Below are 57,671 nucleotides of genomic sequence, written 5' to 3'. Positions count from 1 at the left end.
TAAATGAGTGGTTTATATCTAAGTATGGGGACTTGGTAGCCGCATGGGCCGTGGTCAGACCGCCAGTTAGGCCGATCAGACCGATAGTCAGGGCCAGAGACCCCTTAAGTAAGTTGTTCATGTTTAACTCCTCCTGTCATCACGAAGGATGACTTTCCCTAAAAGTAATGAAACAGACCCGCTCCGATTCGGGCCGTAGATGGTGATCTACAGAGATCTATTATAGCCCTATTCGCTGGGAATGTTCAGGGGGTATTCAAGTTAGCTGGCCACAAAAAAATCCCCCACCACAAGGGTGAGGGACCAGTTGTTTATTTGAGTTTAGTTGGCTTAACGATTAAGACGTCGCAGATGGCAGAACGGCTAACGTAGTTGGTTACAGAACCAACCATTAAACGTTCAACGGCGGTCAATCCAGTTGACCCAATGACAATCAATTCGGAACCGTGGTCCGCTGGGAATTCTCGGGCGATAACCGGCTTAGGATTACCGAAACGAACGTGGATACTGACGTCAGTCACACCGGCGTTGATGGCTTGTTGTTTCAAGCTATCAAGTCGTTCCTGAACGTCCTCAGAAAGCTTGTAAATGACGTCACCACTCACAGCACCACCATAAGTGTCGCTGAATTGGTTAACTTCAAGGACATTTAAGATATCAAGATGGGTTTGGTTGCGTTTAGCGACTTCAATTGCCTTTTCTAAGACTGGTTGGGTTGCTTTGGAGCCATCAACGGGAACCAGAATGTTCTTGTATTGTTGTAACATATGGAATGCCACCCCTTCACGAGTCATGTTAAAACTTTACCTATACTATATCATTAATTTAGCAGAGTGTAAGTAATTAATTCCTAGAAACCCGTATGAAAAGGGATGAAAACGCGGGAACTAGGGGGTACCTCTAGGTTGAAAAATTATAACAAAAGTTACGAGAGCTCTTCTTTGGCTCATTTCATTTTAATCAAGGCAGGGGGACCTGTCGCTGTTAGATTCTCTACCGCGAATATTTCTGTAGGATCTCATCAAGTGCCTGATTGAGGTCCTTTTTCATGGTTAGCAAGTCATCCGGGGCCGGGGCGGTATTGTCGGCATACATGATAGCAGGATCAACCCACCAGATAGGCCCAGGTTGCGGCGTATCCCCGTTATGGCGCGGCAGAATGTGCCAATGAGCATGTGAATCGCCATTCCCCAGCATTTCAATATTCATCTTATCAGCCTTGAATGCGATGGCACAGGCTTCTGAGACCCAGCTCATTTCTTTTAGGAACTGGATCTTAACCGCCGGGTCCATTAAATGGAGCTCGGTGACGTGTTCCTTTGCTAGGAACAAGGTGTAACCACGGAAGTATTGGGTATCCGCTAAGACTACGTAACCTGTGGGCAATTCTCTAACCAAGTAAGGGTTCTTATTCGCCTTAATTAAGGCAATGCGTTGACAAATAAAGCAGTCATTAGTCATATTAACTAGCCTCGATTCGTTTTCTATGGTGAGTTAGGCCGTGAAAGAAGGGCGTTTCTGATGGCCACGGCCGCTATCTTAGGATAAACAAAAACCGCCGAATCTCGCTGGATTCGACGGTAATTGAGATGAATGCTTACTTCATGCTAGATGAAGTGAGGGACAAGTTCGTCCAGAAGTTGTTGTTAGCAGCGCCCATGTCAAAGCCCTTAACCCGCTTGTTGACAGGTGACCAGTTGTAACTGAAGTTATCAGGGACAACGGCGGCTTGTTCGTTCATGTAGTTCTGCCATTGCTTGAAGATCTTGGTCCGGTAAGTATCGTTCCAAGCCTTCTCGTTGTTCATGTCACTCATAAGTTGCGTGTTCTTCTTAGTGACGAAGTGACCCATGTTGTAGGTTGCATCTTCACCGTAGATTTGCGTAGGCGTTGGTTCAGATGACAAGCTCCATGCGGCGGCGTAAATGTCGACCGTGTTTTGTTGTGGCTTCTGGATGGTGGAGTAGAAGCTGTTCATTTCCATCGTCTTACCAGTTGCCAACTTAGCGTTCAAGCCAACCTTGCGCCATTGTTGCAGGTAGTCTTGGTATTCAGCGGCTTGGGCTGAAGTCCCAGTCATCGCCCCAAAGTTAATGGTTAATGGCTTGCCCTTAGGATCGGAACGCCACTTGCTACCGTTACGCTTCTTGTAACCGGCCTTATCCAGTAATTGGTTAGCCTTCTTGATGTTCAGAGGGTAACCTTTGGCTGAAGAGTCCCAGTACTTCTTGAAGATTGGTGGAATCAACGTGTTCCCACGCCAAGTGATCCCATTACCGAACTTCTTGTTAACGGCATCGAGGTTCAAGGCGTACATCATGGCTTGACGTAAGCTCTTGTTGCTCATCTTGCTGTTCTTATCCATCACGTTCTTTTGCGTCTTAGTGTCGTAGTGACCAACGTTGAACCCAAAGTAACCGTAGGAGAGGGCAGCTTGACCAACCATCTTGTAGTTCTTGGCGTTCTTGATCTGCTTGTAGTCAGTCCCACGCATGACACTGTTAGGAACAGTGAAGTCGTACTTGTTGGACTGGATAGCTTTGTCAATGTTGTTGGAAGAAACCACGTTGATGCTGATGTGCTTGATTTGTGGTGCCTTGCCATAGTAGTACTTGTTTGGTGACCAAGTCGTGGATTCACCTTCAACAACTTTATCCAACTTGTAAGGACCGGTGAAGAGTGGGTCTTTACGAACTTGCTTGGATGAAGCTAATTTGGCGATTGGCACGTTCTTGATGTAGTTGTATGGCTCTACTGATTGCCAGATGAAGGAGTTCCCAGAATACTTCATAGCTGGTGTAACCTTCGATAAGTGGATCACAGCCGTCCGACCAGTTTGACCGTCAGGGAAGGTAATCCCAGAGATGGTCTTAGCACTACCAGTATGGTATTCGGCCATCCCTTTGATGGCGTTGTAGTCAGCGGAGTATTGTTGTGAAGTGGTGTTTTTGTTCGCAATAACTTCGTATGGGTATTCGATATCTTTGGCGGTAACCTTGTCACCGTTAGACCACTTAGCATTCTTGCGTAAGGTGATCGTCACGGTCTTAGCCTTCCGGTCAATCTTCTGGTTGGCTAACCCACCATCAATAATCTTGAAGTTGGCGTCGGTCCGGAATAACCCGTTGATGTTACCGGGAGTATCTCCACCTGGTGAGAAGACATCGGCGTCTTCGGCGTTAGTCGATAAGACGGGGTCAGAAATCCCTTGGAATGGCGAATCGTTAGGTTCTGCGAGCTTTAATGTACTGTTCTTCGTCGCGGACTTATCAGTGGCTTTCGTGTTCTTATATGAAGCGGACATTTTTACGGAAGCGCCACTAGTCCCGGAGTTGGAACTGGATGAACTTTTGCTGGAACATGCTGCAAGGCTGAGTGTTGCAAGAACAGCCACGGCAGACAATGCGAGCTTTTTCTTATCCATACTATGTTTCCCCCTTGTATAAAATCCTCAAGTTATAAGCCAACCGATTCTCCTCAGGATCGGTTGTGGAACCAATGTTACGACTGACGCAGATGAAGGGTGGCACCATCTCCTCAAATGAAATTGGGTGATTAGTCGGCAGCACCTTGGCGTTGCGAAGCATCCGCAGCGCGCCGCAGAACTTGGCCGACATAACTAATCGCTAAACAAAGAATGATGATTTCCAGTGCGGCTGGCAACCAAGTCCACCAGTATTGTGTGATGTTGTTGGGGTCATTGGCGTTAGAAATCATGGTCCCGAGTGAAGGCGTCTGGCTTGGTAGCCCGAAGCCCAGGTAAGACAGCCCGGTTTCAACCCCGATATTTTCGGCGAAGGACAGGGTGCAGTCGACGATGATCAGAGAAGAAATGTTAGGCATGATTTCTCTGAAGATAATCTTCCAGTGGCTAGTCCCAGAGGTCCGGGAAGCAGCCACGTAATCCTTCTCCGCTTCGGCCAAGGTTCTGGACCGAATCAGCCGTGACGTTCCTTCCCAATAGAAGATGGAGAAGATGAACGTTAAGGTCACAGAGTTATAGTGGGGGATGATGGTAACCAGGACGATAATCATCATGGTCATGGGTAACATCATCATGAAGTCATAGACCCGTTGCATGCCCCAGTCGATGTAACCGTTGAAGTAACCGGAGATGAGTCCCCAACAGATCCCGAAAGTAGACGAGATGATGGTCAAGCCAATCGCGATCCCAATGGAGTTACGAGATCCGACAATCAGCTGCTTGGCCACGGAACGACCACCGGAGTCGGCACCGAGCCAGAATTCAGGGGTGAACGGCTGGTTGAAGTACGCCATGATGTTGGTTTCCATCATCTTGGGAGTGTTGATAAATAGCGCACCTACCATCACGAAGACAATGAAGCCAACGATGATGAAGAGGGCAGCCATGGCGGGACGATCCGCCTTAAATTCACTCCAGATGATTTTGGCCGTCGATGGCGTAGCTTCCGCCTGAGCCTCCTGTGATAGGCGGGCCAAATCAGCTGCGGAAATATCTGAGTGTTGTTCGAAGTTTTCTGCCATTCTGTTTAGCCTCCTTATTCAATCCGAATTCGTGGGTCGACGATGCTCAAGATGATATCGGAGAGCAGGGTTCCCAGTAAGTTTAAAATCCCATAAATGAGGACTAGAGCGGTGATAACCGTGTAGTCCCGGTAGCTGATCGAGTTCACGAACAGCAAGCCCATCCCAGGGTAAGAGAAGACCGTTTCGGTAAAGATTGACCCGTTCAACAGCCCGGTGATGGAGTAGCCGGCAAAGGCGGCAATTGGTAAGAGTGAGTTTCTGAAGATATGGTGTAAGTAAATATCTCGGTTCGGCACCCCTTTGGACCGCGCCGTTCTGACGTAGTCTGAATGCTTGGCGTCGATAACTTCGGAACGCAGGTACTGAACAATGTTGACGGTACTAAACAGCGCTCCGAGAAGACCAGGTAACAAGATATGGTAGAAACGTGACCCGACGGTATGTAGCCAGCCGGAAGCGTCCGAAGATATTGACCCGGTCGTTGGGAACCACCCTAAAACGTAACCGAAGATCCAAATCCCGATAACCAGGATAACGAAGAACGGAATACAGTAGGTTACGTAGGTGTAGACCCGGATAATGGTATCGGGTAACTTACCTTCGTGACGGCCAGCGAAAACCCCCATTGGGAGGGCAAAGACGTAGGTCAGGATCATGGTGAATAGGGCTAACCAGAGGGTGTTCCCGGCCCGGCCTTCAATCAGCCGTGTAACGGGTTCTTGGTACTGGTAGCTGTTCCCTAAGTTCCCATGGAACAAGTGCACCACCCAGTTCCAATACTGTTGGTACCAAGGGTCGTACAACCCATTCATACGCATTAAATGCTTGATTTGCTGGGGGTCAGCCTTGGGGTTAATCGAACCGGTAAATGGGTCACCGGGCATCGCCTTAGCCAGGAGGAAGACCAGCAGACTGAGAATAATGACTTCAGGAATCATAATTAAGAAACGCCGGAGAATCGTTTTCCACATTAGGCCTGCACCTCTCCTTCCTGGGTGGCAAGTTGCTGAGCCAGAGCTTGGGGTAAGGCTACCGCGTGGGTCTTAGAAATCTGAACCAGTGGGTAGGCCTCGCCGTCATCGTCGTAGTACTTGCTTTGTTGTTCCTGGTAGACCTTTTCAACAGCCAACCGAGAGGCTCTGTGGGCTTCACGTTGGTTGACGTTGGTTTCGGGAATCGCTGCCAGAAGCCGCTTCGTGTAGATATGTAACGGGTGATTGTAGATGTCGTCACGGGTTCCAATCTCGACTAACCGGCCCCGGTTCATGATGGCAATGTTGTTACACATGTGCCGCACAACCCCTAAGTCATGAGAGATAAACAGGTAGGAAATGCCGAATTCACGTTGAATCTTCTTCATAAAGTTCAAGACTTGGGCTTGAACGGAGAGGTCCAAAGCGGAGACCGGTTCGTCAGCGATGATGAGCTTGGGGTTGGTAGCCACCGCACGGGCGACCCCAATCCGTTGCCGTTGCCCACCGGAGAATTGGTGCGGGTACTTGTATAAGGCATCCGCATCCAGTCCAACGATGTCGAGCAGTTGTAAGACTCGTAGCTTCTCATCATCCTTGCTGAGGTGTTCGAAGTTCCGGAGGGGTTCGGCGATGATGTCTTCGATCCGCTTCCGGGGATTCAGACTCGACAGGGAGTCTTGGAAAATCATTTGGACGTCGCGGTTGTAATCCAACTTGCGACGGTTTTCAGCTTTGGTGATGTCCTGTCCTTTATAGAGGATGGACCCGCTGGTAACCTTTTCGAGGCCAACGACGGACTTGCCAGTCGTGGACTTGCCGGAACCAGATTCACCAACTAATCCGTAGGTTTCACCGGCTTCAATATTGAAGGTGATGCCATCGACGGCCCGAACGGAATCGGTGATGCGGTTCCAAAATCCGGTGCGGATGGGATAGTGAACTTTGAGATCTTTGATTTCGATTAGGCTCATTCCGTCACGCTCCCCTTCTCATCTGGAAATGTGAAGTCCTTGTAACAGGTACAACGGACTTCGTGCCCCGGCGCAACTTCGTGCATTGTCGGGTGTTCTTCGTGGGCACTGGCTGGTACCCAAGGGATCCGTGGGGCGAACCGGTCACCCTTGCTAGGCATCTTCTGTAAGGAAGGGACGTTACCCTGAATGACGTAGAGGTCATCGTTTTCGTTGTCTCGTTGCGGCATCGACCGTAAGAGGGAACGGGTGTAGGGGTGTTCCGGTGAATTGAAGATTTGTTCCGCGGTTCCTTGTTCGACGATCTGGCCGGCGTACATAACCGCAACTCGGTCGGCGGTCTCGGCCACAACACCCAAGTCATGGGTGATGAGGATGATACCGGCGTGGTTCTCACGTTGAATGTCTCTAAGGACATCCAAGATTTGTGCTTGAATCGTCACGTCCAACGCCGTGGTTGGTTCGTCGGCGATGATTAAGTCCGGTTTGCAGGCAATCGCAATGGCAATGATGACCCGTTGCCGCATCCCCCCAGATAATTCGTGGGGATATTGGCGAGCGGTCCGTTCGGGGTTGACGATCCCAACTTGGTTGAGCAGTTCAATGACCCGGTCATGCTTGGCGGACTTAGATAAGGAAGTATGGTAATCCATGACCTCACTAATTTGGTCCTCAATACGTTTGAGGGGATTCAAGGCTGACAGGGGATCTTGGAAGATCATGCCAATCTTGGCACCTCTGAATTGGTTATAACCATCTTCGTCTAAGCCAAGTAGGTCGGTCCCTTCGAAGTCGACGGAGCCGGAAATCTTGGTCTCGGCTGGATCATGAAGGCCCATAATCGTTGTGGCTAAAGTACTCTTACCACATCCTGATTCACCAACGATGGCGAGAATTTCGTCGTGTTGGACTTGGAGGTTAATGTGGGAGATGGCGTCGTAGTAGTGTCCGTTAATCTTGAAAGCCGTGCTGACGTCTTTAATATCTAGAAAGTTTGATGCGGTTTTCACGGAAATCCCTCCCCAATGTTCTAATCTACCTCTCATTATGTAGATTAAGCCCGATGAATAAACGTTCTTGCGTATTCAATCTGCTATCGAACAATAATTGGTTCTGATTATAATTAATCAAATTCTCATTTACAACCCTTATTTTTTAATTTTAATCATGATTTCTTCATAAACCCCTCACAAACTCTGATGTATCAAGTTTCGCAGACAATAGTTAAAATGATAAAAAATTTAACCTAAAAGGGGGTAGTTGGACAATTTGCTTGTCTAACCACCTATTTATGGGCGTAATCTATGCAATTTGTTAGAATAATATGCATGTATATTCTCTATGAGAAAGTTCTCAGGGGGTCGCCGCTTTCTCATCGCCCTGCGATGGTTTTGTGGTATGATATTTGTATCGGTTACATGCGAATACAGACTTTTTGAAAGCGATGGCTAGACGATGAGATTAGACTTTTCCGTTGCAGTCCATAGCTTGCTCTACCTGGATGAGAATCGTCCCCGGAAGATTGCAAGCCGCGAACTGGCAACGTCACTTCAATTGAATGCGGTGATGATCCGCAACATTCTCTCCGTACTCCATAAGCAGGGGTATATCGAAGGTTCCGTCGGAAAAAACGGCGGGTACCAACTCCTGCGCAATCTTGATGAGATTAACGTTGGGGAACTCTACGACCTGACGATTCCCCCGACTATCAGTTACGCCCGATTCATTACTGGGGATTCCAAGGGGACTCAGGCGACCGATGATACGGATATCTCGGCCAACATCTCGCAAACGTTGACAGACCTGTTTACCCTGGCCGATGAGGACTACCGAAAGTTCTATCATCAATTTACGATGACTGACCTCAAGGAAGACCTCCACGGTCACGGTTACTTCCGTCGCCTGGTAAATGGCCAGAATGACTAGGCACTTTTCTATAATTATTTCGTTAAAGCGATTATAATGAGGGTATAAAAGGGATGGTGACTACGGCCACCATTAATGGCCATACTTTCAACGCCAGGGGTGAACCCTGACGCGGCTGACGTCAGACTTCGGTCTGGCGCCTTTTTTTGTTAAAGAGTGCGATCAAAGGCGGTTAGCCGATGAGCATTAACGTCGATAAGCTGATAATCCTGGTCTTGGATTACCAGCTTATCGGGGTTAAGCGGAGTCGGCTGCCTTTGATCGCACGTTTCGACCATTTAATTTCAAGGAACACAATCCCTAAACAAAAAGCCACAACCACAAAGCCACAACCACAAAGCCACAACCACAAAGCGAGAGGTCCGCCCCCAATAAACCACACCGGTGCTCAACAAGGTTGCGTGTTAGCGCTTATCTACACCACACTCCGAGAGGTTCGATCGCCCAAATATCACCCAATTTATGAATAAATTCTTCCATAGAATACGTGTAAATTGTAATCGTTTTCAGAGCGTGCTATCATTTAGCGTAGCCGGGTCGTACCCGGTGGCTGTGTCATTTGAAAGGGGTCTTAGGTTTATGTACTGGTATGCCATGAAGTCACACGATATTCGCCGGAACCTGGCAACGGAACAATACTTAATGAACAATAAAAAATTCGATGAACCATTGGTCCTATTTTATTACGAAGGCCCTTGCATCATTGTCGGCCGGAATCAAAATACGCTGGAAGAAATTAACCAGAAGTACGTTGAGGAACAAGGGATTACCGTCACCCGTCGGTTATCTGGGGGTGGGGCCGTGTACCAAGACCTGGGCAACCTGTGTTTCAGCTTCGTAGTTGACAGTGACAGTGAGGAGTTCGGGGACTTCAAGTCCTTTGTTCAACCGATCGTCGATGCCCTGCACGCCATGGGCGCCACGACCGCGGAAGTCTCTGGCCGCAATGACATCTTAGTCGACGGCAAGAAGTTCTCCGGTAACGCGATGTACTCTCACAGCGGAAAGACCTTCTCCCACGGGACTTTGATGCTCGACGTGGATCAAGACGTGATTGCACACGCCCTGAACGTGCCCGCCGACAAGATGAAGTCTAAGGGGATCAAGTCCGTTCGCTCTCGGGTAACGAACCTGAAGCCATTCCTGGCACCGCAATACCAGAACCTGACCGTGCCCGAATTCAGAGACACATTGTTAAAGGAACTCTTCCACGTTGATGACCTTGCCGCGATTGCGGATAAAGAGGTTCAGATTGCGGATAGCGAACAGGCCGCCATCGACAAGATTTTCAATGATTACTATGCCAACTGGGATTGGGTCTACGGCAACTCGCCTGAGTTCACGGTTAAGAAGCGGCAACACTTCACGGCAGGGACGATCGATGCCCGCCTGATGATTACCGCGGGTAAGATTGAAAAAATCACGTTCTTCGGGGACTTCTTTGGTCCCGGCGATGCGACCGAATTAGCAGATAAATTAGCCGGTGTGCGGTATGACCGTAAGGATGTCGCCGCCGTCTTGAACAGTGTCGACACCCAGCAGTACTTCAACGGGATCGATACCGCAGACGTCATTGACTTATTAGTCGATTAACTAGTCGATTTGGGAGATCTGCTGATTTTATCCGGCGAATACGTTAGAATAGAATAAATTGACTGAAGGCGTCGTCGGTTTGGTGGCGCCTTTTTCTTATTCTTAACTATATTGAGGAGTTTAATTCTAAAATGAAAGATCGTAACGTAATTGCTTGGGACATCATTTCTCTCTTCGGGTTCTGGGTAATTAACTTTTTAATGACCCGATCCTTTGTCACGGGCAGTGGCCAGGAAAATTCTATGGCGGAATTCTGGCATACATCACTGTTAGCCTTACTGTTTTACGCCATTCCGATCGTGATGGCAGCACTGAACTGGCGGCTTTCGTTCTACCTGATGGGGCTGATCATGGCGCTCTATACGCTGGCGCCGGTTGGCGTGATTCTAACCATGTGGTACGGCCATGCGGACATGATGGTTCGTTTGGGGATGGCCCTGGCGAGCCTAGCCGTTATCGCAGCTAATGCTTACTGGCTAGTTCTGGCCTTACGGTTACGGAAGGCTGACCGAGAACGTGAAGACCGGCGACGGTTCCAGAAATAATAACGAGGTGTTAATCTAAGATGAAACGCAACGTAGATGATTTTATGGCGGCTGTTGAAGCCGATAATTTGGAACATTTGGAACAAAAGACAACTCAGGCGAAATTCTTCGCCGATCCCGATGGCGTGATGGCGCCTCTGGCGGCCTTCATGCGCGACAAGATTCAGGCGGACACGCTTGCCCAAGCCACGCTGACGGTGACCGATACGGACATCTCAGTGCGCTTAGAGCTCAGTGTGATTAACCTGCCACTGCAAGACACCAAGACTATTGGGAAAATCATGACGACCGACGTTGAGGAACCCCTGAACGTCTACGCCGTGATTGAAACGCCGGATATCAATGTCTCGGGCTTGCGAATCGATGCCTTGGCACCGGCCGATACCTACGTCGAACAGGCGGAAACGGCCGACCAAAGCCTGCACGACTGGCTGAAGTTGCAGATTGAAAAACTCCAAACGGCTGAAGCTAATCGCGAGGAAACCGACGTCAAGAAAAAATAGGGCTTGAAGCGACGGGGAGTCTGTGCTATGATTCTCTGTATGCGATGAGTCGAGAAATCACGCGTTCCTTGCTTGCAAGGGGCGTCCGCGCAAGCGGCTAGGTGAATTTGTCAGCAGGGCACATATGTCACCGTATTGTGACGTGTCTGATTTTGAGGGAATGTGGATTCCGAGATAAATCCATTCGTTTCGACGAATGCTGTGGTAAAAGCGTTCAATTGGTCTTCGGACTGGTTGAGCGCTTTTTGTTTTGTCCAGATTCGGTGATCTGCTGGGAGATAGATTGAGAATGTAAACGTTTGCGCATATAATTCAATTAAGAAGGTATCGTTATAGCCATAAAGAATTTCAAATCAGCTCTTTAAATGAAATTATAAAAGCTTCAAGAGGATAGTCAAAGGGGATAAAGGTTATGAAGAAGCAACACTGGATGAAAAGTATTTTAATAATTATGGTCGGTCTGATTATGGGGTTAGTCGTGACAATACCAGTGTCAATGGGAACAGCGACAACTGCCAAGGCCGCGGATGATACCGTGGTTACCTTTAGACTCTATTATTCAAAAGAAGTTTATACAGACTTTGATATACCATTCTCGAAGCTTGATCTGCCACTAACCTATGGTAAACTTTTTGACCAGTCGGTAATTGTAGGGGGGTACGGTAAAGCAGGAATGCTACAGGAATCGGTAAAAGTGGCAAATTATGTGCCAACGCATATTTGGGAGCCTGTACAGGGTGTCCAAATGATGGAGCCGTTTATGAGTGACACGTCTCCGGCAATGTCGGATGCGGAGGTTTCAAATATGGTTGCGGACAATCAAGTACTAGATGTGGCACAGTTCGATCAGGATATGCAGAAAACACCAACCTATGATGCCAATGCAGCGGATATTAAAATAGACTATACCCTCCCGTTGAAGGAACCAAATATGACCATGCAAGTAACTTATCAGATGGCGGATGGCTCCGATTTACCAGCTTCGGTTACAGATATTAGTGACAATCCCACAAGTGATACAAAGACTACAGCAACGAAAACGATTAAGGGCTTTGAAGGGGAAACCTATCAAGATACGCCACATTATCTGATTCCTCAGGTTGCGGGCTATACGGCGAATGTAAATACTGTGACCTTCACCCAGGATGGCACGGATGCGACGAAGGCAAAGCCAGTAACGATTACTTATACCAAGAACTCTCCCAAAAATGCAGTTGCGACACCGAGTGAACCAAAGCCAGTCAAGACGCTCTTCAAGGTGTATGGTAAGCGGGGGCTCTATCGGTATCGACACGTTGATTTCAAGAAGGCTGAACGTTTGCACCACTATGTCAAGAAGCCGCGGATGTATGCCCCAGTCTTCGATGTTGTAGGGACAGCGACGTCTAAAGCCGGCAACCCGCGTTACTTATTACGAGATGGTAGTTATATCACGGCTAAGAAGGCCTTTGTGAATAAGCTGTACTGGCAAGGAGCTCAAACAACGCTTTATGTCACGAGTCCTAAAGGAACGAACCTGTATCAAGAGATGCCGTTAACGACTAAGGTTCGTCATCTGAAACAAGGGAGTTCTGTTCAAGTCGTCAAGCTAGTGAAGAAGGGGTATTTGACGCGTTACCAGTTGGCGGATGGGACTTATATTACCGGAAACAAGCAGTTGGTTTCGCCGACTAAGCCCAAAGAGGTTACTAAGATCAAAGCTAAAGCCAACATCAATCTGTACCGCGATGTGGACTTACAGCATCGGATCAAGCGAATTACCAAGGGCCAGACCGTTACCGTTAAAGGTTGGGATTATTCCTTTGGTGGGATTACGGGGATGACCGGTAGTAAGCGGTACAAGGTGGCTGGAGGCTACATTAGTGCCAATAAAGCCCTTGTTAAAGTTATGAAATAAGTCAGTTGGCAGCCAGGGGTAAAACTCTCGGCTGCCTTTTTGAATAGGGGGAATTGATGCAGATTAAAACGGAAAGTTCGAATTAAAGTTGAGTTTGTAAACGCTTTCACATATACTGAACCTAACGACATATCGCAAACATCGCGGACTTGGAGGGGACTTATGATTAAAAGACTACGAACGGTAATCATGGTAGGTTTGGCAGTTGTGGTCGGACTTATTGGACTGATTTTCACGGATTTTGGCGATATAATTGCTTTGGCGGGCGACACCGTGACAGCTGAGCAGACGGATAAAAGTGAAGTCCACATTAGGTATAACAATTTGAATCCTGCCGAAGATGGGTCAGGGTTCGACCTAAATCAGTACGATGTTGGTGATTATTTTTTGACCGCAGATACCACAGTAGGAGATTTATTTGATGCGTTGCCGATAGCTAAAGCGGGTGTGACTATGAAAATGCTTTGGCAATTTGGAAGCGGCGTAAACAACCGGATTTGGACTAAAGAGCAAGGTAACAAATTTCTGGGTGTTCCTGAAGATACTGACACGTCTGCCATTCTAGTTGTATCGACAGGGTATGCATTTAATGCTGATCGTTATGAAGAGTTGGTTAGGGAGAAGGCTTTGGAACCAGGATCGCAAATTCCAAGTCGTTTTGATTATTTCATTGACGCCGATCATATGCCTTTCGAAAAGGCAAACCTGACTTTAAATCTGACTTACAAGATGTCGGACGGAAGCGTGGTACCTGAAAAAGATTTCGATGATTACCAGAATCCTCGGGTGATCACTGGTTATTCGGGCCAGGTCTATATGGATACTGAACACTTTCTAATTCCTCATATCCAAGGCTACACGGCGAATACAGATAAGGTCAGTTTCGTTCAGGAGCAAGCGGATGAAACCCGGGCCAAACCGGTGACTATCACCTATACTAAGAATCCAAGTGTTCCTTCAAGTTCAGAGACCGGTAATGGAGTAGGGAGCTCATCCTTCAAGGTCTACGGTAAACAGAAGTTATATCGCTACAAGAACGTCGATTTCAAGAAGAACGAACGGGTTCAAAAGTACGTCAAAAAGCCACGGATCTACGCGCCGATCTTCAAAGTTGTTGGCACTGCCACTTCTAAGGCAGGCAATCCTCGCTACAAATTGAGTGATGGCACTTACATCACAGCGAAATCGGCTTATGTGGCTAAGTTATATTGGCAAAAGATGACGACCCAAACCATGTACGTCACCAACCCTAAGGGAGTCAAGACCCACGCCACGACAACCTTTAACGACCAGATCAGCCGCTTAAAACAGGGCACCGCAGTTCCCGTGACCAAGCTGGTAAAGGTTGGCAATGTGACCCGGTATGAGCTGCCAGATGGCACCTACATCACAGGCAGCAAGTGTTACGTGACACCTAACAAGCCAAGAACGGTCATCAAGGTTCAAGGCCGAGACGGTCGAAACCGCTACAGTGACGTCAACCTGAACGAACATCTCCAGCATTACAAGAAGGGTCATATCTTCAAGGTAACTGGCTGGGATTACTCCCACGGTTGGAATACCGCGGTTCATGGCACTAAGCGCTACAAGGTGGCTGGTGGGTACATCACCGGGAATCCTAAATTAGTTAAAATTGTCAAATAAGTATCAACCGACGGGCTCCCCAACTTATGAGGAACCCGTTTTGTGTGATCGCTTTACCCCCGGAAAACGGGTAGACTAAGAGGAAAAGGAGTTAAAGAATTATGCCAGATTATCCCGTCATTGCCGATCAAACCTTGGCGTTTGATGATATCGAAATGGAACATACCTATCAGAACTGTACCTTCACGCCAGCCAACGCGGCCATCCGTTTGATGGATGTTGAGCTGGATCACTGCACGTTTCAACAGACCAACTTTGACGACGGTGAGTTTGTTCGGGTGACCTGGCGGCACAGCCAGTTGGTGAATACCTCGTGGCGTGAGACCCGCTGGTATGACTGCGATTTACGCAATCTTCAGTTATCCGGGGCGGAGCTGACTGGTAGTTTTTGGCAACGTTCCAGTATTCAAGCGTCGAAGCTGGTCTATGCCAATTTTAGCGAGGCTCAGCTGAATCAGATGAGTTTCTTGGATTGTGATCTATTGGAGAGTGCTTTTCAGGCCGTTCAGAGTAAGAAGGGCGTGGACTTCGCCGGGTCACGACTGACCGGGGCCAGCTTTATTGAAACGCGGTTGGCTGGCTTCGACTGGCACGCTGCCGACTTTGCCGGCGTTAGCCTCAATGCTGATCTAGCAAAGGGCTTAAAGATTAATCAATTTCAGGCGGCCCAACTCATTGGCCTGCTAGGGATTGAGGTCGCGGAGTAGAGCGATCGCGGCGCGCTATGCTATTCTAGAGTGAGTCTTGAAATTATTGCGGAGGAGTCTCGTGTCATGCAAAATGAAATGTTCGCTATTCCCGCTGTCGTTTACCTGGGGTGGTTGATTCCCTTGGGATTTGGCCTGATATTTGGGGTCAGCTACGGCATTGAGAAACGCCGTTTGGGAAACGGTATCTGGTTTTCGCTATTTTTTTACTCGTTTTTAACGATGTTAGCCATCTCGATTCTAGGAACCAATAATAAGTGGCTAATTGTCATCAGTATCGTCTTGTTTGTCCTGCTCCTGATGTTAATCGGGGTCGTGTTTGCCCTCCAAGCCTTCCTCCTGTTGTGGAACGCGTGGATCGTCTGGAAACGGGAGAGTCATACGATTGCCAACATGTTGACACTCTTTCTAGGTGTTGCGATTCTCCTGGCGCCATTCGTGGTCCGGTTGACATCGCTCTACCTGCCAGTTCCGGTGGCGACGGCGATCAACCTGTTTCCGGCGATGGTGATTTTCTACGTCCTGTTCTGGTTCTACAACTACCTGACGATGTTGTTCATCTACCAGTTCAATCATCCCCGCTACAAGCAGGATTACCTGGTTGTCCTGGGGGCGGGCCTGCTAAATGGAGATGAGGTTTCACCCTTGTTGAGCCAACGAATTGACCGGGCGATCACCTTTTATCAAAAGCAACTGGCCAAGACCGGTCGGGCACCCGTAATTATCTTCTCCGGGGGTCAGGGTGGCGACGAGACCGTACCGGAGGGTGTTGCCATGCGGCAATACGCGCTACGACGCGGCTTGCCGGCCGACCACACCATCGCGGAGGACCGGTCGAAGACAACCTATGAGAATATGGTATTTTCCAAGGCGATCATCGATGAACAGGGGCCGACAAATCCCCGCGTGACCTTCGTGACCAATGGCTATCACACCTTTAGAGCGGGGATGATTGCCAAGAGGGCCGGACTCAAGGCCAACGGGATTGGGGCGCATACCGCCAAGTTTTTCCTGCCTAATGCCATCCTACGCGAATACATTGCGATCTTCGTTGGCAACAAGCGGTGGCATGCCGTCGCCATTGGTCTGATGCTGATCCTGACGATTGCGTTAACCTGGGCTGAATATCAATAGATGAAAAAAACGTTGACCAAGTGGCCAACGTTTTTATTTTGAAATACTTAGTCATCGTTACGATGGGTCTGGTAGCTGGCAAAAGCGGCATAGCCGACTGCCACAACTAACAAGGTCCCCACGCCATAAAACAAGATGTTCCCCAGTGCCATCATGATCGGATTCCCCCTGAATAGATTGCTACTTGTATGATAGCAAATTCAGTATCCAGGATAAATAGTTTGCAGGTAGTTTGTTGATTTGTAATATTTACTAGCCCGCTAAAGGTCTAATCCGATTATTTGACCAGGTAAACATGGTCCTTGATCAGGTCGATCGGGGTGTAGTGCCGGTTCAGGTTACGCGTATCCTTATTCTCTAAGAGTTCGGCGTGATCCCAGAACTCATTGGATCCGGTGGCCCCATGAGGTTCACCCAAGACGACGAAGTCCACGTCGTTATCGGACTGTCGGATGGCCTGAAGTAATTCCCAATCTAACGGCAGACCGTCGGGAGACCAGGACATGACGACGACGCCCACCTGGTCGTGGTAGGTGTTCCAGGCGTCGAGCGCGGAGAGGGGCTCGATCGACGTCAGGGGATGCCGACCGGTCTCGTTTTCCTTGGTCCAAGTCTGACTGTCAGTGGCGTAGACCGTCTTATGTGCGGCCCGTAAGCCCTTAGAAATGTAGCCGTTACCCGCCATGACTTCTAGTATCGCGCGGTCGCCGACGAACTTCGCCAGGTCACTCACGAACGGTGCCGACGTGTAGGCCCACATGCCATAGTGGTTTTCAAGGTAGTCTCTAAATGAACGCAGGTCGTGGTCCAACTCTGGCAACGCATCGGTCAGACTGTTCCACAGCTTGTCACCTTGAGCATCACCGGTCGGGTATTGTTGGGCCAGCTTACGATAAATCTGGTCCTGAATATCATCGGGAAGTTGAAGTAACGGTAACTGTTGGGGCAGGTCCCCAGCGGCCAACATCCGGTCCGCCAGAAGGATATTACTGATGAGAATCTTCACGGCGGGATAATCCCCAAACTGGTGGTAATAGTCCGTCATCCGGTCAATATAGGCCGTCTTGCGTTGGCTCAGGGGTTGATGCCGAATCTTCTTTTTTAGTTTTTGCAGTTTTTTCGGGTTCACTTGAAGGATCCTTTCCAAGATAGGTCATGAAATACTTTGACAAAATTTGTGGCTGATAAAAATTATTGTGCTAAACAACTCTTTTGGATGAGTAGAGAAGACTGATTTGAGCCGACTCACAGTTTCAGTTAGAGCGACTTTTATTGATCACAACTGATTTGAAGCCGGAGGAGGCCGGGACCCACGCAGTGTCGATGTCGTTTGGTGGCGTTACTTGCCGCCTTACGACATGGGCCGTCTTGGAAACTCGCGGGATGGGCGAGGTTTCAAGGCGCTCTGAAGACTCAGTTTTTTTTGAGGCTTCAGAGGTTGCCCCACAGCGTGGGTCCCGGCAGCCGCAGGCTGGCCAATTTAAACCAATGCCAAACAAAAGAGCCGATCGATTAGCCCCAACGGCTGATCGGCCGGCTCCTAAATGGTTAGTGGTCGTCGAGATGGAGATCCAACTCTTCTTGTTGGTTGGTTTCCGGTGCGGTGAAGCGGTTTTCCTTACCGTGCAGGTAGCCATCGATAAGTTGATAGATTTCATAACGGTCGCGTCCGCTCAATAATTCCCGGTTGAAGCTCAGTTGCTTCCCGGAAAGGAAGAGCCGGCCGAGGTCGTATTCATCGCGTTCCGCTTTACCCGTCAGGTAATCCATGGTGACATCGAAGTATTCCGCGAGCTTGCGGACCTCTACGTAGGACGGGGTACGAATACCGCGTTCCCAGTTACCAATTTGTGACGCAGTGTTTGAATGATCATCCGTTTCCACGGACTGTTGTTCGTTCAGGGCTGTGGCCAATTGTTCCAAAGTAATGTGTTGGCCGCGTCGTAAGGCCCGAAGTCGTTCAGAAAACATGTTAGTCACCCGTTTCTTCCATTAGTCTATACGACCATTATACCACTTAGCGTTACTTTTAACCTAAACTTGACTATTTCACTAGTGAATCGGTTAGTCGCATAAATTCTGCGACATCGCGCTTGATGAGTTGGACGCCGGCCAGCCAGAAATCAGGCTTGGTGAGGTCGACTCCCAGATGCTTTTGGGCCAACTCTTCCGTCGACATGTTGGCGGTATCGCGTAACAGCGCGATGTATTGATCTTCGAAGTTGCCTTCTTGTTGAGCCTTGGCATAGATGCCCAGGCTGAAGAGGTAACCGAAGACATAAGGGAAGTTGTAGAAGGAAGGATCGGCGATGTAGAAATGCAACTTGCTGGCCCAAAGGTGCGGGGAGTAAGTCGATAGGTCGTGCCCGAAGGCTTCCTTTTGGGCATTTAACATCAGCTCGTTCAACTCAGCTGGTGTGACCAACTTCTGTTGCCGCAGTTGATAGAAACGGGATTCGAAGAGGAACCGGGCCCGGATGTTTAGGAACATCGCCAGGGGGTTATCCATTTTGGCATTGATTAGGGAGATCTTTTCGGCGTCGCTAGTGGCGGCTTTGACGTTGGCGTCGGCCACGATCAGTTCGCCAAAGGTCGAGGCCGTTTCCGCCACGTTCATGGCATAGCCTTGCCGGAAGTAAGGCAGGTCGTTCATGACACTCGAGTGAAAGGCGTGACCGAGTTCATGGGCCAGTGTGGAGACGTCATTTGGCGACCCCGTAAAGGTCATGAAGATCCGGGATTCATTGGTTTCGGGGGCACTTTCCATCCAACCACCAGGGGCCTTACCCGCGCGGTCTTCTGCTTCGATCCAGTTGTGTTCGAAGGCGTGTTGCGCTAAGGCGGCCATCTTAGGTGAAAATTCACCGTAATGCTTGATGATAAAGGCCGCGGCCTCGTCATAGGTGAAGTGGTGGAGTTGGGCACCTGGTAAGTTCAAGGGAGCCTCAACGTCCTGCCAACCGGCGTGCTTCTTGCCTAACAGGGCAGCTTTTCTGTCGAGGTAATCGAGCAGGAATTGCTTGTTGTCATCGACGACTTGCCAGATGGTATTCAGCGTTTCAGCACTTAACCGGTTGTCCTTGAGTGGTTCTTTCAGGAAGTCCGTGGTGCCGTGAGCGGCGTATTCCGTCAAACGGAAGCCGGCCAAGTGATTCAGGGTGTCGGCAAAGAGCTGTTCCTTATCCGTCCAGGATTTTTCCCAGGCTGGCAAGAGATCGGCTCGGTATTGGGGGTCGGCGTTCCCGAGAAGGTTGTTGTCGGCTTGCCCGGCAGACAAAGTGACGGGGTTGCCATCGGTGTCGTGGAAAGGCACGTTCACCGTTGCCACTAAGGAGTCGTAGTGCGCACTCCAAGCGGAACGGCCGTCCAGATTCAGGCGGCTGATCAGGGTTTCGGTCTTGTCGTCCAGGAGTTCCTTACCAGCGTCGCGCATTTCCTTTAAATTAAAGGCCAATGGTTGTAGCTCAGGTACCGCTAGAATGGCGTTTAAATTGGTATCGGGAACCTGAACCAAAACTTTTTTCAACTTGCCACTGACATTTTCAACTTCATTTTCGAGGCCGTCGAGCTTGGCCACCATCGGTGCTACTTCAGGGTTATTGACGTCGGCGGAACCAATGGCTGTCATGAAGAGCCCAGCCTGGCCGATGCCCGCCTCAACCTTTTGGAGATGAGTGATCAGTTTGATAAATTGTTGGTACTCAGGGGCATCACTCGCCGCGTCCCATCGGTCCAACAGGTCACCCAGAGTCGCAATGGCCGTCTTAATCTGCGTTAATTTTGTTGCCAGCTGGGCAGAATTAATTCCACCGGGAAACAGAGAATCCAGATCCCAATTCATCGAATACTTCATCGGCAAGTCCTCCTAAATGATTTGTGTATGTGAAGCCTGCGGTGGAACCGGGTCACACCCTATGGGGACCGCCCGAAGCCAAAGCGCGGTCTTCGGACTCGTCTCTAAGCCCCACAAGGGGCGTGGGTCTCAGAAACGTCCCATGCTGTAAGGCCGGCAAGTTCACCGACCTAACACCATCGACACAGGGTGTGACCCAATTCCACCTTCGGCAACGCTACCACAACTAATCGTATGATTAAGTAGTTCCAGGTAATATAACAACTAGTTTTAGCCGGAGGCAACCAGACAGAACCCCGTGTCGGTGGTCTTAGCCGAGGTCTTCTCTCGGCTTAGAGCACGGGCCAACTTTGAAACTCGGGTTTTTCGAGGTTCAAGGTTGCCCTGAAGACCGTTTCTCAGGCTTCAGGTCTGCCCCACAGGGTGGCGTCTGGTTGCCGCAGGCAGTATGGATAAGGTCACACACGTAAGTTGTGCTTATTATAGCAAACATCATAACGATTGCGCTGATCAAAAGAACTTCGTATACTTACTGAAGAAGAGAAATGAGACATTGGGAGGAAACGAAAATGAGTAAGCGAAAAAAATGGGGACTAATTAGCCTCGGTGTGATTGTGGTGCTGGTAGCCGGGGGACTGCTAGGGGCCAGTCTGTATTTCTACAACATGACGGTGGCGAGTGGTAAGAAGAGCTTCGTGGGTACCGAGAAGCCACTACGTAAGTCCGATCGCCTGTACGCCCAGAAGAAGTGGTATCGCGACGTTAAGAAAGAACAGTGGACGGAGAATGCGGCCGGTACCCATTTGAAACAGGTCGCTGACTACATTCCTGCGGACAAGACGACGAAGCGAACGGTCGTCTTGGTTCACGGTTTCGGATCGAATAAAGAAGCCATGGGCGGCTACGTGGCCCTCTTTCACCAGCTCGGGTACAACACCTTGATTCCGGATACTCGCGGTCAGGGTGAGAGCCAAGGAAAAGTGATTAGCTACGGTTACTACGAGAGCCGCGATTATTTAAAATGGGTCAAGCAGGTCATTGCCAAGCAGGGACCCCAGTCCCAAATCGTGTTGTTTGGGGTTTCCATGGGGGGCGCCACGACCATGATGACCAGTGGCTTGAAGACGCCGACCCAGCTGAAGGCTTATATCGAGGACTGTGGCTACACGGACGCACAAGCCGAGATTAGCTATCAAGCTAAGCAAATGTACAACCTGCCGTACTGGCCATTAGTGCCGTTGACCAGTGCCGTAGCGAAGGCCAAGGCCGGCTTCCATTTCAAGGACGCCAATGCATTGGCTGCGGTCAAGAAGAATCACAAGCCGATGTTGTTTATTCACGGTGGGGCGGATACCTTCGTGCCAACGCGGATGGTCTATCAGGTCTACCGCGCGGACGCCGGGCCTAAGGAACTCTTGGTGGTCAAAGGTGCCCAACACGCGGCAGCCTTGTCCCACAATCCGGAGCTCTACGAAAAAACCGTCACGGCCTTTTTAGCCAAATACATGAAGTAAGTTAGAGGAGTCTAATTATTTTGGATGATGTCACGCGACAATTTCGACCGGTAACCGATACGATCCTGACACTGGGTGCCACCCTGGTGATGGGCGTTATTGATGCCGACACCTTCTTGAAGCACGGCGAGGTCTTCGTGAGTGCGCAGACGGGAAACCTGATTGTGGGGGTTATCAAGCTCATGGAACACGGTTGGCAAGCCGCCTGGACCAATGGGTTTGTTTGGATCGGTTACTTTCTGGGGTGCTTCATTGCTCAGGGTCTGAGTGAACAAGTCAGTGCCCGCAATCCTCGGCGGCAGATGCGCTGGCTCTTGTTGATTGACGTGCTGGCCTACGCGCTACTCGCCAGTCTGCAGACGACATTGCCGGACAGTTGGCTCATCTTTTTCCTCGGGACGGTGGCCGGTTATGAACTCACGATCTTTCGCCAGGTCGGGGGCATCGCCATTAATAACGGCATCATGACGGGGAACACCAAGGCCTTTGCCACGAGTTTCTATCGGGCGGTGGTCAATCGCGATCACCAGGCGGGCCAGCGGGTGATACGTGTCGGCGCCGTCCTGGTAACCTTCCTGTTAGGGTGTGCGATCGGCGTTCGTTTAGCCAATCTGGCGGCCTTGGATGTCCTGTGGGTGGCGAGTGGCTTCAAATTAATTCTGCTCGGTTGGTTATTTTTACCGGTAGCTATGGAAAACCCTTAACTTGAACAGTTGGGTTGTGGGCATAAATAGCGTATAATTAACGGGAAAAGTGACAATCCCCCCGGGACACCCGGGACTGAAAATTAAGGAGCACATTATATTGTTAATAACAGGACTGACTATCGGTCTGTTGTTGATTGGGATTGTGATCGGTTACCTGGTTCGGCAGCGACAGCATCGCGCGGAATTATTGGCGGTTCAGGCCAAGGCTAGAACCATCATTGCTCAGGAGACCGAGAAGACGAAACAGCGTGTCGACCAGCTTACCAAGAAGAGTCGGCAAGCCACACTCGCCTATCAGCAATCCGTCAAGGACGAATTGACCGAACAACAAAGTGATATTCGCGTTAGAGAACAACGACGGCAACAACGAGAACGTTTAATGGGACAGGCCACGGTCCGGCTCGACGATCAAACAGAAATGTTAGATGAACGGAGCCAGGCTAATCGTGATCAGCGGCAAGCCATTCATTTGCTCCGCGACCAGGCCGAAGAGCTGACGACGACGCGCAACCAGACCTTAGCGCAACGCGCGGGGATGGATGAAGACGACGCTAAACAAACGGTGCTGAATCACGCCGAATTAGATTTGAAGCGCGACCGGGACATTGAAATAAAGGCCCTCAACGACAATGCCGTGGCCAACGCTGAGAAGTGGGCCAAGGATGTTGTCTTGTCCGCCACCGAGAGTGGCCCTCAGGATTTACCTAAGGAACACATGGAACACACTGTGACCGTGCCGAATGGCGATATTCGTAGCAAGATTATCGGTCGTGACGGGCAGCACATTCGCTTGTTAGAGACCCTCACAGGGACGGATCTAATCTTCGTACCGGATGACAACACCACGTTGTTTATCAGCACGCATGACCCAATCCGCCGTGAGATTGCCCGGGTGGCTCTGACCAACTTGGTCGCCAGCCGCCGCATCTCGGCTAACCAGATTGAGACGCAGGTTGAGAATGCGCAACGTGACGTGAACCACAGTCTCTGGGAAACCGGGGAACAGACGGTTAGCCTACTACACGTGGGCTGGATGCATCCTGACCTGATGAAACTGATCGGCCGCCTCAAGTACCGGACCAGTTACGGTCAAAACGTGTTACTTCACTCGATTGAAGTGGCCCAACTGACCGGAGCCATGGCCGCCCGCTTGGGTTACAATACCCGATTAGCACGGCGAGCCGGTCTCCTGCATGACTTGGGGAAAGCCATCGACCACGAAGTCGAAGGAACCCACGTGGAAATCGGAACGGAATTTGCCCAGAAGTATGGGGAAGATCCGATCGTGATCAACGCCATCGCGGCGCACCATGGGGACATCGAGAAGACGTCACCACTGTCCGACTTAGTTGCGGCAGCCGATGCCATTTCCGGTGCCCGTCCTGGTGCCCGAAGCGAATCGGTGGAAGATTACATCAACCGGTTGCGAGCCCTCGAACAGATTGCCAACGAACAGAAGGGTGTCTCGGAAAGCTACGCCATTCAAGCTGGGCGGGAGTTGCGGATTATGGTCAAGCCACATGAGCTGGACGATCAGGCCGCGGCTAGCCTGACGCAGGAAGTGGCTAAGCAGATCGAAGACAAACTCACGTATCCTGGTAAGATTAAGGTCACGACGATTCGCACGCTGACGGCGGTCGAATATGTTGGTGATGAAAAGAAAAAGAAGAAACACAAGAAAAAGAAAAAGGTCGCCAATGCTTAACACGCTGGCAACCCAAAAGCCCCGCGACTTCCAATTTGGAAATCGCGGGGCTTTTGATATGTAGGTTAGCGCTTGACGCGCCATTTGAATTAAACGTAAACCGATTTATTCGGGATGATTAACGACTGTAAAATTGTTATTGGCCGTCGCCGGGACCGTCGGGTGTTCTTGGAGGTAGTCGGCAATGATTTCACTCATCGCGCCTTGACCCTCCGCGATGATCTTGTCGGCGCTATACATGGCGTAGTGGCCGCCGCCGACTGCGCGGTACTGGTTCAATACGATCCGGAGTTCCTGATCGTCCGTCACGGGTTTACCATGATAGGTCAGGTTTTCGATGCGCTGACCCTCGGGTTTCGCCACGTTAATCTGGTAGTTCACACCCTCGTACATGTCATAGTTATACTGACGCCGTTTGGGATGGACGAAGGCCGGGTTGACGGCAATTTGGTCGTCTTTGATCGCAAAATAGCGGGCGGAAACTTCCAACGCGGCGCGCAGGTCGGCCCCGGTGATCTTTAAGAGGGACAGGCCATTAGGATAGACGTAGTTGGTCATGATGTTTCGCATGGTGATGGGATTCTCAAAGCCGCGAGCCTCGTCACTGAAGAGGGCCGTGGCCGAGATGTCGGCGCCCATCGTGGCCATTTGAACTTTTTGGATAAATTCGATATAAGGGGTCTCATGCATCCGTGCCGCAAAGGGATCGTCAAAGGTCATGTCGCCTTGGATGTGACCCAGTGGCTGGTCGAGCCAGTGGCCGACCTCACTGTTCAATCCGTTAGCGGCGGCGAGAACTTGGGGATCCAGTGGGGCATGTTTGGTGGGAACCAGTTCACTTTCATGGTTGAGAACGGTCACGCTACCATCCGCCTTGCGTTCGAGATCTAACGTAATCTTTCCGATAGCTTGCCCCCGGAAGCCGGGCTGGGTGATCGGCGTATCAAAGACGTCGGTTGCCAATTGTCGGTGCTGGTGACCCGTGACCAAAGCGTCGATGCCCGGAATGGCCTCTAGGATGTGGTAGGCTTCGTTTTCGCCAACATGAATGTCATTGGGCTTACCAGTGGTTAAATCGCGCTCAAAGCCCCCGTGGTAGCATACAACGACCACATCTGCCTGTTCTCTGATGATGGGCACATATTTCTTGGCGGCCAGGTAGGCGGACTCAAATTGAAGTCCGCTGATGTTGGTAGCTTTTTCCCACTTGTAGACGGCCTGGGTGGTGAGCCCCAGAATGCCGATCTTAATGCCGTCTTTTTCAATAATTTGGTAGGGCTGCCCGTATTCGGGTTCGCCATTGTGATCCAAAATATTGGCGCACAGAATGGAACGTTTGGCGTCTTTAATGGCGGCCTGTAAGTATTCTTGGCCGTAGTTAAATTCATGGTTGCCGAGAATTCCGCAATCATAGTCGATTTGGTTATAGATGGCCATCAGGGGTGCTGGATCGCGGTCGGGCTTGACCCGAGCCACGTAGTAGGCCAGCGGCGATCCTTCGAGAAAGTCCCCGTTTTCTACGGTGACTACGGGACCCAGGGTCTTCGCCTGCGCTTGCTCACGGGCAATAACCGTGGCAGCTCGAGCCAGGCCAAAGCCTTGGTGACTGCCTTTCTTTACATAGTTCGTCGGAAAGACATACCCGTGGGTATCGCTTGTCGATAAAATTGTCAGCTTCATGAATTCTCACCCTCCATTACGTCTAACAGACCCTGAGCACAACGCCGAATCTATAACGTGTTAAAGAAATTATAAGCTAGTTTGCTAACGGTGTAAATTTATGAGAGCGCATTCGTCCAGATTATGAGTAAATTTCTAACAAAAGCGTGGGGGATGGACTATTATCGGCTAGAATTTTTAGTTGTCTTAGTCTTTGATGCCTCCGGTGGGACGGGGTCACTCCCCTATGGGGAACGCTTGAAGTCAAGGAGCGGTCTTCAAGCTCGTTTCCAAGTCTCACTAGACCCGTGAGTCTTGGAAACGTCCCGTGCTGTAAGGCCGGGAATTCGTCGACCTAACACCACCGACACAGGGGGTGACCCCGTCCTACCTCCGGCTAATAGACATTGTTGTTATTTGAGTAGCGACCCAGATGATAGCAAGTGTGGGAAGGCTAATTAGGCTAAATTGACGTCAGTTGTTAGTCATGTAGCGAATTTCGACGAGGATTTCTATTTTTTAACTAATCTCAGCCGGAGGCCACCAGACAGAACCCCGTGTCGGTGGTCTTAGCCGAGGGTCTGTCTCGGCTTAGAGCACGGGCCAACCTTGAAACTCGGGTTTTTCGAGGTTCAAGGTTGCCCTGAAGACCGCTTCTCAGGCTTCAGGTCTGCCCCACAGGGTGGCGTCTGGTGGCCGTAGGCGACACTTTTTTCTTCTCCTGGAAGTTTAAAGACAGCAAAAAAAAACAGCGACCGGACCGTAATTGTCCGCATCGCTGCTAAATAAAAACACATGTTACGTTTGGAGTGGGCCGGTATCGCCGTAGCGGTCCGCCCGTTTTTTACTTTTGGAGGAGTAAAATTGGTAACTTATTCGTTGTTTAATTCGTAAGTTATGCGACTACTATAGCATTCAATTGTGAAGAAAATGTGACGCTGAGTGGTCAATCTATTCTTCTCCAGCAATTTCTTGGGTATAGAGCATCTGATCGGTTGAGACTTGTTGGTAGAGTTCATCGGCCAGAGCCCTTGGAATCTCCTTAGATGACCGGCGTTGGCGAATGTAGGTGTACTCGTGTTGGAAGGCTTGAATAAAGAGTTCACTTTGTTCGTTTGCGGTTTGAGTCGATTCGAAGCGCCGATGACGTGCGTTGTAGTAGTAACGAACCGCGTTCACTTCGGCTTGGTTATCAATAGTGGTGGCTTCGGTCAGAAAGGCCATGACCTGAGTGTAGATAGTCTTTTCAACCAACATAAAACTTTCGCGACGTTCTTGTTCGGCCGCGGAAACGTGACCGGGACGTGAGCGATCGCCACCACGATGGCTGTGGCGTTGACCGGTTTGAAGTCGTTCTCGGCGTTTGCGTCGGTCACCATGGTGGGTGATGAGATGCCAGAGTCGGTGTCCCACGAAGCGGAACCAGATGTTGGTGTTGACGAGTGGATTACGACTACTCATTTGAGATTTCATCAGGAGTAAACGCACGTAGCGGTTGGCAAAAGGCGTGGGGATGGTACCATCGTCGGCAAGTCCCTGGACCGCTTTGACTTCCATCTGAGTCGCTTGATTGAGGAGTAATCGTGTCACTTTTTTGTCCGGCCGCGTATTGTTCGTTTGGCTATTTAAGACCTGAATCACCGCTTGGGCACTGGCTGGGGTGTCGGGATTTTCTTGAGCCAACCGCTCACTCGCGTAGGCCACGAGGGCCTTGCGTTCCTGTTCAAGCTGGTCGGGATCGACCGTGGCCGTCTTCTTGGGGAGGACGAATGGCAGGACGATGGTTGGTACCAGTAGACTCAAAATAATTACGACGGCGGCCACAAAGATCATGGTATTCCGATAAGGGAAGGCCGCGCCGTTAAACGTCAGGGGCAGTGAGAAAGCCATGGCCAAGGTAATCGTTCCGTGAACACCAGATAGGGCGCCAACTAAGGCATATGAGCGCCGTTTCTTGGGCTTAGAGTGGATGAGAGCCCAGTCGAAACGAATCCAGAGATAACGCAAGGCCGTCATGACCACGTAAAGCACCACGGCTAAGATGAGGAAGGTTGTTAGGTCCTTGGTGTGATCTTGTTGAATATTTACCCAGACTGTTGGTAGTGTCGCTCCTAAGAGGACGAACACGAACCCATTTAAAATGCTGGTGATGATGTTCCATGAAGAGCGCGAGACCAGTTGGAGCTGGGTACTGGAGAGACGGAGTTGCTTTGAAGAAAAGCTGTACATCAGCCCAGCCGCGACGACCGCGAGAATTCCCGAGAGTTCAAGGTGTTCGGCGGCGAGGTAGATCAGGAAGGGCACGATGATGTCGTAAGGGATGATGACACTGGAAGAATCCATCCCACTTTGAACCAACAGGACACGGGCCCAGACGGCTAAGCCACCCAGGATAACCCCAATTAGCAGGCCCCCGAAGAAGACGATGAGGAAGTGTTTCACCCCCATGCCAACGGAGAACTTACCGGTCGTAAAGGCCGCCAACGCAAGGTTGAAGGCCACTAATCCGGAAGCGTCGTTGAATAGGGATTCGCGTTCCAGCATGCCCATAACGCGTTCTGGCACGGCCATATTCGTGGTAATGGAGGAAACGGCGACGGCATCGGTTGGCGTCACAATGGCTGCTAGCGCGAAGGCCAGGGCCAATGGAATGCCGACCACCATGCTGTGGGCCAGGTAACCCATGGCGACCACGGTCAAGACGGCGAGGACAATCGCCATGGAGGCAATCGACCCAACGTTGCGCCGAAGATCTTTAGCGCTGGCGTTCTTCCCATCGAAGAACATGAGGGGGCCAATGATCAGAAGCATGAAGACTTCAGGTTCCAACGCAAAATGGTGGAACATGGGAATTAATGACAACAAGGCCCCAGCAAAGATCTGGTAGAAGGCCTGAGGAATAACGGAGAAATAGGGATAGATAGTGTTGGCAACGATGGTCGCCAAGACGAGTAATAAGACGGAATAAAAGGCTTCCAAGACAAGTTCCTCCTGAGAATAATTGATGCCACCATTTTACGCCATTCTTAGGGGGAACGGGTCGGCGATCGCTCGAAAAGGCAAAAATAACCAATTTAATAAAGCTGTGGGAGTGAATTTAATGGCTGATTAAGATACAAAATGGATAATTTTACATAAAGAGTGAATATCCATACATTTAACTGAAAAAGACACGCGTGGCGGGTTCAACCTTAACGGAACCTAAAAATGCAAAGGATAATTGGTTGAGCTTAAGAACTTTGTGGCGGGATAATGGACGAGTTAGGGGGCTTTCGTCGGATTTATCACAAGTAAAACGATGCACGTCACCTTAGTTGTGGGGGCCAACCAACACGTTAAAAAATGATGAGGGTTATTTAGAAAGTTTCCAAAAAGGGTTGATTATTCATTCAATTGTGGTAACATATAAGTTGGTTCTACTAGATAGTTCAGTGAAACATTTCGGGGGAACCAAGTTGTCTGTGTTTCTATCGTTACTCAATCCAACGATAAGGAAGTGCTGAGATATGATTAATTTGTACATTGCGCCAAGTAGCGCATCCAGTCGGAAAGCACGCGCATGGCTTAAGGAACATGAGATTGCGTTCAAGGAACGTAACATCAAGTCTAAGCCACTGAATGCTACCGAGGTTAAACAGATTCTTCGGCTCACAGAAAATGGGAGCGAGGATATCATTTCTACCCGATCAAATATTTTCAAGCAATTGAATATTGATTTGGACAGTCTGTCGGTCAGCCAATTAGTTGACTTAGTTGTTAAGTATCCGGACTTAATCAAGCGCCCAATCATCTTTGATGATAAACGACTTGAAGTGGGGTACAACGAAGAGGAAATCCGTCGTTTCTTACCACGTGAGGTACGGACCGCCGAATTACACCACTTAGAATCACAATTAAGCTCATAGACCTAGTCGATCAGTTCTCGGGGGAGTGCTGGTCGATTTTTTATTGACATTTTTATAATCAGACGCCAAAAGTCCAGGACACGATGAGATGTCCTGGACTTTTTTGATCGATTAGATTTTCGGATTAGCGATGATAACCGCTAATAATTACCAGCCACGACTAACTAAGCGTGTTGCCGGCGGCGGTAATTCTGAGCCATATTCCCATAACCTAGTTGTTCCAAGGTCTCCACAATCGTGGCTTCAATGGTTCCTGTGGCAACCACGTCAAACCCTGCCAATTGGGCAACAATGAGACTTTCGACGCGGTGAACTACCGTCGGATCGTTGGTCAGTGTTGTGAGTGACCGATGAATCTTTCGCGAATTAAACGGAATGTGCGCTCCTGCTGAGTTTTCCACGGTGAGACCACCCGGGTACATCGTTGCCTGTGATCGTCTTAAAACATCCATCGTCTCTAGCCCTCCTAGGGTTTGCCGAACCCGTTAGTGTGTCTTTATAACGCCCGGTCAAAAATTAGTATAGGTCTATGTTACGATGAATCAGCAGAAATTACAACTAGATATAGGGCAAATGTGTGAGACTTTGCCACATATAGTATGAAAGTGACAGAGCGTGGTGCTCACTTTTTAGTGTTACTTGATACCACGGAGAGACTCTTGACTGTGAATTAACTGCGTCAGTAAGGCGTTAGTTGGTGCCGGAACGCCGAGTTTCTTTCCCAGCTGGGCAACGTAACCATTTAAGAAGTCAATTTCAGTTGGACGCTTCTTCGCCATATCTTGGTGCATCGATGGATAGTGTCCCCCGTTCTTATCGGGATCGAATTGTGCGGCGATGAGGGTCGTGTCAGCAGCTGCGTCGAATTGAATATGAGCGGCCTTAGCCACGGCGGCAAATTCTGTTAAGACGGCATCGTTCAGTGTCCGCCAATTTGGCAGGGAGCCGAATTCACCAATATTGCAGTCAAAGAGGGTGCAGTAGGTGTTCAGCACGCTGTTTAAGGCGGCCTTCTTCCAGATAGCGGCCAGCACGTTCTCAGCGGGACTGGCGTTGAGGTGTGCAGCATTCAAGGCCGCGATCAAGGCTGGCAGCTCGTCGAACTTCTCGGGCACGATGGCTTGTAGGGAGATGCTCCCGGTTCCAGTAACCGTGATGTGACCTGGACCCGTCAGGCTAGAAGACCAAACCGTGGTGCCGGCCACGACGCGATCCTTGGGAACGTGGCGTTCAATGGTTTCCACATTGCCAATCCCATTGGCCAGGGTCAAAACGATGGGCTGGTTATCCAAAATACCACTGAGTTGTTGAAGCATCTGGTCCATTTGCATGGCCTTGGTGAAGAGAATCACCAGGTCGAAACGTTCCGTGACATCCGCGGGGCGTTTAGCAGTCATCGGTGTGATGTGGTCTTGGCCGTCATCGGTGGTGACGGTTAAGCCGTGTTCCTGAATGGCAGTGACGTGATCCTGCCAGTTATCGATCAGGGTGACTTGGTGGCCGGCGTTCTGAAGCTTGACCCCAAAACGGCACCCCATGGCACCAGCACCAGCAATTGCAATTTTCATACTTGCTCACTCCTTATCACATTAGTTACTTTCAGTGTAGCGGTTTTCCGTCGCGGGCGCACGTGAAGGCTTGAATTGGGTTTGACAGGGGCCGAACCGGGAGCGTAAGATAAAACGCAACCGTTTAATGAGAAAATAATGAGAATGCCAAGGAGTGGTGAGATGACCCAGAGCGTGCAAGCACAGGATTTATTTAACCTAAAATCAATCACACAACCGGTCGTAGCTGGCGATCGGATCTTTTTCGTAGAAAATAGCGTCGATCGGGCCAGCAACGGCTATCGTGCGGTGGTTCGCGGCGTCAGTGGTGGCGAGGTCTGGACCGCGGGAAGCGTCGGTGAACAGAATACCCGACCAGCTGTAGCGGGTCAGCGACTTTACTTTGCCGCGAAGGTTGGACAGGCCAAGCCACAACTTTTTACCACGTCACTCAATGGTGGTGAAGCGCTGGCCGTAACGACCTTAATGCCGGAACAAGCTGTCAGCACGGTACTCGCGAGTGGCGATCAACAGACCATCTTTTTCAAAACTACCGAGACCACGGAACAACCGAAATTCTTGAATGCCGAGGACTTTCCGCAAACGCGACACGTTTCTCGCCTAATTAATAAGGCCGATGGTCATGGCTGGTTGCCCCAGCACGTGACCTATCGGGTTTGGCGCTATCGACCAGAGACCGATCAGCTGCGAGAGGTTTTGAGTCAAGGGACGGACTTTGACTTGACCAGTGCCAGTGCCGATGGCTCACGGTGATTAAGGACGTCCGGCCAGACGATGACCGGGATTTCACGCGTCATGCCTACTGTTTAGACACTGCCACCCGTGAGTGGTCGGATCTGACCAGTGAACTCAAGGGTCAGGTGGCCGATGCCACAATTTCCGCGGATGGTCGTCGAGTCCTTATTGTGGGCAACGATGGCTCACATGGCCTACATACCGTGGCCAACGTTTATCTTGCCAATCGTGAGACTGGCGAGTTAGTCAATCAGACGGCATCGTTGGATGCGGATCCGGTACCGGAATTTGCGGCTGACTTCACCCAGAACCCGAGTGGCAAATTGGCGCAGTGGCTGGATGGCCAGCACTTCGTGTTCACCGCCGCCTTCCACGGCCATAGTCAACTCTATGTGGGGGATGGTGGCTTGGTTCGCCTGTTGGACGATCGGCCACGCGAGATCGTTGACTTTACCGTTCTCGATGACGATGCCGTCGTTCTTGCGGTGTCTGCTCAGGATCGGCCAAGCCTCCTTGTTCGGCATACGCTGAGCGATGGTAACGAACGAATCCTAGTGAACCCAAACGCAGCCTATGAAGACACTCATGAGTACGCTCATCCGCAACGCTTCACGTTTGAGGCTACCGACGGCCAAGAGTTGGAAGGCTGGTACCTCCCAGCGCAAACGACCGCTAAGCAGACGCCAGTCCTGCTCTACGTCCACGGGGGACCGCATGCGAACTATGGCGATACCTTCTTCTATGAATTTCAGGTGCACGCTAGTCGCGGATATGGGGTGGTCTTCTTCAATCCACGGGGCTCAACCAGTTATGGTCAGGCCTATCAGGACGCGGTGATCGGTCATTATGGTGAACACGACTATCGCGACGTGATGAGTGGTTTGGATGTAGCCCTCGCGAAGTTCCCTGAGTTAGACGCAGACCGTCAGTACATTGCCGGCGGATCTTACGGGGGCTTCATGACCACTTGGGCCGTGGGTCACACGAAACGCTTTGCGGCAGCTGTTGCCCAACGATCGGTGACCAACTGGATTAGTTTGTTTGGGACCAGTGATATTGGCTTTTACTTCAATCCGGATGAATTGGCCGGGGATCTCTTCGATGAGGGCGGCGTGAGTGAGTATTGGCAACGCTCGCCGTTAGCTTATGCCCAGAATGTCACGACGCCAATTCGATTGTTACACGGTGAGTGGGATATGCGCTGCCCAATCAGTCAGTCCGAAGAATTCTTCACCGCGGTTAAACGCCACGGTGTCGATGCCGATATGATTCGTTACCCGCAGAGTTTCCATGGGGTGTCGCGTAATGGGCTACCAAGTCTTCGTGTGCAACGGATAGACGATATGACCGCGTGGTTTGATGCGCATCCGTCAGTTAAGGAATAACTAAAATAGGGCGTTAGTTCCGTTGTTAACGGAAACTAACGCCTTATTACTTACCGTGATTGATAGAAGACGTCATTGGGACAAATATTGTTATCACGGGATTCGCAACCGGTTCTGCCCGGGTTACGGGCGCAACTAGCCCGGGCAAAGTACGTGATGTTCGTCTTTGCTTGCTAGTCGCCCCTGGCAGCTCCGACTATAATGTGAGTTAATCAAGGGGGATGAAGTAGATGGAAAATGAATTTAGTCAGCAGTTAGTCAAGATCCGCCGACGACGGAATCTGTCTCAGGAACAGTTGGCGCGTCAGCTATTTGTCTCACGTCAATCAATTTCGAAGTGGGAGCAGGGGGAAACGTCGCCGGATATTGGGACGCTGGTTAAGCTGGCCAATTTGTTACAAGTCGACTTGAATGAATTGGTTAGTGGTGAAGCCGAAGGAGAGCGTGTGCGTGACCCTGAGACACCACGGCAAAGGACGTCTGAGGAGAATTTCTGGGAGTTCTTGTCAAACAATTGGTGGACGGTCATTCCGATCATGGGAATTGTGTGGATGATGTTGAGCGGTTTTAACTGAAATTCGGAGATTAAAGGAGTCTTGTTGGCTGGAATCTGGCTGGCAAGGCTCGTTTTTGGTTGGGTGAAAGTTTGTGAGGATGTGGGAAGTGGCTTAACTGGCGTTGTCGTGGACTGCTGTAGGTCCTTAATAAAAGAGGATCGGTTCTCGCCGCTCTTTACTGGTGCTGGCGGCTTCCGAAATGTGTTCCCCGCTTAGGTTCCTGCGCTTAACCCTATAACCGCAATGTCCCAGACCCGGGGGCATTACGGTTATGACGTTAAAGCTCAGAACCTAAGCGGCTCGGGGAACACTCTTATACAAAAATCCCCCATCGCGACGTACGATGGGGGACACAGTCTATTTACTTATGAAGGTTAGTTAAATTTAAATTACTTAACGTTTGCTACGCGAGCGTAACCAACAGCGTGCCACCAAGGGGCGTGAACCTTTTCAGTCACAACACCACGGTTTTGAGAATCAATCATCTTACCGCCACCAACGTAAAGTCCAACGTGAGAGATGGAGTGCTTTGAACCACCGAAGAAGACCAAATCACCCTTCTTGATGTTCTTGTAGCTAACGTGCTTGTAGTGGTTGTATTGGGCTTGGGCAGTCCGTGGAATAGATTTGCTACCACCCTTTTTGTAAACGTACTTAGTGAAGCCAGAGCAATCAAAGCGGGAAGGACCAACTGAGCCCCAACCGTAAGGCTTACCTAATTGCTTCTTGGCAACCTTATGTAATTTGCTGTAGGAAATCGTCTTTGCGGATGCACTGACCGGTTGGGTCAAGGCAAAGCCAGCCAGCACGAATGCGGCCATGGCGATCAGGGATAATGCGATTTTAGCTAACGTCTTCTTCATAAATGTAAACAAACTCCTCTTTTTTAATTAGTATTTTTAGTTTTGAAAACTTGTTCCGTTCGATTCAACAGAACTAATACTATCAGGGAGTTGTTACAGTTATGTCTCAAACCAATATCAATCGCGTTAAAGGTAATGTTAAGCTTTGCAACATTGGCGATTAATCAACCGGATAGGCATGAGGGAAATTCCGGTGTGACGCCATTTCAGGAGTCAAAACGATTTGTTGCAAACGCCGTGATCGGCGGGATTGAAAAGTGAGCATTTTGGCTTCTAAATTGAAAATTGATCGGTAATGGGTGTAATTATGGTTGGGTTGACCCTGTCTTTTGGGGTCAAATGGGAGGCTAACCTCTGCTAACCATTGGAAAATTTCACGGGTGCTGGACGCATCATTTTCAGCGATCGGGGTCCCCCAGCGCCGAATGGCCATGTGAATGAAACGATCGGTGGGGATGGTTTTGGCTGGCAAGGTCTGGCCCGAGGCAATGACGGCCTTGGCAGCTTGAATAGTTTCCAAGGTAAAATCATCGCCAGCTACCCCCAGATAACGGTTGAGGTTTTTCAAGTGGGTGGCCAGGATCGGGGTATTGGTGAGAATGCCGGCCGGGTTGACCTGCGCTTGAAGGGGGCCACCCGTCGGTTCAATCACGATTGTTTGCCCGGTGGGATCGCTTAGGATCCAGTGGAAGGGGTAGACGGCCGTGGCTTGGCCCCAGCGACGGTTGAGGAGCGTCACCCGCGGAAGATCGGCGATGATTTCAGTTAAGGTGGCGTGTTCACCTAAGGCCCAGGTGATGAAATCCTGTGGTCCCAAATTAATTTTCCCAGTGACGGTGTGGTCGACATAGGTGGCTGCGCCTGGCAAATACAGTTCAGCACAGCTCAGACCGGCCTCATTGATGCCATCTCCGAGGAGGTAGGCGTGCCAATCGCTGGCTCGGCGACCGCCGCCCAGAATGGCGTACTGACTCGTTCGTAAAGGTCCGACTGCAGGCTGCCAATGATAGTGTCTTGGCAGAAAAACCGGGCGCCACGGGGTAGTCGTGGGAAAATCCATGGTCCGGGCAAAAAAATGGTGGGCAGAAGCGGTGGTATAGGTTAGACTAGTACACACGGGGAACGCCTCTTTTCTAAGATGAGAACTACCCTCAGTATAACTTAATTTTCGCCGCTGTGGCTTGTATTCCCGGCGTGAATCTCGTAAGCTAATAGAGAACAGAAATACCCATATAGAGGGGTTTATTTTTGGAAGGGAATTGGGAAACTATGAAATCAACTTGGAACTTAGTGGGGATGACCTTGTGGGTCCTAGTCCTGGTCGCGTTGGTCTGGATGGTCCACGACATGCGGGTTCGCCGCATTCACCTCATCGTGACGGAACATCACAGCTTTTCGTGGCGTAATTTCACCATTTCAACCGTTGAGTTAGTGGTGTGGCTGTTGTTCTTTGGTGGGATGAGTTACACGACGTTCTTCCAAAATGTGAACCAGCTGGGCAGTCGGGTTAGCGAAACGACGCGCTATGAACCCCTGGTAATCACTACGGGTACAGGGAGTGGCTCCGCCTATTATGTTGTGGTCCACAACAGTGACGGTAAGAAACCGGTCCAGCAGTACACGTATCTGACCGAGGGTGAAAAATACCAGGTCAACAGTACGGACGCCACGGTCGCAGCGGGTAAGAAGGCCATTAACTTGCCAGCCTCAGCCTATCAATGGGATGAAAAGAAGGTCAAAAAGTATGATCAACGACACCAGAAGGCTTGGGTCGGGGTCATCGAGACGACCTACAAGAAGTCCTTTGTCAATGGGATCGGGTTACATGCCGGCCGATTGGCCAACCGCTTCACGTTGATTCGGATTCCGGATCATTCGTTTATGTTAAAGGAATAGTGAGTTGTAGCCGAGACGTTCTGTCTTGGCTATTTTTTATCTTGCTGGCATTGCTAGTTGTTTTGGACATGGCTAACTCCTGAGCGTTAAATAGATCTAAATAATGAGGATCAGCGCCTCAGGGCTGGTGAAAATGAGACCGGAACGCTGTGGGCGCACGCGCGGAGCCAAAGAGCGGTCTCCACGCTTAGGTTCGAGCCTCTACGAGTCTCAAACCTAGCAATTCCCTAAGCGATACAGCCCATCGCTAAGGGAATTCCCACGGCTGGGCTCATTTTCACCAGCCCTGCGGCTGATACTAGTTCGGGTCATCCGGTGGTGGATTTGATTTATTCAGGTAGCCAGTCGGTCAGCCAAAAGAGAAAACCAAAACAGGAGTCGAACGCTTATCCTCAAGATAACCGTTTGACTCCTGTTGATATCAAGTGATATAGATTCTTGATGACAAACTTTGAAATTCAGTGTGACTCACACTCTGTCGTATTCAGAAATATTGTAAGTCTGACAAATCGTGTCGCAATATCCAGGATTAAGCCAACCATGTTACTTCCAAAGACAAGTCTAGCCGGAGGAGGTAGGGATGGAGCCGGCCGTGGTGGGTGATGTTAGACCGAGTGATTTTCTCGGCCTTACATCACGGGCGACTTTGAAGACCCGCGCCTCTGGCGGGACTTCAAATCGAGCGAGAAGCCCAAGGGGCTGAAGCGTCCCCACAGCAGGCGTAATCCCTGGCAGCCGCAGGCGCCGGTTATTTTCTATCACTCCGAAATAATCTGGTAGTCATTAGGATTTGCTGCTGAAGGGCCGTATTCGTCCATCTGGCTATCGCGATAGTCCCACCACTCGTTGCTATAGCCCACGAAGCCCGCCGCGGTCATGGCGTCGTTCAAGATGCGGTAGTGCTGTTCCTGAATGGCCGTGCGCGGGGCATCGCGATGGGCCGATGCTGTGAAATCATCGAACGGGGTTTGCATTTCGAGTTCGTTACCGTCTGAGTCACAGAGCGTGAGGTCAAAGGTCACGCCTTTCTGATGTGAGAAGTTGGAATTGGGTTTTGCGACGAAGGACGGGTCCGGGTAGACTTCAAAGAGTCGTTCCTGGGCAGTCACGGGACGGTAGGCATCCCAGACCTTGAGCCGATAGCCCTGTTCACGGAGCTGAGCACTGGCGGCCGCGAGCTTCTTAGCCGTACCGGTACGGGCGATGGCAGTGGTAAAGTCGTAGACAATTTGGCTGGTAAAGTTGTTTGTGGTGGCGTAGCGCAGGTCGACTTGGATGCTGGGATCCAGCGCTTGAATATTGCTAAAACCAGTTTCGAGTTGAGACATGGGGCACCTCCAATAAGAATTAGGCTCAGTATACCGGGTTCATCAACGAAAAGCTTGTGAAAGGGCTTACCGTTTGGGCGCAAAAAAAGAAGCCCGATGGTTATCGGACTTCCCGTCAAGAAACACGAAAGTCACTCAGCTTTCGCACAGTCTAGTGTAGCGTACTTTCAAGGCCCACCCGGAGTGATTAGGCGGGGTTAGGGTCGTTGCATTACCAAGTCCTTAACGGGCATGTTCGAGGCGATCCTGGGCGTAAATTCCAATATCAGCGACGTGGACGGTGCCACTGTGACGTTTCCCGGTAGCGGTCAACAGGCCAATCTTGTTGTAAGCCATGGTGACCGTGCTATCGGCGACAACCGCGACGCCCATGACCTCACCAGTGTCGGCGTTGATGCCTGAAGGCACATCGATGGCGACGGTCTTGGCATCGGCGGCGTTAATGGCGTTGATGGCATCGGCGAACTTGCCGTGAATTTCACGGGAGAGGCCGACGCCGAAGATAGCGTCGATGATGACGGTGGCGTTGACCACGTGGTTCAGGTCAGTGGTAAATGGAATGTGGTAGTAATTGGCAATCTTGAGCTGTTGTTGCGTCTGAGGGGTTGCCTTGTCGGGGTCACCCAGCAGGTAAACCTCGACGTCGATGCCGCGGATGTGTAAGAGGCGGGCGACCGCGATGCCGTCACCACCATTGTTACCAACGGCGGCGACGACAACGACACGGCTCAGATCGAAATCATCATTTAAAATGTTATTGAACGTTGCCAAAGCGGCGCGCTCCATGAGAACCAACGCGGGAATACCGATCTCGTTCGTGGTGTGCGCGTCGTAGCGTTGGGCTTCGGCAATGGTAATGGCTTTACTCATCATTGATCCCCTCCTTAGGTGGGTATGAGAACTTATGAGTGTTGTTCCGTGACCGGACCGGACTGTAGAACCCGACTCGATAAATACTGGAGTTGGGTGGTGATACTGGCGTAGTCAAAGTCAGTATCTGGGGTCACCTGTTGCCACCAATCATGTAAAACGGCAATGGCCTGCGTAACCAGATCCTGGCCGGCAATCGTGAGGGTCAGGCGCCGGTTACGACGGTCCTTAGGGTCAGTTTCCTTTTCAATCAAGGCTAGTTTGACCAGGTGTTGAACCATTCGGGCCATTAGGCCTTCGTCGACCGCCATGGTCCAGGCTGCCTTGCGTTGATTTAACTGGCTGGTTTCGGAAACGAGAACTAACAAATAGAATTCAGTGATATTTACCGGCATGGCATCGGCTTCCAAGATCTGGTTCATCGCCCGCTGAAATTGCCGGTGGAGGATGGCCAAATTCGTGGTAAAGTCTAGTATCGAGTCTTCCATGAGCCACCTCCTCAGTCGTCGTTATGGTGCTTACTCTTAGTTTACACCAGATCGCCAATGGGGATGAGGTCAGCCACTTATCTGGGGCAAAGAAGTGCTAGAATAGCAGTAAACCTAATTTATGGGAGGCATTATCACATGTACATTCAAATTCCAACCGATATGGATGAGGTCCAAATGCGTCAGCTGCAACTGAAACAACAGGGGGAAACCTGGAGTGAAGACCAGATCATCCATCAGGCCGTGCTGGATACCTTCCAGGCTTACCTGGATCAGATCGAAGACGGGCACTATGACACGGCGACTTGGCAGGATGAAGCGTTGATCGTGACCGACATCAACGGTGATCAAACCGCCACGGTTCAGCCACAGGGTGACACGTTCATTGCGGATTTTAGGAAGGATGCCGATCAGACGTCTGCCGATCTGGAGCAAGCGGCCATCAAAGCTTCCGGCGCCCGCTAGGAAAGTGGCCATTTAATAAATTTTGTACTAGAATAAAGGTGTTGTGCGCCCTTAGTGTAATGGATAGCACATGAGATTTCGGTCCTCATGATCCGAGTTCGACTCTCGGGGGGCGCAATAAGAGTTTAGACGAACTGAATAGAGTTATTGATTTGACGTGCGTCTTGGGCTGTACTAAAAAGAAGCTACCGTAAAGGTAGCTTCTTTTTAGTACAGCCCTTTAATAGACACAGGTGCAATCTTTTCTTGAGCAGGAAAAACATAACTGCCATAATCATTAGCCAGATAAATTTGGTCATATCGAACTAATGGTTGAATATTTAATTTAATATTGTTGTTAGTTCTATAGTATACGTCCCATGTATACTAGCTTGCCAATCTGGTAATTTTCAAAAAATCCAAGTCGTCTTATGATTGATGCATTCACTTCGGAAGATAAGTTGTGTTTCAGGTTGAGTTCTCGAAATTAATGCAGTTCTAGCAGGACTTAGATCTTGAACTTGACCCGATCATATTGAGATAGGGGTTTGTCATGACTAAGAATAAAGAAAAATTTGGTATTGTGTTACCGATTATCCTGTTGAGTTACTTCATGATTCTTTTGGATAACTCGATTGTGTTTACCAGTACGGTAAAAATAGCCGCGGATCTACACATGGATGCTCAGACCTTGGCATGGGTCAGTAGTGCCTACACCTTAACCTTTGGGGGATTCCAACTGTTCGGCGGTCGGATTGGGGATGTCTATGGTCGGAAGCGAGTCTTCTTGATAGGACTACTGTTGTTCTCTTTTGGATCCTTGATGGTGGGGCTATCGACCAACGCCCCAATGATTATTGCCATGCGGGCGTTTCAAGGCGTGGGGTCGGCTATCTTGGCACCGACCACGCTCGCCTTGCTACTGGATAATTATCAAGGGAAGATGCGGTCACGGGCAATTGCGGCCTATGGCACCACGGCTGGGATTGGCGCTAGCTTTGGGATGGTATTTGGTGGGATCATCACCAGCCTGTTTTCTTGGCGTTATGGTTTCTTCTTAAACGTTCCAGTTGGTCTACTGATGTTTCTCATGGCAATTCGTTTTGTGACGGATGATGGGCGTAAGCATTCGGGGCAGCTTGATATCATGGGGACCATCTTGTCAGTGCTTGGTCTATCAGCGTTAGTCTATAGCATTGATGGGACGGTTTGTCAGGTGCCTGCCTTCTTTGTTTCAGTGGTGACACTGGGAGTCTTTGTCTATGTAGAACACGTGGTGAACAGTCCAATCATGCCATTACGACTTTTCAAGGACCGCCAGCGTAACAGTGCCTACATTTCACGTTTCTTCTTTATTGGTGGAGCCTTCGCTTACTACTTTGTGACTACCCAAGCCCTGCAGCACACGTATGGCTTTACGCCGCTGTTGACCGGTCTGGCCTTTTTGCCCGTGACCATTCCCCAATTTATCGGGGCCCTACAAGTTTCAAGATTGTCGGATAAGATCGGCAATGCTCGACTGATTGTGATTGCGGATGTGCTCGTTACCTTGAGTTTCTTAGTGACCGTCGTCTTGGGTTTGGAGCGCGGCTACTGGGTAGCGGTGGTGAGTCCCATGATTATCTTTGGATTTGGTCAGGGATTGGTGCTTAGTCCACTAACCATGGAAGGGGTAGCCAATACCGATCCTGAAATTGCCGGGGCTGCGTCCGGCGTGGTCAACACGGTCCATCAATTTGGACAATCGGTTGGGGTTTCAATTGTGATTGCCTTGACCAGTGGGGTTCACAACTTTTCAATGAGTTATCATGAGCAGTTGCTGATTATTGCAGCTATCTCAGGTCTAAGCTTGATTGCGGCTCTGTTTTTAAAGGGAGATCAGCAACGGGAACCCGTTCAGCAATCTCAAAGTTAAACGAAGGTGCCTGCCATTAGCTTGGTAGGCACCTTTTATATTGCTTTCGAGGCGATAAATTTGGGCGTCCGGGTTCGCTCTGAAGTAAATATTGTAATTTTTATAAGTGATTATCGAGAATTTACCATTAAGTGTTGGTAACCAGTCGAAATGGCCTATACTTAATGAGTCGTTTCGACCTGTTAGGTGAAGGTGCAACAGGTGCGAATGATCAATATTGAATACTTTAATAACGCGGGATGTATGTGGTTATAAGCTTTAGGGAGTGTCTGGGTTCCGCGACGAAATGAATGGAGGAAATCAGAACAATGAGTAAGTCAACACGAAGTTGGATTGGGCTAGTCGCCCTTTCCCTGGGGGTTTTCATGGCCTTACTAGATGTCACGATTGTTAACGTGGCTTTGCCCACCATGGTCCGTGATTTCAATGAATCATTTAATAATGTGCAGTGGGTCCTAAATGCCTACTCATTGGTTCTGGGGGTTACCTTGCTGATCGTGTCTAAGATCGGTGATATGTATGGGTTAAAGCGGGTCTTCGTGATCTCCTTGGCGATCTTTGTCCTGGCTTCGGCGATTAATGGAATGGCGCCGAACCTGTTGGTCCTAGACATTGGTCGTGGGGCCCAAGCCTTGGGTGGCGCGGGAATGAACGCCCTGGCAATGGCACTGGTTGCGGTTAGTTTTAAGGGAAGCAAACGGGGCGTGGCCCTCGGAATTCTGGGGTCCATCATCGGGTTGTCTTCGGCTTCAGGTCCGCTAGTTGGCGGTTATCTGGTGGCCCAATTTGGTTGGCGATCAATCTTCTACGTCAATATTCCAATTGGGATTGTGGCGATTATCTTAACGGTCATCTACGTTGATGAGGTGCCCGATCTGAGTCATAATCATCAGATTGATTTTGCCGGGATGGCCCTGTCCGCCGGGAGTTTATTTGCGCTCATTTATGGCTTAATCCTGAAGGAAAATCATCCGAACTGGACCTGGACGAGTCCGCAAATGCTGGGCTGGTTTGGCGCAGCGATCGCTTTCTTTATTGTCTTCATCTGGGTTGAAAGCCGGCTGAAGCAACCGATGGTCAACCTAGAAATGTTTAAGAATCCACACTTCGTGGGTACGGTCATCGTCGCCTTGGCACTAGGTGCGGGGATCTATTCGTATAACACCTACCTGACGGCGTTGATGCAAAACTACATGGGTTACTCGGCCTTACAGGCTGGGGTCCGGCAATTGACGATTAGTATCTGGTCTTTAATTTTGGGACCGCTGACCGGATATCTCGGCAATCGTTATTCTAAAAAATGGATGATTAGTGGCAGTCTCTTCTTAGGTGGGATTGGGTTTCTCATGTTGGCCAACGCCATGACAGTCAACGTTTCCTTCGCCGAATTATGGCCAGGGATGGTGCTCATGGGGATTACCAATGGGATGGTGAATCCACTTCTGAACAGTAGCGGTATGGAAGGTGTTCCGGTACGGGAGATGGGGATGGCTTCCGGCTTAATCAACGTTTTCCGGCAAATCGGGGTGACCTTGGGCATTGTTAGTCTGGGGTTGATTCAAAACAATGTCTATGAGAATTACTTAACGACTCACTTTAGTCAGATCAACATGCCGAAGGCGGCCGCGACCGGCATTCACCAGGCGCTGGTTAGTGCGGGGCCATTCTCGGGTCACGGCATTGCCTTCAGTGCTCGGCTAGCGAAGATGCCATTTGCCCATGCCATTCAACAAACTGTTTGGCAGGCCTATGCCAATGGGACGCGTGCGGTAACGTTAACGTCGGCCATCATTGTCGTCGTTGGGGGAGTCTGCGCCGCTGTCTTTATGCGAAATCATAAGGCCAATACATCTGAGTTGGATTAACACAAGTGAGTTTATCAAGAATAAAAGTTATATAGCACGTCGAAAAATCCCACAGAATTTCTGTGGGATTTTTTGTGAATGCAATTAACTTACTTGATGCCGCGAACATACCGCGAATTACCAGTAACGTAGCCTCCGCTAACCTTGTAGCGCAGGGTGTCACGCTTGCTGAAGTTGTTCGCATTGGAATAAGTCCAACCCGTTACCTTGAGCACGGTGTTCTTGCGGTAATGGTGGTTGCGCTTGGTCAAGTTGGCCGTGCGATACCGATTGATGGCGGTCTTGGTGACGATCTTCTTGGGCATCGTCTTTTTTCCGGCAATGACCAACTTCTTATTGGCCGTCACGTAGCGACCGTTCGTTAAGACGAAACGCGTGGTCAGGTTGTGGCGGACAATCTTCTTAACCTTGAGGACCTGTCCTTGACGATAGTGGGCCTTCTTCTTGGTCAGATTCTTCTTGGCATAGGCGTTGATGCCGGAAGGGTTGGTGACGGTAATCTTGCTGGTCTTCTTGGTGTAGTAGACCGGGGCCACGACAGACTTCTTGGCCGTGATATATCCCGTCTTCCCGGCAGTCTTACTGTGGTGGTTCACGTCACGAACCTTGTAGCGCTTGGCGCCACTGGCCGATTTGGTATAGCCAGTCACAACAAACATTGGCCGGTTCTGCCGTGATTTCTTAGTGTAGACGGTGATGCGGTTCTTTTTGGTAAAGCTGTTCTTTTTATACAGGGCGAGCTTCTTGAGACCATAAACGGCGCTACCCTCGGGAGCCACCGTTGCCCCGGAACCACCCGTCTGAATTTCGGGATCATAGACGTAGGTGACCGTCTGAGCCTGGCTGGTGAAGGTGCCCTTGGCATTGGCCGGGGTCTGGGAAAGCTTGTAGTTCTTAATCGTGAGGGCATCGGTGGCATAGGCACTTCCCAGGCTTCCTGTCAGTGTCTTATCCGGCGCAATCTGCTTGCCCTTAGCATCAACGTAATAGACGGTTACCGGTTGACTTGTTGCGGGATTGGGATTCGGATCGGGGTCTGGCGTGACGGTATCTACGAACCAGGAACTAAAACTTTGAAATTGAGAACCGACGATCCCGTCCATTTTATAATTACCATCACCCAGAGGATGAAGATAATTTGACATTGGGGCCGTAATCAAAGCCCGCGTTTGTCGCGCACTGTCATCTGGTTCAATGGCAGCCAGCTGTTCGTTGGTTCGCTCCCCCAGATGGGAACTCAGTAGGCTATTTTGCAAGAGATTTGAGACGGTACTGAAAAATTCATCGTCGTCTTCAAGTTTGAACAGGTCATCGTAAATCTTGATCATGCCTGACTGACCTAATTCGACTAACTTGGGACGGAAGTTAGTCTCATAGCTAGTTTGCATCTCTGAACGCGTGATTTGGTGGGTAATATACTTAGCGTTCGTTCCAATCATCCAAGCTGGTAGGTAGGCAGATAAGACCATGTTGTTGATATAGTCGGCTTTAGACATTCCAGCGGCCTCTTCGCCACCGATTTCTCTAAATTGATAGTCGACCATAGATTCACCTGGTAGAAGATCAATGTCGACCATGCTATCCGCAAAAGTTCGGGTCAAATTGCTAAGGTCTGTGATTTCTGGATACATGTCGTTGAGTCCTTGAATAAATGCAGGATCCTCAGCCTCAGCTTTGGTGATGGTCGTTGGCCATTTTGGATACCAGTAGAGTTTTTCGTTACCATTTTTGCCACTCATGAGAGTATACATGGGTTCCATGGCACGCACTGGATAGGTCTGCAGGTCACTAGTTTTGGTGGTGACAGACTGAGTCGGGTCAGTCGAGTCGGCAAAAGCAATACTTGGGCTAACCACACCGCCTAGTAACAGCAGGGTTAGTCCGGAGATGGTGATCTTATGGATTAGTCGATTCATTTAATACACCCCTTATACGTTTAGTGCCGTTATTATGATTGTAGTATATCATATAAACAAACTAATTAGGAGGGGAGAATACTGGTATAACGGTAAACTTAACTCTCAAAACAGTTGAGTCAGTCAGGTGAATTAACTAAGTTGATGAATCGCACAGATTTAAAAATGTGACCCCACTTGGGCCTAAGTATCGGGACCTATTTTGGGACGCTCAGGCGGTGAATAAAGGCCACGATGGCCGTGGTCGACGTCTGCTGGGAGTCGTGTCCCCAGAGACTGATGAGGGTGCCACGGGTCGTCACACTCGGTTCAAGCGTCCGGTTGTGATTTGCGTTGGTCCGATCGATTTCGTTAAACATCGTCGGGGTGTAGTCGTCACGGAGATAATTCAAAAAGTAGGTATCATAAGCGACATTGCCAATGTATTGCAACTGATAGTAGGTGGCATAGCTGTTACAGTTAATAATTTGGCGGTTGCGGGTAACCAGATTGGGAACCGACACACGTTTAGCGCGCCGGTTGACGAGCTCGGTCCGTTCAGTGTGGTTGCCAGATTGGGACCAGTAGTTGACCACAATGTTGGCATCTAATTTCGGTAGCTGCTTTTTTAGAATGGAGTCATTCCACACGACGGTGGTAAAGCCGCGCTTATTCTGATCGCGGTTGAGTTGATTGACGAATTTGGTCAGATAGCGGTAATCACTGTCCGTTCCTGGAACCTCGTCGGCACCAATGATGAGATCACGATACGGTTGGTTTTTAAAGCTACCATCCAGTTCGCGATAGATCTTCTTGGCGACGGTGATTGCCTTAGGACTGGTGTAGTCGAGGGTTTCTCGGTCGAGTTTGACGGCACAATAGGTCTTGCCGTGTTTACGTTTGAGTTGTTTTAGAATCGCACCTGCATGCGAAGGGAGATCGACGTCCGGAACCAGTTGAAGTTGGCGTTGGTTGGCAAAGGTGACCAGCCGCTTGAGGGCCTTGGGTGACAAGACCGTCTTCGAGGCCCGATTCCCCAGATAGGCCGATTGGAAGCTGAGGTGTTCATTGTCGCTGAGGTGTAGAACCACGTAGGTGAAATGTTGGTCGGCCGCGGCCGTGATGACGCGCTTCAGGGAACTCTCGGAGAGGGGATGGCGGCCAAGATCGATGAGGAGGCCTTGTTTGGTCGCCAGCTGGGAGCGTCGTGCCGCCTGAGCGGTCGTTGCGATTGGTGAAATGAGAGCCAAACAGAAAGTGATTAGAATCAGCATAATGAATGAACGACGTTTCAATGGAGTTCCTCCTCTGGTGAGTCATTGATAGTACAGTCGCCCCTAGCATACTGTTTATGACTTGGCGGGGTCAATGAAAGAATGGCTGCCGAGTCAGATTTGGTCGAGAATCCGTGAAAATATGTTGGGGTGGGATGATTGTGGGGATAGACAGAGCCAACTTTTTTCTATAGTCGAGGCATCATCGACCGGAATAATTAGCTGATATTTCTTGAAGTTGTGATGAAAAAACGAAATTGCTGACATTATTTGTCGGTATCTGCTGATATAATTTGGTTATCAACTGATTTCACTAGTACTCCTGACTAGCGAAATCTAAAAAACTGAAGGGGCGATGTCGATGCTGAAAAAGAATATTGATTTGAACCAATACCTGGCCGACCAACAGATTTACGCGAACCTCTTAATCTATGATTACAGTCAAGCTGACGCAGTGGTGCCAGAGAGTCGAGTGACTCTACTATCTTCGGAGCGGCGACGGCTAACCCAGCGCGGTGGGCGTTATCAACTTTACAATAATTCTGGTGACTTCTACGCCAATGGCCTGACGTTAGCCGATCTCAATCGTCGATTACCAGAGATGATAGCCAGTGACCGGCCACAGGTCTTATCGACTGAAGAACCGCACTTAGATATTGTGGCTGATTTGATTCGTCAGGTCGCGGCGATGGGCTTGGTCGTGACCGGCAGTCGCTATGTTTGCAAACGCACGTGGACAGTGACTGATGATCGGCGATTAATGGCGACCTTGTTGTCACATCAGGGCTGTACAGTCCAAGCTGGCGAAACGCCAGGTTCAGCCGTTATGGTGGACGAGGATCACCAGCCTGTCATGCGAGAAGAGCCTGATGGGCACGATGCAGAACTGGTCGATGAGGTTCGATTCACCGTGCAGGATCGGGCGGGTCATCCGCTGATTCGTTTGATTCCCTTGGACTTATTGGGCGCCGCTCTCTATGGCTTACGCTGCGGTTTTTCAGCACACCAATTGCAGGAGTGGCTCCTGTGGCCACGACTGGATCAATCTTTGATTGGTTCGGCGCGATTGGCCTTGGTTGAAAGTCGCCAGACGCCAGCCAAACCAATGACGTCGCTCACGGATTTACGGGAATTAAGTACCGTCTCCGTGCCCACCGATCGGCCAATTACCGCGCGTTGGTTTCAATTTACGAACGCTGCCGACACGCGTGACTTGGGTGGTGCGATGGTCCCCGAAGAGGCGAGTGAAGTGTTGGAAGCCACGTTCCATGGTGACCCACGTCCCAGCGACCGCGACTTCTCCGATTGGTTGGTCCGCCTTGCTGCGTGCTTCAACTTGCAGATTCAGCGCCGGCAACGTCGCCGTTTAGCCGTGTGTGACGTCAATCGCTTTAAGGTCGAAAATGGTGAAATTGCCGATCTGGAGGCGACTAGCCGGGCCAACACGGGTGGTTTTCCGGAAACGGTCTATGAAATCTTCGATCGTGAAGCCGGACTTTCGGTGTGCTACGACCTGTCATTTCGAGGACTGGTGCCGACCTTGTTGGCGTTGGTCGCTCAAAATAAAATAGTCCTTTCAAAGAAGGATAACTAGACCGAACCGGTTAAGTCTGGGTGGCCGAGTGTGGTTTCTCAGACTCTACGGTTAAAAATAACGAACTTGCTGTAACCAGAAGTGTCAAACTGACATGATATGTCCATCTAACTGGGTATAATGAATGTATCAGATAATTTTAGGTGAGTGCTAGTGAGCTGATGACTAAGGAGCGATGATTCTATTGAAAAAAGCAATGGATTATAACCAATATTTAGTTGAACACCAAATGGCCGCCACGATGTTAATTTACCGTTATAGTGAAGCCGATATCGTATCTCCGGGAAAGGACGTGACCGTTCTGTCGCCAGAACGTCGGCGATTGACCTTGAACGACGCGCGGTATCAGCTCTATAACGATGCGGGTGTTTATGCCAACGGGGTGACGCTGGACGATCTTAAATCGACATTGGCGACCTTAAGAGCCAGTGATCACGACCAAGGTTTGTCAGCGAACGTACAGGAATCCAGTACCATCATTAGCTTGATTCGGGACCTTGCGAAAATGGGGCTGACGGTGATGGGTAGCCGCTATGTCTGTGATCGTGTATGGGATGTTGATGATGATCGACGGCTAGTGGCGGCGTTATTGCATCCGCAGCTAATTGATGATCAACCACACAGTGAGGCCCACGAAGCCTCGACGCTGGCTTACGATTGGGAAAATACCGTACGACGGGATCGTCAGCCAAATGGGGTCAATAAGGTTGATGAAGTCCGCTTCACCATTCAGGATCAAGCGGGGAAACCGTTGTTACGACTCGTCCCCCGGGAACGCTTAGGAACGGTCCTTTATGCGCTACGTTGTGGGGCTAGTCCACAACAAATTCGCGAGTGGCTTCTGTGGCCGCGGCTAGAACAACTTTCTCTGGATTATGCGCAACTATCCCTGCTGACTTGCTGGCAAAGCGAATCGCGAAAGATTGTGACGCTGAAAGACCTGCTTACCTTGGATGACTTGACGATTTCCGACCAAGGTTCAGGCGATGCATGTTGGTATCAGTTCACGGCTCAAAGTGAGAAAAGCCGCTTCGGTGGGGCGATTCCCTTTACTGAAGCAGGCGAGGCATTGTCAAAAATTTTCCATGGCCATCAGTATGCCAGTGACCGCGCGTTCTCTGATGGGTTGGCGCAACTTGCTCAGCATGTCAATCTGCAAATCCAGCGGCGGCAACGGCGATTGTTTGACATTGCTGATATTGACAGGTTCAAAGAGGCTGAAGGTGAAATCGTTGATATGTCGGCTACGGGCCGAGATGGTCATGAGGGCCTGCCGGAAACGGTCTATGAAATTATCGATCTGGGCTCAGGTCGAACGTTACGCTATGATCTCTCAATTAATGACTTAGTGATGGCGTTACTCGCGTTTGCCAGATAGGCTGGGTTCTCTAACGAAATAAACGTAAGAAAGGTTTACCGAGACGTGAATTTAACGCGATCTGAGTGATTGCGCTGATGATACCCGGCTTGGTTATCGAAATGGAGGTAGTCAAATGGCAAGCAATGCAAATAAAAAAGGCAATGAACAGAAACGTGTCGCTGAAATGTTAATCACCCTGTGGCAGGGTGGTCGGATCGTGGTCAAAGACCTGGAGGAAACTTATGGGGTCGATGAGCGAACAGTTCGGCGCGACATCAAGGCGATTAAAGCCGCGGTGTTGGAACAGCGTGATTGGAGTTGGAACCACGATCTGGTTCAACGCGGGACGAGTAAGGTCTATGCCTACTACCTAACGACGCAAGATGAGTTGACTTATGCCGAAGTCTTGGCCTTATTGAAAATGGTGATTGGCGTGCGGGCACTGAGCAAACCCGAAATGTTGACGCTTCGCGAACATCTCTTGGGTTTGTTATCGCCCAGCCATCGCGAGAATGCCCGCCGGCTAACCACCGTGACCGCGGGGACGTATCGCCCCGTAGGCTATAATGCCAAGGTTTGGCCGGCCGAAGAGACGCAACCACATATCGGAGCCAGCACGATGGAAAAACTGCCGCTGTTAGATGATATTGCCACCTATATCCAGGCCGACAAGTGGATTAGATTCAAGTATCAAAACAGCACGGGAGCCGTAAACACCATCGTGGGGAAGCCAACCAGTGTCACTTTCTCAGCGCATTACTTTTATGTGTGGATCTATACGCAACAACAAGGGAACGAGCAAGTCTATCGGTTGGACCGTATGCAACCAGACAGCCTGCGCGCGGCGCACCGGGCGGAACAGCCCAAGAATACCAATGAGGGTGAGCGCGTGAATCAGACGTATCTCTTGGGTAATGAATTGACCTCAGAACCGTACGAAATCCAGTACTGGGGCTGGCCACAGACTGCCCTGGATAGTTTGCCAGGCGTGAAACAGGTCCGCCGAGCCACGGCGGAAGAGGAGCGTCACCATCCAACCGGAACCGAGATTCTAAAGACCAATCCAACGAGTGTCATTATTTCAGGAACTGGTCAGATGCAAGGCTTGGTGCTCTGGATTATGGGGCAGGGCGCGTTGGTTCGCGTGCTGAAAAGTCCCAAATTACGGGCAGCCGTTTTAACGGAGATCGACCGGATGCGGGCGTTGTATTAATTACAAGCATTGTTCAAAAATCAAAACAGCCCAATAAAAATAAGAGTCGAAAATGAAGTGAACCTCCAGGGCTTGGAAAAATCCAATTTTGGGAGTTCACTTCATACACGAAAACCCCGTAATTTAATTTTGAGATGAGTATGGGATCTCAGAATATACAAAAATACCATGCTCTGTGCTATAATTAGCACAGAAACACGGTAGATGTAGAGCGACAGCTCACCCAGTTATATTATGACGTAAAGAACCGAGTAGACCTGCAAGTTAGCTGCGGTTCTTTTTGTTTGCGCTGATAATTTTGGCATAAGCCATCATTATCTTGGCAACAGCGTTCAAGATTGCAGCAATGCCTAAGAGACATGCTGACAAACCCATCACATGAAGCGAGCCTTTCAACTCTGAATTTGTGCTGCATACGCATCACTCCTTAGAAATTGGCAGGTTCGCCTATAGCATGAGATACACAAAACAGGGTGTGCTGGCACTGGTTTAAAGGGTAAAATTTGATAATGAATAATTAAAAATAAGGCTCCTCATAATCAGCTTCGTGTCGAAGTTGGTTGTGAGGAGCCTTTGATGTACAAATATTTTTCTTACAGTCGAGTCGGTCGTTGTCATGACTTCAAACCAGTTAACGATTTCGGCTCTTATTTGTCAGACCGGTAAGTATTTAGTCGACGGCTTCTTCAGTGATGTCGAGGACTTGTTGACGAACGGTAGCGGCTTGCCAACGCGTGTTGACTGGGGAGTAGTGGTACATCGTCTTAACTGGGCGGCTAGCAAACTTAGTCAGCGCAGTGTTGACGGTACTTCCTAAGGCAATCAGCGTGGCGTCTTTTGAGATACCCAGGGCATCAAGGTGCTTTTCGAAGTCACGGACATCGGCTTCAACTGGCTTAGCTTCTTGACTGTTACTGTTGATGGTCTTGGAAACATCACTCATGAAAGTTCCCCAAAGCTTCGTGCCATAAATGGCAGCAGCGAGGCGGTAATCACAACTTCTGGCAGGGCCATGGAAGTTGTTGAAGAGGCCTTGTTCGCTAGCCTTAGCAGCGGCGTTGCCAGGGTTTTGACCGACCAGGACGTATTCAACTTTGCTGAGGCGGTCAGTGAGATCGCTAGGAAGTTGGTCTTTAGGGGATGTCCCGTGGGCGCCATAGGCGGCCTTGAAGAGTTGTTCACGTTCAGCGTCGGTGGCGTTAGCTGGTAAATCAGCGGGAACGTTCCAGAGCGCCCAGCTATCAACAGTTGAAAAATCAGAAGTTTTAATCATTATTTATCACCTTTCTTTAGGTCAATGTGACGTAGCAGTTTTTCAATCAGGTTACGAAGCAAGATGTCGTAGGCCACGGTCTGACCGGTGGTCTGGTCGATCAAGTCGAAACTTAATTCAGGAATATGGGGACTGTCTTCTCGCCAGAAGCCGATAGCAACATCGGTGAGACGGCCGTCAGTAATCGTGAAGTCTTCGGCCGCCCCTCTGTCAACGAGTTGACGCGTCATACGATTAATGCCGAGATTTTGGCCGCTAGCCAAGTCAATGAGGCGTTGGGCCAGCTGTTTGGCGTCGTCGGTTTGCGTCGGGTCGACGGGGGCTTTGCGGGTAAATTCGGCAATGACGCTGAGACAGTCGGTGAGACCAAATTCAGGGTATAGGGTGTAGGGTTCGGCGGAAGGACTGAACAACTGAGTGATACGGCCGCCTCCAGGAATTTGGGATTTCGCCATACGGGCACAGTCAGCACGACTGGTGATCGGGTAGTCAGCGGATATGCGGTAGGCGGTGACTCTGATGTCAAGGTCACTGTCTGCTGGGAATAACTTGCGGTTCGGCCATATGAGGAGTTGCCTGATGGTTTGGGGGTCGGCTTGGAGTAAGAGACAGCCGATGACCGCGCCTAGGAGGAGGGGATGAATGCTTTCAATAATCGGCTCACCTGATTGATCGTAAATCGTATAGCGACTCTGATTGGGCAGGTATTCGTTGTCGTTATTCAGGGCTGGAATACTAGCGGTGTCACTTGGTCGTGATGGCAAGTCGAGCGTGGCCAGATAGTCAGTAGGATTAGCGACAAATTTGTCGAGATCAGAGATAAAACGCGATTCGAGTCGTTGGATATGGTGACCAGTCACGGTGAAACCTAAATCGTTCAGATTGGCGATGAGTGTTTCAAGATTGGGGACCGCCGTCGGGCCAAACGGCAAATCGGGGAGGTCATCGGTCGGTGTCGAAAGGACGCGCTCAAGTTCACGTAATTTTAAATAGGACGTGTAGGTGGCGTTGTCCTCACCGCCCACTTGATAACGCGTAACGCGGTGGGGCAACTCATCAGATGTGATAGAAAAAAGCGAGGTTGCATTTGAAGCAGTGACCCGTTCGGAATCGCTGTGTGCGTAAACTTTACACAAAACGTTGAGGTCAGCATAGGAAAGATTTCTGGAGATTTTGGTCTGAGATATGGTCATTGAAACACCTCCTTGTTAGATTAACGCGGAAACGATATGACGCGGTGTTACTTAAGTTGATAAAATAAGTATAGTCGATGGGTGTGTCATATTATGTCAGTCTGATAGTGATTGTAAAAATTAATTGTACGAAATTGTTGCTTTTTGAGTTGCCTATTGGGAAACTAGCTTGAAAGCTTATGAGACGTGTATTTACGGCTACTTAGTATGTGCTTTTTTGTCGGACATGTCTGGGAATGCTGTCATAAGTAAAGTAATGAGGGATTTGGCTGATTGTTAAAATTAATGCGAAAAATCAGCGACAAATTTCGTTAGTTAATAATAGGCGGGGCTGTTCAAAAAGAGATTTCACAAGAAGCTATTTATCCAATTCAATTAGGGAAAAAGTATGTTTCGCAAGCTAAGATTTCTATATAGGCTGTCCAGGGTGGCAGGAACTTAATATATTTGATTATTTGTTGATGAAATTACGACATCAAATTAGAATAGATGGTTGTGTTGATTAAAGGTGAAAATTAAAAAGTTGGCCGCATTGAGATTGTCAGGAATGTATGTTTGGTACTCAGCTATGGCTATTTAGATTATTATTGGTTGAATAGGGATGACTACCAGAAGTAAGTGTAGTAAAATTTATGTAAAATAAGTATGATGCGGGTGTTGCATTTGAAGACTAGAGAAATTTTAAGCAAATTTGGAATCACGAGACAGACTTTAGCAAACTGGACTAAATATGGAAATTTGAAAATTAAAAAGAGGCCTAATGGCAGGTATCTTTGGGATAAGGAGTCGATTGAAAGCTTGAACAACTATGTTGACTTAAAAGCAGCGGGTATAAAACCGGTTGGGAATAACAAAGATACATTTAATATTGAAAACAGAAGGTATTTGGGTGCGAAATCTCGCATGTTGGATTTTATCGATAAAGTAGTGAGAGAAAACACTAGTGGAGTTAGAACTATAGCTGATATTTTTGCTGGAACAGGTGTCGTTACTAATCTATTTTTTTCACAGGGTAAAGATGTAATTGTTAATGATATCTTGGATAGTAACTTCATGGTCTATCAAACTTTTTTTGGGAGTGATCGAGTTCGAGAGAAACTGTTAAAGGATAAAATTAGTCAGATGAATGCTCTTCCTGGTGATGATAATTATGTGAGTGTTAATTACGGCAATAAGTACTTTTCTGAGAGTAATGCACGCAAAATTGGTGAGGCAAGAGCGTTTATTGAACGTCAAACAAAATTAACAAGTCGAGAGAAAGATATTTTGCTAACTTCGTTACTGTATGCTATGGATAAAGTGGCAAATACAGTGGGCCACTATGATGCTTATAGAAAAGTGTTGGATAATATTGCGCCTATTCATTTTAAGTATCCAAATCTGGAAGTTAAATCCTCTTTGACAAGAATTTATCATGAAGATGCTAATGAGTTAGTTAGAAAAATTGAGGCTGATTTAGTATATATTGATACGCCATATAATAGTCGTCAATATGGTGATGTATATCATGTGTTGGAAAACGTTATAGATTGGAAAAAGCCTAAACTATTTGGAGTTGCTATGAAACCTAAAGACCGTAGTAAAACTAAAAGTCTTTATAGCACGTCAAAAGCTCCGGAAGCTTTTGAAGACTTAGTAACTCATATAAAGGCTAAATATATTCTAGTGTCTTATAACAACATGGCACATAAGGGAGTAGGGCGATCCAATGCTAAGATTAGTAACGAGGAGATTGTTTCAATATTAAAAAAAAGGGGGAGGGTTCAGATTTTTGAAGAACCATTCCAAGTTTTTACTACCGGAAAAACAAATATAAAGGATCATAAAGAGTTACTATATTTGGTTGAGGTGATGAAATGATTCGCTCTTTTTTGAATTATCCTGGCGGAAAATATCGAATATTGGATCAAATTCGTCCGCTATTTCCGAAGAAATATGCACGTTTTGTCGACCTTTTTACTGGTTCGGCAGTAGTTGCTGTAAATAACTATGATTCGGAAGCAAGAGTAGAGGCATATGATATTAATGGGCCACTGATTCGTCTGCTAAAGTATGTTCAACGGACGGAAATCTCTGATTTAATGCGGAGTGTGATAAGTATAATTGAAGAGTATGATTTAACTGATACGTTTAGTCATGGTTACGAATACTATGGAGCGAATTCTGGAAGTGGTCTAAGTTCGATAAATAAGAATGCATATATAAAGCTGAGAGATGTATATAATAATCAGGAAAGCCAAAATAGAAGCCCTATTTTCCTTTACGTGTTAATTGTCTTTGGTTTTAATAATCAAATTAGGTTCAACAACTCTGGGAAATTCAATAACCCTGTTGGAAAACGCGATTTCAATAAAAATATGAGGGATAAATTAATAGAGTTCAGTATACAAGTAAAAAATATGGATATCACGTTCGGACGGGCTGATTTTCGGTTAATAGATAACAGAAAGCAAGACTCTTTTTTTTATGTTGATCCACCATATTTAATTACCACAGCTGTTTATAATGAAAATGGTGGATGGACCGCAAAGGATGAGAATGATTTGTTAGCATTTTTGGATGAAGTAGATCAAAACGGAAATAAATTTGCGTTGTCAAATGTTTTTGAAAATAAAGGGCAAATGAACGAATTACTGATAGATTGGTCGTCCAAATATAATGTTCATCATATAGATAGGGACTATGGCAATTCAAATTATCAACATAGGACAAGAAATGGGAAAACAGATGAAGTTTTAATAACTAATTATTAAAAGTTGAAGAATGATAGAAATTATTTTTATAACTACGGGGTGACTTATGAAGCTAAAAAATGAATCTTCAGTTTTAGATTTTGGCGACACTAGTTTTCGGCGTAAGGAGTATATGTCTGAGTATCGAACCTTACTCGTATTATTGGAAAAGCATATGGAAAATGGTCAAACTTGGGCTCGAAATGCTGATTCACAGAGAGATTTTTACGAAACAGTTATCGACCAAACCAACTTATTTGATCGTAATGAAACTGAAGATAAGAAAATGGCTAAGCGTGGTAGAACGCTGACTAATAGTTTGGTTAAGACAGGGTTGATTAATGGAAAGAGAGAAGTGTCAGATGCGGGAAGAGCATGGCTTCATCGTAATCTGGCACCTTTGGATGAATTCGAAAAGGTATTAAGTATTTCAGAAGATAATCTGATTTTCTTTCGACAATGGTCTAAGCTAAGACTTTATAACGTGGCAGGGGATCATTATATAAAACCATTTCTTTTTATGCTGAAGATGCTAAGTCGATATAAAGATATCCCCCGGAATAACTTAGAAGTACTGGTTTTATCGATTAGTCCAAGTATGGGTGAAAAAGAATTGGATGAAATAATTGATAAGTATCAGTTAGTAATCGATAATCAGTTGCTGTTTGATCAATTCTTGAATATGTACATTGACCAAGGTGGTATGCGAGTGGAAGAAAGCCGTTTAGAAGCCATCTTAAATCAAAAACCAATTAACGAGGATGACTTCAATCAGTTTTTTAAGAACGGAAAGTCTATGGAAGCGGCAGCCCCTATCTATCTCAAATTTGTTGAATCTGTGTTGTTGTTTCGAGAGAAGCCAACTCGGAGTAGTATGATGGCAATGCTTAGATTGTCGAAGCAAGATAAAATAAAAAAAGCATTTGGCTATAATGCTACCCCGTTTAACAGTTCGAAGGCTCCCCAATATACTCTCAGCGATTTTCGAGATGACAATGGGGAAAATCCATTATTATCAGGCTCTGTGGCGAACATATACAATGTTTTCAAAAATTCAAAACGATACGATTTGATTCGAGAATATGGTGATATGACGTATCGTTTAACGAATCTTGCTGGTATCATAAATTATGATAACGGTATAGCTAATCTTCCACTTCAACCAATCTTTACAAAACTTTTTGACAAATTCGAAATAAGAATGTCTGGTACACAACCTTTTGACGAGTTCGAGGGGGAACTTGGAAGTGAATTTTATTCAAATAATTCATTTATAGCATCTCTACACTTGAACTCTGATAGTGTTCGGAGTGGATTGGAAGAAGTTGCTGGAAACTATGAGTTGAGTGATGTTAGTAAGCTGGTCAACTACTTTGAAGATCAAAAAAATAATAGATTTGTTGAATTGGTTAAAAATAGATTTCCTCAATTGTCAAATCAAGTGCAACACTAAGAATCTATTCTTAGAAGTGGTCTA

At 48.9% G+C, this 57,671-nt stretch carries 49 protein-coding genes and 1 tRNA gene (1 of these 50 running past the window's edge); 26 read left to right on the top strand and 24 right to left on the bottom strand.

Translation table 11 applies throughout. From position 1 onward, the window contains the following. The 8 genes from IV54_RS11090 to IV54_RS11055 all read right to left on the bottom strand — a co-directional run. On the bottom strand, window positions 1-121 hold the beginning of the coding sequence (locus tag IV54_RS11090; RefSeq protein WP_057879388.1) for a hypothetical protein. 713 nt of this gene lie to the left of the window's left edge; only the first 121 of its 834 coding nucleotides appear in the window; the start codon lies at window positions 119-121; the stop codon falls past the left edge of the window. Window positions 122-311: 190 nt separating this feature from the next. Beyond that, entirely contained in the window at window positions 312-767 is a 456-nt protein-coding gene (locus IV54_RS11085; protein ID WP_057879387.1) for a universal stress protein, read from the bottom strand. Window positions 768-993: 226 nt separating this feature from the next. Then, a complete protein-coding gene (locus IV54_RS11080) occupies window positions 994-1,461 on the bottom strand; it encodes an HIT family protein (protein WP_057879386.1) in 468 nt (155 codons plus the stop codon). Window positions 1,462-1,597: 136 nt separating this feature from the next. Then, on the bottom strand, window positions 1,598-3,424 hold the full coding sequence (locus tag IV54_RS11075; RefSeq protein WP_057879385.1) for an oligopeptide ABC transporter substrate-binding protein: 1,827 nt from the start codon (window positions 3,422-3,424) through the stop codon (window positions 1,598-1,600). A 131-nt stretch (window positions 3,425-3,555) separates the two neighbouring features. After that, window positions 3,556-4,506 carry an ABC transporter permease gene (locus IV54_RS11070; RefSeq protein ID WP_057879384.1) on the bottom strand — a complete coding sequence of 317 codons (951 nt, stop codon included), beginning with the start codon at window positions 4,504-4,506 and terminating at the stop codon, window positions 3,556-3,558. 14 nt (window positions 4,507-4,520) lie between these two features. After that, on the bottom strand, window positions 4,521-5,480 hold the full coding sequence (locus tag IV54_RS11065) for an ABC transporter permease (RefSeq protein ID WP_057879383.1): 960 nt from the start codon (window positions 5,478-5,480) through the stop codon (window positions 4,521-4,523). After that, on the bottom strand, window positions 5,480-6,454 hold the full coding sequence (locus IV54_RS11060; RefSeq protein WP_057879382.1) for an ATP-binding cassette domain-containing protein: 975 nt from the start codon (window positions 6,452-6,454) through the stop codon (window positions 5,480-5,482). Before IV54_RS11060 ends, IV54_RS11065 begins: the two co-directional genes overlap by 1 nt. After that, entirely contained in the window at window positions 6,451-7,500 is a 1,050-nt protein-coding gene (locus IV54_RS11055) for an ABC transporter ATP-binding protein (protein ID WP_057879381.1), read from the bottom strand. Before IV54_RS11055 ends, IV54_RS11060 begins: the two co-directional genes overlap by 4 nt. Window positions 7,501-7,909: 409 nt before the next feature. On the opposite strand from IV54_RS11055, the gene IV54_RS11050 reads away from it, so the two are divergent. From IV54_RS11050 to IV54_RS11010, 8 genes are all read left to right on the top strand, one after another. Continuing rightward, on the top strand, window positions 7,910-8,380 hold the full coding sequence (locus IV54_RS11050) for an Rrf2 family transcriptional regulator (RefSeq protein ID WP_057879380.1): 471 nt from the start codon (window positions 7,910-7,912) through the stop codon (window positions 8,378-8,380). A 579-nt stretch (window positions 8,381-8,959) separates the two neighbouring features. Continuing rightward, on the top strand, window positions 8,960-9,973 hold the full coding sequence (locus IV54_RS11040; RefSeq protein WP_057879378.1) for a lipoate--protein ligase: 1,014 nt from the start codon (window positions 8,960-8,962) through the stop codon (window positions 9,971-9,973). A gap of 131 nt (window positions 9,974-10,104) precedes the next feature. Further along, the gene (locus tag IV54_RS11035; RefSeq protein ID WP_057879377.1) at window positions 10,105-10,518 is read left to right on the top strand and encodes a hypothetical protein; all 414 of its coding nucleotides are present in this window, start codon (window positions 10,105-10,107) and stop codon (window positions 10,516-10,518) included. Window positions 10,519-10,538: 20 nt separating this feature from the next. After that, window positions 10,539-11,021: a hypothetical protein gene (locus IV54_RS11030; protein ID WP_057879376.1), complete on the top strand. Its 483-nt coding sequence runs from the start codon at window positions 10,539-10,541 to the stop codon at window positions 11,019-11,021. 496 nt (window positions 11,022-11,517) lie between these two features. Then, a complete protein-coding gene (locus IV54_RS11025) occupies window positions 11,518-12,918 on the top strand; it encodes a DUF5776 domain-containing protein (protein WP_237756728.1) in 1,401 nt (466 codons plus the stop codon). 162 nt (window positions 12,919-13,080) lie between these two features. Next, window positions 13,081-14,562 (top strand): DUF5776 domain-containing protein, encoded by a 1,482-nt coding sequence (locus IV54_RS11020; RefSeq protein ID WP_057879374.1) that lies wholly within the window; start codon window positions 13,081-13,083, stop codon window positions 14,560-14,562. A gap of 101 nt (window positions 14,563-14,663) precedes the next feature. Beyond that, window positions 14,664-15,269 carry a pentapeptide repeat-containing protein gene (locus IV54_RS11015; RefSeq protein ID WP_057879373.1) on the top strand — a complete coding sequence of 202 codons (606 nt, stop codon included), beginning with the start codon at window positions 14,664-14,666 and terminating at the stop codon, window positions 15,267-15,269. A gap of 66 nt (window positions 15,270-15,335) precedes the next feature. Further along, entirely contained in the window at window positions 15,336-16,403 is a 1,068-nt protein-coding gene (locus IV54_RS11010; protein ID WP_057879372.1) for a YdcF family protein, read from the top strand. A 277-nt stretch (window positions 16,404-16,680) separates the two neighbouring features. On the opposite strand, the gene IV54_RS11005 is transcribed toward IV54_RS11010, so the two are convergent. The 3 genes from IV54_RS11005 to IV54_RS10995 all read right to left on the bottom strand — a co-directional run bounded on the left by IV54_RS11005 (window position 16,681) and on the right by IV54_RS10995 (window position 20,256). Next, window positions 16,681-17,532 carry a hypothetical protein gene (locus tag IV54_RS11005; protein ID WP_057879371.1) on the bottom strand — a complete coding sequence of 284 codons (852 nt, stop codon included), beginning with the start codon at window positions 17,530-17,532 and terminating at the stop codon, window positions 16,681-16,683. A 419-nt stretch (window positions 17,533-17,951) separates the two neighbouring features. Further along, window positions 17,952-18,374: a helix-turn-helix domain-containing protein gene (locus IV54_RS11000; RefSeq protein ID WP_057879391.1), complete on the bottom strand. Its 423-nt coding sequence runs from the start codon at window positions 18,372-18,374 to the stop codon at window positions 17,952-17,954. A 73-nt stretch (window positions 18,375-18,447) separates the two neighbouring features. Then, the gene (locus IV54_RS10995) at window positions 18,448-20,256 is read right to left on the bottom strand and encodes a M3 family oligoendopeptidase (RefSeq protein WP_057879370.1); all 1,809 of its coding nucleotides are present in this window, start codon (window positions 20,254-20,256) and stop codon (window positions 18,448-18,450) included. Window positions 20,257-20,825: 569 nt separating this feature from the next. On the opposite strand from IV54_RS10995, the gene IV54_RS10990 reads away from it, so the two are divergent. The 3 genes from IV54_RS10990 (at window position 20,826) to rny (ending at window position 24,182) form a co-directional block, all read left to right on the top strand. Next, window positions 20,826-21,770, top strand: coding sequence for an alpha/beta hydrolase (locus IV54_RS10990; protein ID WP_083488585.1), 945 nt, complete (start codon window positions 20,826-20,828; stop codon window positions 21,768-21,770). Window positions 21,771-21,790: 20 nt separating this feature from the next. Continuing rightward, on the top strand, window positions 21,791-22,474 hold the full coding sequence (locus IV54_RS10985) for a YoaK family protein (protein ID WP_237756725.1): 684 nt from the start codon (window positions 21,791-21,793) through the stop codon (window positions 22,472-22,474). A 100-nt stretch (window positions 22,475-22,574) separates the two neighbouring features. Continuing rightward, a complete protein-coding gene (gene rny, locus IV54_RS10980) occupies window positions 22,575-24,182 on the top strand; it encodes a ribonuclease Y (RefSeq protein ID WP_057879367.1) in 1,608 nt (535 codons plus the stop codon). Window positions 24,183-24,287: 105 nt separating this feature from the next. Here the strand turns inward: rny and IV54_RS10975 are convergent, their stop codons facing one another. Beyond that, window positions 24,288-25,862 (bottom strand): bifunctional metallophosphatase/5'-nucleotidase, encoded by a 1,575-nt coding sequence (locus IV54_RS10975; protein ID WP_057879366.1) that lies wholly within the window; start codon window positions 25,860-25,862, stop codon window positions 24,288-24,290. A 930-nt stretch (window positions 25,863-26,792) separates the two neighbouring features. Further along, window positions 26,793-28,820, bottom strand: a complete 2,028-nt coding sequence (locus tag IV54_RS10970; RefSeq protein WP_057879365.1) for a Na+/H+ antiporter — start codon at window positions 28,818-28,820, stop codon at window positions 26,793-26,795. A 527-nt stretch (window positions 28,821-29,347) separates the two neighbouring features. On the opposite strand from IV54_RS10970, the gene spx reads away from it, so the two are divergent. Then, the gene (spx, locus tag IV54_RS10965; protein ID WP_057879364.1) at window positions 29,348-29,746 is read left to right on the top strand and encodes a transcriptional regulator Spx; all 399 of its coding nucleotides are present in this window, start codon (window positions 29,348-29,350) and stop codon (window positions 29,744-29,746) included. Window positions 29,747-29,910: 164 nt separating this feature from the next. Here spx and IV54_RS10960 read toward each other — a convergent pair whose 3' ends face one another. After that, the gene (locus IV54_RS10960) at window positions 29,911-30,198 is read right to left on the bottom strand and encodes a hypothetical protein (protein ID WP_057879363.1); all 288 of its coding nucleotides are present in this window, start codon (window positions 30,196-30,198) and stop codon (window positions 29,911-29,913) included. A 183-nt stretch (window positions 30,199-30,381) separates the two neighbouring features. Further along, window positions 30,382-31,314: a ketopantoate reductase family protein gene (locus tag IV54_RS10955; protein ID WP_057879362.1), complete on the bottom strand. Its 933-nt coding sequence runs from the start codon at window positions 31,312-31,314 to the stop codon at window positions 30,382-30,384. Window positions 31,315-31,476: 162 nt separating this feature from the next. Here IV54_RS10955 and IV54_RS12150 point away from each other — a divergent pair, with 162 nt between their 5' ends. The 3 genes from IV54_RS12150 to IV54_RS10945 all read left to right on the top strand — a co-directional run bounded on the left by IV54_RS12150 (window position 31,477) and on the right by IV54_RS10945 (window position 34,009). Next, window positions 31,477-32,067: a hypothetical protein gene (locus IV54_RS12150; protein WP_237756724.1), complete on the top strand. Its 591-nt coding sequence runs from the start codon at window positions 31,477-31,479 to the stop codon at window positions 32,065-32,067. Continuing rightward, window positions 32,064-33,434, top strand: a complete 1,371-nt coding sequence (locus IV54_RS10950) for a S9 family peptidase (RefSeq protein WP_237756723.1) — start codon at window positions 32,064-32,066, stop codon at window positions 33,432-33,434. Before IV54_RS12150 ends, IV54_RS10950 begins: the two co-directional genes overlap by 4 nt. A gap of 230 nt (window positions 33,435-33,664) precedes the next feature. Further along, window positions 33,665-34,009, top strand: coding sequence for a helix-turn-helix domain-containing protein (locus tag IV54_RS10945; protein ID WP_057879361.1), 345 nt, complete (start codon window positions 33,665-33,667; stop codon window positions 34,007-34,009). Between the two features lie 371 nt (window positions 34,010-34,380). Here the strand turns inward: IV54_RS10945 and IV54_RS10940 are convergent, their stop codons facing one another. Both IV54_RS10940 and IV54_RS10935 read right to left on the bottom strand, forming a co-directional pair. Then, a complete protein-coding gene (locus IV54_RS10940) occupies window positions 34,381-34,854 on the bottom strand; it encodes a C40 family peptidase (RefSeq protein ID WP_057879360.1) in 474 nt (157 codons plus the stop codon). Window positions 34,855-35,014: 160 nt separating this feature from the next. Then, window positions 35,015-35,971: a linear amide C-N hydrolase gene (locus tag IV54_RS10935; RefSeq protein ID WP_057879359.1), complete on the bottom strand. Its 957-nt coding sequence runs from the start codon at window positions 35,969-35,971 to the stop codon at window positions 35,015-35,017. 152 nt (window positions 35,972-36,123) lie between these two features. Between IV54_RS10935 and IV54_RS10930 the strand changes: the two genes are divergently transcribed. Next, window positions 36,124-36,750: an LVIS_2131 family protein gene (locus IV54_RS10930; RefSeq protein WP_057879390.1), complete on the top strand. Its 627-nt coding sequence runs from the start codon at window positions 36,124-36,126 to the stop codon at window positions 36,748-36,750. A gap of 758 nt (window positions 36,751-37,508) precedes the next feature. On the opposite strand, the gene IV54_RS10925 is transcribed toward IV54_RS10930, so the two are convergent. The 3 genes from IV54_RS10925 to IV54_RS10915 form a co-directional block, all read right to left on the bottom strand. Then, the gene (locus IV54_RS10925) at window positions 37,509-38,078 is read right to left on the bottom strand and encodes a M15 family metallopeptidase (RefSeq protein WP_057879358.1); all 570 of its coding nucleotides are present in this window, start codon (window positions 38,076-38,078) and stop codon (window positions 37,509-37,511) included. A gap of 222 nt (window positions 38,079-38,300) precedes the next feature. After that, window positions 38,301-38,951, bottom strand: a complete 651-nt coding sequence (locus IV54_RS10920; RefSeq protein WP_191980421.1) for an NAD(P)H-hydrate epimerase — start codon at window positions 38,949-38,951, stop codon at window positions 38,301-38,303. Window positions 38,952-38,980: 29 nt separating this feature from the next. Then, entirely contained in the window at window positions 38,981-39,436 is a 456-nt protein-coding gene (locus IV54_RS10915) for a MarR family winged helix-turn-helix transcriptional regulator (protein WP_057879357.1), read from the bottom strand. A 138-nt stretch (window positions 39,437-39,574) separates the two neighbouring features. Here IV54_RS10915 and IV54_RS10910 point away from each other — a divergent pair, with 138 nt between their 5' ends. The 4 genes from IV54_RS10910 to IV54_RS10895 all read left to right on the top strand — a co-directional run bounded on the left by IV54_RS10910 (window position 39,575) and on the right by IV54_RS10895 (window position 43,660). Continuing rightward, the gene (locus IV54_RS10910; protein WP_057879356.1) at window positions 39,575-39,901 is read left to right on the top strand and encodes a hypothetical protein; all 327 of its coding nucleotides are present in this window, start codon (window positions 39,575-39,577) and stop codon (window positions 39,899-39,901) included. A gap of 45 nt (window positions 39,902-39,946) precedes the next feature. Beyond that, a tRNA-Arg gene (locus IV54_RS10905) sits at window positions 39,947-40,018 on the top strand. Between the two features lie 415 nt (window positions 40,019-40,433). After that, window positions 40,434-41,795 carry an MFS transporter gene (locus tag IV54_RS10900; protein WP_057879355.1) on the top strand — a complete coding sequence of 454 codons (1,362 nt, stop codon included), beginning with the start codon at window positions 40,434-40,436 and terminating at the stop codon, window positions 41,793-41,795. 308 nt (window positions 41,796-42,103) lie between these two features. Beyond that, a complete protein-coding gene (locus IV54_RS10895) occupies window positions 42,104-43,660 on the top strand; it encodes an MFS transporter (RefSeq protein WP_057879354.1) in 1,557 nt (518 codons plus the stop codon). An 89-nt stretch (window positions 43,661-43,749) separates the two neighbouring features. Here IV54_RS10895 and IV54_RS10890 read toward each other — a convergent pair whose 3' ends face one another. Together IV54_RS10890 and IV54_RS10885 are read right to left on the bottom strand one after the other, a co-directional pair. Beyond that, a complete protein-coding gene (locus tag IV54_RS10890; RefSeq protein WP_057879353.1) occupies window positions 43,750-45,576 on the bottom strand; it encodes a DUF5776 domain-containing protein in 1,827 nt (608 codons plus the stop codon). Window positions 45,577-45,773: 197 nt separating this feature from the next. Then, on the bottom strand, window positions 45,774-46,850 hold the full coding sequence (locus tag IV54_RS10885; protein WP_057879352.1) for a family 20 glycosylhydrolase: 1,077 nt from the start codon (window positions 46,848-46,850) through the stop codon (window positions 45,774-45,776). A gap of 340 nt (window positions 46,851-47,190) precedes the next feature. Here IV54_RS10885 and IV54_RS10880 point away from each other — a divergent pair, with 340 nt between their 5' ends. From IV54_RS10880 to IV54_RS10870, 3 genes are all read left to right on the top strand, one after another. After that, window positions 47,191-48,423 (top strand): hypothetical protein, encoded by a 1,233-nt coding sequence (locus tag IV54_RS10880; RefSeq protein ID WP_057879351.1) that lies wholly within the window; start codon window positions 47,191-47,193, stop codon window positions 48,421-48,423. 196 nt (window positions 48,424-48,619) lie between these two features. Next, complete coding sequence (locus IV54_RS10875; RefSeq protein WP_057879350.1) at window positions 48,620-49,801, top strand: hypothetical protein; 1,182 nt, start codon at window positions 48,620-48,622, stop codon at window positions 49,799-49,801. Window positions 49,802-49,916: 115 nt separating this feature from the next. Next, complete coding sequence (locus tag IV54_RS10870; RefSeq protein ID WP_057879349.1) at window positions 49,917-50,996, top strand: helix-turn-helix transcriptional regulator; 1,080 nt, start codon at window positions 49,917-49,919, stop codon at window positions 50,994-50,996. 670 nt (window positions 50,997-51,666) lie between these two features. Here the strand turns inward: IV54_RS10870 and IV54_RS10865 are convergent. Beyond that, window positions 51,667-52,269: a hypothetical protein gene (locus IV54_RS10865; RefSeq protein WP_057879348.1), complete on the bottom strand. Its 603-nt coding sequence runs from the start codon at window positions 52,267-52,269 to the stop codon at window positions 51,667-51,669. Continuing rightward, entirely contained in the window at window positions 52,269-53,462 is a 1,194-nt protein-coding gene (locus IV54_RS10860) for a hypothetical protein (RefSeq protein WP_057879347.1), read from the bottom strand. Before IV54_RS10860 ends, IV54_RS10865 begins: the two co-directional genes overlap by 1 nt. A gap of 654 nt (window positions 53,463-54,116) precedes the next feature. On the opposite strand from IV54_RS10860, the gene IV54_RS12145 reads away from it, so the two are divergent. The 3 genes from IV54_RS12145 to IV54_RS10845 are packed head-to-tail and all read left to right on the top strand — an operon-like array spanning window position 54,117 to window position 57,647. Then, window positions 54,117-55,322, top strand: a complete 1,206-nt coding sequence (locus IV54_RS12145; RefSeq protein WP_237756727.1) for a DNA adenine methylase — start codon at window positions 54,117-54,119, stop codon at window positions 55,320-55,322. Beyond that, the gene (locus tag IV54_RS12140; protein WP_057879345.1) at window positions 55,319-56,215 is read left to right on the top strand and encodes a Dam family site-specific DNA-(adenine-N6)-methyltransferase; all 897 of its coding nucleotides are present in this window, start codon (window positions 55,319-55,321) and stop codon (window positions 56,213-56,215) included. Before IV54_RS12145 ends, IV54_RS12140 begins: the two co-directional genes overlap by 4 nt. Before the next feature lie 46 nt (window positions 56,216-56,261). Next, window positions 56,262-57,647 carry a hypothetical protein gene (locus IV54_RS10845; protein WP_057879344.1) on the top strand — a complete coding sequence of 462 codons (1,386 nt, stop codon included), beginning with the start codon at window positions 56,262-56,264 and terminating at the stop codon, window positions 57,645-57,647. Window positions 57,648-57,671 lie beyond the last annotated feature (24 nt).

Source organism: Levilactobacillus paucivorans (assembly GCF_001437125.1).
GTDB lineage: Bacteria > Bacillota > Bacilli > Lactobacillales > Lactobacillaceae > Levilactobacillus > Levilactobacillus paucivorans.
The sequence above is the reverse complement of the archived record's forward strand: the minus strand, read 5'-3'. Positions and strand labels throughout refer to the sequence as shown.

What these genes read in the sequence shown, in the direction of transcription:
- IV54_RS11060 (WP_057879382.1), bottom strand. Translation starts at nt 6,454, where the DNA reads ATGAGCCTAATCGAAATCAAAGATCTCAAAGTTCACTATCCCATCCGC.
- IV54_RS10990 (WP_083488585.1), top strand. Translation starts at nt 20,826, where the DNA reads ATGAGTAAGCGAAAAAAATGGGGACTAATTAGCCTCGGTGTGATTGTG.
- IV54_RS10890 (WP_057879353.1), bottom strand. Translation starts at nt 45,576, where the DNA reads ATGAATCGACTAATCCATAAGATCACCATCTCCGGACTAACCCTGCTG.
- IV54_RS10915 (WP_057879357.1), bottom strand. Translation starts at nt 39,436, where the DNA reads ATGGAAGACTCGATACTAGACTTTACCACGAATTTGGCCATCCTCCAC.
- IV54_RS11015 (WP_057879373.1), top strand. Translation starts at nt 14,664, where the DNA reads ATGCCAGATTATCCCGTCATTGCCGATCAAACCTTGGCGTTTGATGAT.
- IV54_RS12150 (WP_237756724.1), top strand. Translation starts at nt 31,477, where the DNA reads ATGACCCAGAGCGTGCAAGCACAGGATTTATTTAACCTAAAATCAATC.
- IV54_RS11080 (WP_057879386.1), bottom strand. Translation starts at nt 1,461, where the DNA reads ATGACTAATGACTGCTTTATTTGTCAACGCATTGCCTTAATTAAGGCG.
- IV54_RS11010 (WP_057879372.1), top strand. Translation starts at nt 15,336, where the DNA reads ATGCAAAATGAAATGTTCGCTATTCCCGCTGTCGTTTACCTGGGGTGG.
- IV54_RS10845 (WP_057879344.1), top strand. Translation starts at nt 56,262, where the DNA reads ATGAAGCTAAAAAATGAATCTTCAGTTTTAGATTTTGGCGACACTAGT.
- IV54_RS11070 (WP_057879384.1), bottom strand. Translation starts at nt 4,506, where the DNA reads ATGGCAGAAAACTTCGAACAACACTCAGATATTTCCGCAGCTGATTTG.
- IV54_RS11035 (WP_057879377.1), top strand. Translation starts at nt 10,105, where the DNA reads ATGAAAGATCGTAACGTAATTGCTTGGGACATCATTTCTCTCTTCGGG.
- IV54_RS11050 (WP_057879380.1), top strand. Translation starts at nt 7,910, where the DNA reads ATGAGATTAGACTTTTCCGTTGCAGTCCATAGCTTGCTCTACCTGGAT.
- IV54_RS11025 (WP_237756728.1), top strand. Translation starts at nt 11,518, where the DNA reads ATGGGAACAGCGACAACTGCCAAGGCCGCGGATGATACCGTGGTTACC.
- IV54_RS11030 (WP_057879376.1), top strand. Translation starts at nt 10,539, where the DNA reads ATGAAACGCAACGTAGATGATTTTATGGCGGCTGTTGAAGCCGATAAT.
- IV54_RS10960 (WP_057879363.1), bottom strand. Translation starts at nt 30,198, where the DNA reads ATGGATGTTTTAAGACGATCACAGGCAACGATGTACCCGGGTGGTCTC.
- IV54_RS10910 (WP_057879356.1), top strand. Translation starts at nt 39,575, where the DNA reads ATGTACATTCAAATTCCAACCGATATGGATGAGGTCCAAATGCGTCAG.
- IV54_RS10880 (WP_057879351.1), top strand. Translation starts at nt 47,191, where the DNA reads ATGCTGAAAAAGAATATTGATTTGAACCAATACCTGGCCGACCAACAG.
- IV54_RS10925 (WP_057879358.1), bottom strand. Translation starts at nt 38,078, where the DNA reads ATGTCTCAACTCGAAACTGGTTTTAGCAATATTCAAGCGCTGGATCCC.
- IV54_RS12140 (WP_057879345.1), top strand. Translation starts at nt 55,319, where the DNA reads ATGATTCGCTCTTTTTTGAATTATCCTGGCGGAAAATATCGAATATTG.
- IV54_RS10865 (WP_057879348.1), bottom strand. Translation starts at nt 52,269, where the DNA reads ATGATTAAAACTTCTGATTTTTCAACTGTTGATAGCTGGGCGCTCTGG.
- IV54_RS10900 (WP_057879355.1), top strand. Translation starts at nt 40,434, where the DNA reads ATGACTAAGAATAAAGAAAAATTTGGTATTGTGTTACCGATTATCCTG.
- IV54_RS10955 (WP_057879362.1), bottom strand. Translation starts at nt 31,314, where the DNA reads ATGAAAATTGCAATTGCTGGTGCTGGTGCCATGGGGTGCCGTTTTGGG.
- IV54_RS11055 (WP_057879381.1), bottom strand. Translation starts at nt 7,500, where the DNA reads ATGAGAGGTAGATTAGAACATTGGGGAGGGATTTCCGTGAAAACCGCA.
- IV54_RS11075 (WP_057879385.1), bottom strand. Translation starts at nt 3,424, where the DNA reads ATGGATAAGAAAAAGCTCGCATTGTCTGCCGTGGCTGTTCTTGCAACA.
- IV54_RS11020 (WP_057879374.1), top strand. Translation starts at nt 13,081, where the DNA reads ATGATTAAAAGACTACGAACGGTAATCATGGTAGGTTTGGCAGTTGTG.
- IV54_RS11085 (WP_057879387.1), bottom strand. Translation starts at nt 767, where the DNA reads ATGTTACAACAATACAAGAACATTCTGGTTCCCGTTGATGGCTCCAAA.
- IV54_RS10920 (WP_191980421.1), bottom strand. Translation starts at nt 38,951, where the DNA reads ATGATGAGTAAAGCCATTACCATTGCCGAAGCCCAACGCTACGACGCG.
- IV54_RS10930 (WP_057879390.1), top strand. Translation starts at nt 36,124, where the DNA reads ATGAAATCAACTTGGAACTTAGTGGGGATGACCTTGTGGGTCCTAGTC.
- IV54_RS10975 (WP_057879366.1), bottom strand. Translation starts at nt 25,862, where the DNA reads ATGAAGCTGACAATTTTATCGACAAGCGATACCCACGGGTATGTCTTT.
- IV54_RS11000 (WP_057879391.1), bottom strand. Translation starts at nt 18,374, where the DNA reads ATGTTTTCTGAACGACTTCGGGCCTTACGACGCGGCCAACACATTACT.
- IV54_RS10870 (WP_057879349.1), top strand. Translation starts at nt 49,917, where the DNA reads ATGGCAAGCAATGCAAATAAAAAAGGCAATGAACAGAAACGTGTCGCT.
- IV54_RS10945 (WP_057879361.1), top strand. Translation starts at nt 33,665, where the DNA reads ATGGAAAATGAATTTAGTCAGCAGTTAGTCAAGATCCGCCGACGACGG.
- IV54_RS11040 (WP_057879378.1), top strand. Translation starts at nt 8,960, where the DNA reads ATGTACTGGTATGCCATGAAGTCACACGATATTCGCCGGAACCTGGCA.
- IV54_RS10995 (WP_057879370.1), bottom strand. Translation starts at nt 20,256, where the DNA reads ATGAAGTATTCGATGAATTGGGATCTGGATTCTCTGTTTCCCGGTGGA.
- IV54_RS10860 (WP_057879347.1), bottom strand. Translation starts at nt 53,462, where the DNA reads ATGACCATATCTCAGACCAAAATCTCCAGAAATCTTTCCTATGCTGAC.
- spx (WP_057879364.1), top strand. Translation starts at nt 29,348, where the DNA reads ATGATTAATTTGTACATTGCGCCAAGTAGCGCATCCAGTCGGAAAGCA.
- IV54_RS10875 (WP_057879350.1), top strand. Translation starts at nt 48,620, where the DNA reads ATGGATTATAACCAATATTTAGTTGAACACCAAATGGCCGCCACGATG.
- IV54_RS10895 (WP_057879354.1), top strand. Translation starts at nt 42,104, where the DNA reads ATGAGTAAGTCAACACGAAGTTGGATTGGGCTAGTCGCCCTTTCCCTG.
- IV54_RS10940 (WP_057879360.1), bottom strand. Translation starts at nt 34,854, where the DNA reads ATGAAGAAGACGTTAGCTAAAATCGCATTATCCCTGATCGCCATGGCC.
- IV54_RS11065 (WP_057879383.1), bottom strand. Translation starts at nt 5,480, where the DNA reads ATGTGGAAAACGATTCTCCGGCGTTTCTTAATTATGATTCCTGAAGTC.